Genomic DNA, 55,922 nt, shown 5'->3' on the forward strand with positions numbered 1-55,922 from the left:
GGCGCCGGAAGTGCCGCCACTGGTCCCAGCGGCGGCACTCCACGACGTTCTCGATGACCCCGGCCAACACCGGTCGGCCCCGCAGGATCATCGTGCCATCGAGGCCAGCGCCTGGCGCAGCGCGCGCGGCCCGTCCGCCGCGCCCGGCCGCCCCTTGTTGCGGCGCACCCCCTCGTCGCTGCGGAACCCGAGGAACGCGAGGTCCGCCGACTCGTCGCTGCCGACGACGTGGTGCCACCGGAGGTGCTCGAACCCCGGCCCGTCGTCCCGACCGCTCCACCGCTGCGGGGCGCGGTCCACCGATTCACCCATCACTGCCACTCCTCGAAGTCCACCATGATGTCCCGCCCGGAGGCGCCGCGCGGCGCCTCCGGGCTCCGCTGATCAGCGCCCGCGCATCGGGATGCGGACGCCGCGCTCCTCCGCGACCTCGGCCGCGTGCTCGTAACCGGCGTCGACGTGGCGCAGCACGCCCATGCCCGGGTCGTTGGTGAGCACCCGCGCCAGCTTCTCCGCGGCCAGCTCGGTGCCGTCGGCGATGCAGACCTGACCGGCGTGGATGGACCGGCCCATGCCGACCCCGCCGCCGTGGTGGATCGACACCCACGACGCGCCCGAGGCCGTGTTGACCAGCGCGTTGAGCAGCGGCCAGTCGGCGATGGCGTCGGAGCCGTCCAGCATCGACTCGGTCTCCCGGTACGGGGAGGCCACCGAGCCGGAGTCGAGGTGGTCGCGGCCGATGGCGATCGGCGCGGACAGCTCGCCGGAGGCCACCATCTCGTTGAACTTCAGCCCGGCGAGGTGGCGCTCGCCGTAGCCAAGCCAGCAGATCCGGGCGGGCAGGCCCTCGAAGGCGACCCGCTCACCGGCCATCGTCAGCCAGCGGTGCAGGTGCTGGTTCTCCGGGAACAGCTCCATGATCGCCTTGTCGGTGGCCGCGATGTCCGCGGGGTCACCGGACAGCGCCGCCCAGCGGAACGGCCCGAGGCCCTCCTCGAACAGCGGCCGGATGTGCGCGGGCACGAAGCCCGGGAAGTCGAACGCCCGGTCGTACCCGGCCTTGCGGGCCTCGTCCCGGATGGAGTTGCCGTAGTCGAAGACCTCGATGCCCTTGTCCAGGAAGCCGACCATCGCCTCGACCTGGGCGGCCATCGACTTGCGGGACCGCTCGGTGAAGGCCGCCGGGTCCTGCTCGGCCAGCGCCGCCCACTCCTCGACGGACACGCCCGAGGGCAGGTAGGACAGCGGGTCGTGCGCGGAGGTCTGGTCGGTGACGATGTCGATCGGCGCGTCCGTCGCCAGCAGCTGGGGGAACACCTCGGCGGCGTTGCCCACCAGCCCGATCGACAGCGGTTTGCGCTGGTCGCGGGCCTCCTTGGCGAGCCGGATCGCCTCGTCGACGTCGTCGGCGCGGACGTCGAGGTAGCGGTGGGCGATGCGGCGCTCGATGCGTGCCGGGTCGACCTCCACGCAGATCGCCACGCCCTCGTTCATGGTCACCGCCAGCGGCTGCGCGCCGCCCATGCCGCCGAGCCCGGCGGTCAGCGTGATGGTGCCGGCGAGGCTGCCGCCGAAGCGCTTGCGGGCGACCGCACCGAAGGTCTCGTAGGTGCCCTGCAGGATGCCCTGGCTGCCGATGTAGATCCACGAACCGGCGGTCATCTGCCCGTACATGGTCAGGCCCAGCGAGTCGAGGCGGCGGAACTCCTCCCAGTTCGCCCAGTCGCCGACCAGGTTGGAGTTGGCGATGAGCACCCGCGGCGCCCACTCGTGGGTGCGCAGCACGCCGACCGGCTTGCCGGACTGCACCAGCAGCGTCTCGTCCTGCTCGAGGGTCTTGAGCGCCTCGGTGATCGCGTCGAAGGCGGCCCAGCTCCGGGCGGCCTTGCCGGTCCCGCCGTAGACCACCAGGTCCTCGGGCCGCTCGGCGACCTCGGCGTCGAGGTTGTTCATCAGCATCCGCAGTGCGCCTTCCTGCTGCCAACCGCGGCAGTTCAGCTCCGCGCCGCGCGGCGCGCGAATGGTGCGGACGTGCTCGTTGCTCATGCGCTGCTCCAGATCCGACAGGTTCTCGTTGTCCCCATCAGACCCCGCACCCCGCCCCGGCAACAGCACTGCGCCGGGTGTTTCTCGGATCCGAGACGCGACCGCTCGGTCGGAGCGCATGTGGCGGAGGCGGTCAGGTGCAGCTTGTTCGGCGGAACTGGCGAGGCAGCCCGCGGGGCAGCAACAGGGACTTCAGGCGGACTGCGGGGTGCGGCCGGAGATGGCCGTGGTGAGCTTCGCCGCTCCGGAGCGCATGGCTTCACCGACCGCTGCCGGGTCGTGGCGTTCGTGGAAGCGGCTCCACGTGGTGCTCAGGGCCGCCACCGGCCGTCCATTGTGGTCGTGGACCGCGGCGCCGACCGAGCGCAGACCGGGCGCGACCAGCTCCACTTCCTCCGACCAGCCGCGTTCCCGGTCCGCGGCCAGGGATTCGCGGAGTTCCGCGAGTGTTCGCGGGCCCTTGCCGGTCCGGGTGATGAAGGCGCTGCGGCGCGGGAACAGGGCGCGCAGCTGGGCCTCGCCGCTGCCCGCCAGGATCGCTCGGCCGTTGGCCGTCAGGTGGGCGGGCAGGCGCACGCCGACGTCGGTGATCAGGGAGACGTCCGCACCCGAGGTCGGCTGCTCCTTCAGCAGGTACACCGTCTCCGCGCCGTGCAGGATGCCCAGGTGCACGGTCTGGCCGAGGGTGCGGGCCAGGCCGCGCAGGATGGGGGCGGCTCGCCGCTCCAGGGGCTCGTGGCGCAGGTAGGCGGAGCCGATCTCGAAGGACACCACGCCCAGGCCGTAGGCCTGCTCCCCCGCCAGGTAGACCACGAATCCCTTGTCCACCAGCACCGACAGGATGTGGTACAGCGACGAGCGCGGGACGCCGAGGTCGCGGGCCAGCGTTGCCGCGCGCACCGGGCCCGGTCCTTCGGCGAGGCGGACCAGGATGTCCAGCGCCCGCCCGACCGCCGGTGATGCGCTCGACTCGGCCACTGCCCCACCTCCCCGCCGCGACGACGAGCACGATTGTCGCGGATGCCGCTGGTGCGCCGCACAGCACCTGCTGCGGCCGGGGCCTCACGCCAACCAGTCGCGGCGCACCTGCGCTGCGTGCTCACCGAGCCGCGGGGTGCGCGGGCGGGACCACTCGTCCTCGTCGCCGAACCGCACCGGTTGCTTGAGGTAGTGCAGCGCGCCGAGCTCGGGGTGCTCCAGCTCGGCGACGAGCCCCCGGCCCCGCACCTGGTCGCTGCCGACGACCTCGGCGAGGTCCTGGATGGGGCCAGCGGGCACCCCGGCCCGTTCGGCGGCGGCCACCACCTCGGCGACGGTGCGGCGCTGCGTCCACGACTCGATGATGCCGCGCAGCAGCTCCCGGTTCTCGGTCCGGGCGGTGTCGGCGGCGAAGCGCTGGTGGGTCGCCAGCGCTGGCTTGCCCAGCATCTCGGCGAGCCTGGCGAACACCGCGTCGTTGGCGACCGCGATCGCGACCAGCCCGTCCGCGGCCTGGAAGGTGTCGAAGGGCGTGGAGACGGGGTGCCGGTTGCCGGTCCGCCCGGGCAGCCTGCCGGTGGCGGTGAGCAGGCTCATCGCGGTCACCTGCAGCGACACCAGCGAGTCGAGCATCGCCACGTCGAGGTGCCGACCACGCCCGGTGCGCTCGCGGTCGAACAGCGCGGCGCAGACCCCCCACGCGGCGAACATCCCGGCGCACAGGTCGCCCAGCGACTCCCCGGTCCTGGTCGGCGGCCCGGCGGGCTGGCCGGTGGCGGCCATCAGCCCGGACATCGCCTGCACCACCAGGTCGTAGGCGGGCAGGTGGGACAGCGGTCCGTCCTGGCCGAAGCCGGAGATGCTGGCGTAGACCAGGCGCGGCGCCTCGGCGGACAGGGTGGCGTGGTCGACGCCGAGCTTGGCGGCCACGCCCGGCCGGAAGTTCTCCACGACCACGTCCGCGCGCCGCGCCAGGGAGCGGAAGAACGCGTGGTCGTCGGCGTCCTTGAGGTCCAGGGCGATGCTGCGCTTGCCCCGGTTGAGCTGGGCGAAGTAGACGCTCTCACCGTCGACGAAGGGCCCGAGGTGCCGGGCGTCGTCCCCGCCCACCGGTTCCACCTTCACCACGTCGGCCCCGAGGTCGGCCAGCATCGCCGTGCAGTAGGGCCCGGCCAGCACCCGGCTCAGGTCCAGCACGCGCACCCCGTCGAGAAGTCCCATCACGCCCCCACCAGAGAAGTTGCACCCACGAGCGGTGTTCGCCGATCACGCTACGAACCACGCGCACCGGCGGACGACGTGCAGGCGCACGAAGGATCAGCGGTTCTCGGTGCAGCCGCCCATTGGCCCACCCGCCGCGCGCGTTCGGTAATGGCGCGGAAGACCGTTCGAGGAGGTTCCATGACGCCTTACCTGCTGCCCGCCGAGTACGAGGACTTCCGGGCGAGCGTCCGCGCGATGGCCCAGGACAGGATCGCCCCGCGAGCCGCGGAGGTCGACGAGCGCGGCGAGTTCCCGCACGACGTCCACGACGAGCTGGTGGCGGCCGGGCTGCACGCGGTCGGCATCCCCGAGCAGTACGGGGGCGACGGCGCGGACGCCACCGCCTCGGCCATCGCCGTGGAGGAGGTGGCGCGGGCGTGCGCCTCGTCGTCGACGATCCTGACGTCGAACAAGCTCGGGGTGACGCCGCTGCTGCTGTTCGGCACCGAGGAGCAGAAGCAGCGCTACCTCCCCGCGGTCGCCTCCGGGGAGGCCCTGATGGCCTACGCGATCAGCGAGCGCGAAGCGGGCAGCGATGTCGGGGCGATGCGGTGCCGGGCCGTCCGCGACGGGGACGGGTACCGGTTGGACGGGGTGAAGACGTGGATCACCTCGGCGGGCATCGCGCGGCTGCTCGTGGTGTTCGCGGTGACCGACCCGGAGGCCGGGTCGCGCGGGATCTCGGCCTTCGTGGTGCACGTCGACGACCCCGGCATCAGCTACGGCCCGCCGGAGCGGAAGATGGGCCTGCGCGGTTCGGTCACCCGCGAGGTGTTCTTCGAGGAGTGCTGGATCCCGGCCGACCGGTTGCTCGGCGCCCCGGGCAGGGGCATGCGGGTCGCGTTGGCCACATTGGACCGGACGCGGGTGTCGATCGGTGCGCAGGCGGTGGGGATCGCGCAAGCCGCGCTGGACGCGGCGGTGGGTTACGTCAAGCAGCGCGAGCAGTTCGGCCGCCGCATCGGGGACTTCCAGGGCGTGCAGTTCAAGATCGCCGACATGGGCATGCAGGTCACCGCCGCCCGCCAGCTGGTTCACGCGGCCGCAGCACGGGCAGGCGGCGAGCCCGACCTGACGTTCTTCGGTGCCGCCGCGAAGTGCTTCGCCTCCGACACCGCGATGCGCGTGACCACCGAGGCGGTGCAGTTGTTCGGCGGCTACGGCTACACCCGCGACTTCCCGGTCGAGCGGCTGATGCGCGATGCCAAGATCACCCAGATCTACGAGGGCACCAACGAGATCCAGCGGGTGGTCATGGCCCGCCAGCTCCTGGGCTGAGCGCGCGCACGGCGAACCACAGCTCGATCCGGTCGGTCAGGCGAGCCAGGTCGCGGCCGGTGAGCTGCTCGATCAGCCCGAGCCGGTAGCGGAGGCTGTTGCGGTGCACGGTGAGCGCCTGCGCGGTCGCGGAGGGCGAGCAGTCGTGGTCGAGGTAGGCGCGCAGGGTCCGGAGCAGTTCGCCGTCGTGCTCGGCGTCGTAGCGCAGCAGCCGGGCCAGCGTGGTCTCGGCGAGGTCCCGCAGGGGCAGGTCGACGCTGCCGGCCAGCAGACCGGTCACGCTCAGGGGCCCGGCCGGGTGCACCCCGGGCCCCTGAGCGCTGGCCTGGCGGGCTTCGGCGTGCCCGATGCGCAGCCCGCGCACGCCGGTCCGCGCGGTGCTGACCCCCACGCCGACCTGCGGGTCCAGCACCGCCAACCGGTCGCGGAGCTCGGCGGCGACACCGGCGGCGTCGGCCGCGGCGGGCACGATCAGCAGAGCGGTGCCGTCGATGACCGCGGTGGGCTGGTGGTCGTCGCGGCGCTCCACCAGCTGCCCCACCGCCCACGGCAGGCGGCGGAGCCGGTCGGCGGGCCCGTCGACCACCGCCAGCACGACGTGGTTCGGCTCGTCGATCGGCACCCGGGCGCGGAGCAGGCGGGCCCGGGCCTCGCGGTCGGAGATCACGTGCTCGAGCACGTCCTCGACGACCTGGCCGAGCAGTTCCCGCCGCCCGGTCAGCACCGCCTGGTGCCGGGCGATCTCCAGGCCGAGGATGTTCGCGGCGAACGACAGCACGCTTTCGAGCTTCGCCGGGATGTCGGCGCACACCTGGGCCACCGGGACCCGGTCGATCTCGACCGGTCGGCGCGCCCCCGGGTCCGGCGGTGCCGCGTGCTGGGGGAACTTCGCCAGCACCGCGCCGTCCACGCCCAGCACCGCGACCGGTGCCCGCCCGAGGTGCACGTGGAGCCTGCTGAGCAGGCCGGTCAGGCCGTTGCCGTCGAGCAGCGCGCGCACCAGCTCGTCCTGCACCGCGACGTTGGCGCGCACCGCGTCGTACTGCGCCGCGAAGATTTGGTCCGCCACCCAGTGGCTGATCTGGATGAACGGCACCTCGCAGGGTGATTCCACCAGGGCCAGGCCGCACTCCTCGGCGGCCCGGACGACGACGTCCGGGACGGCGCGGTGCACCAGCCCGGTGCCGAAGCACAGCGCCGCGACCGGCAACCGGGCCAGCCGGTCGACCAGGTCCCACCACTGCTCGTCCGAGCGCTCCTGCATGCCGGTGGTCAGCACCAGCTCGGCACCGCGCAGGAACGGGACCGGGTCGGGCAGCTCGGTGGTGGACACCCAGCTGATGGGGCGGACCGAGGTCGCGCAGTGGCTGGTCCGCGGGACCAGCCGCAGCGATCGCTCCGCCAGGAGTTCGGGCACGCTCACCGGCACCACCACAGTGTTCCCCCAGCTCGACGACGTCGGTGCGCGCGGGTTGCGCGCTCCGCACCGCGCGGGCGGCGCGGAGCGCCCCACCATCAGGCCTCGACCGGCTCGGCTGCCCGGACCTTGTTCCGCATCCACGCCCAGTAGAGGACCCCCGGCACCACGAGGCCGAGCAGCCAGGCGATGTCCGCGCCACCGAGCAGCGGCACCACGAACCCGGTGTAGACCCCGTCCACGTGGGAGAACGGGATCTGCACGGCGATGCCGAGGACGTAGGCCACCAGGGCCGGCACGCACCAGCGCCCGTAGCGGCCGTTCGGGTCGTACATCGCCTCCATGTCGTACTTCTCCTTGCGCAGGAAGTAGAAGTCGACCAGGTTGATCGCGCTCCACGGCGTCAGGAAGTACAGCAGGAAGTGCAGGAACAGCACGAAGTTCGACAGGAAGTCCCCGCGCCCCAGCACCGCGAGCACCCCGCCGAGGACCCCGACGAGCGCGATGTAGCCGATCCGGGTCGCCGGGGACAGCGCGACCCGGCGGGTGAACGCCGACATAGTGGTGGCCACCGTCATGTAGCCGCCGTAGATGTTGAGCACGTTGATGGTGAACTTGCCCAGCGCGATGGCCAGCAGCAGCGGCAGCACCAGCGCCTCGCCGCCGAGCCCGACCACGTAGGCGACCTCGCGGCCCTTGAACTCGTTGCCCGCGACCGAGTACGCCAGGGCTCCGAAGGACATCGCCCAGGTCGCGCCGAGCACCGTGCCGCCGTAGGTCCACCAGAAGGTGGCCCGGATCGAGGTGCTGGCCGGCAGGTAGCGGGAGGTGTCCGCGACGTACGGGCCGAAGGTCAGCTGCCACGACGCCGTCAGCGACAGGGCGAGCAGGAACGCGGGCACGTCCAGCTCGACGTTGGACAGCACCGGCGCGAGGTCGTGCGTGGAGACCAGCCGGAACGTCAGGTACACGAACACCACGACCGACACCAGCGAGGCCAGCCAGCCGAAGCGGTGGATCAGCTTGTACCCGACGATCGCGATCAGCGCCGACAGCGCCGCGTAGATCAGGATGCTGACGTCCACCGGCAGGTCCGTGATCGCCGAGAGCGCCTGACCGCCCAGCACGTTGCCGCTGGCGAAGTAGCCGAGGTACATCAACACCACGAGCACCAGCGGCAGCACCGCGCCGTAGACGCCGAACTGCGCGCGGCTCTGGATCATCTGCGGGATGCCGAGCTTCGGCCCCTGCGCCGCGTGCAGCGCCATCGGCACGCCACCGATCGCGTTGCCCAGCGCCACCGCCACCAGGGCCCACACCGGGTGCAGTCCGACCAGGACGGTCAGCGCACCCGTGACGGCCGAGGTGATCTGCATGTTGCTGGCGAACCACAGGGTGAACAGGCTGCGCGGGCTCCCGTGCCGCTCACCCTCCGGGACCGGTTCGATCGATCTGCGCTCGACCTGCAACGACCCTGCCATGCGTCCTCCTCGCGATGCCCCGTTCAGTTCGTTCCATTAGTCGCCACGAGCCCGCCCGGGACAATGCCCGCTCCGGATCAGCTGTCCAGGATCACAGACACCGGCGGGAGAGCGGTCCAGACAGCTCCACAGTGGATCGATCAGGACGCCTCGCCAGGCCGGGAGCACGAAGGCCCGGGGTGGCCGTGCTCCGCCACCCCGGGCCTCCGTGGACGGTCAGTCCAGCGCGCCGACGACGTCCTCGGCGGCGGCGACCAGCTGACCGCTCCGGCACAGCTCGACGGCCGCCTCGATCTCCGGCGCCAGGTGCCGGTCGGAGCCCGGCCCGGCGACCTCGCGGCGGATCCGGTCGCGCACGGCGCCGGTGGCGGGCGACGGCGTCAGCGGCTCCCGCATGTCCAGGGCGCGCGCCGCGGTGAGCGCCTCGATCGCCAGGACGCGGGTGAGGCCGTCGACCGCGCGACGCAGCTTGCGGGCCGCGGACCAGCCCATCGAGACGTGGTCCTCCTGCATCGCCGAGGACGGGATCGAGTCGGCGCTGGCCGGGACGGCCAGGCGCTTGAGCTCGGAGACGATGGCCGCCTGGGTGTACTGGGCGATCATGTGCCCGCTGTCCACTCCCGGGTCGTCGGCGAGGAACGGGGTCAGGCCGTGGTTGCGGGCCGGGTCCAGGAACCGGTCGGTGCGGCGCTCGCTGATGCTGGCCAGGTCCGCGGTGACGATGGCCAGGAAGTCCAGCACGTAGGCCACCGGGGCGCCGTGGAAGTTGCCGTTGGACTCCACCCGGCCGTCGGGGGTGACCACCGGGTTGTCCACGGCGCTGGCCAGCTCGACCGAGGCCACCGACTCGGCGTGCGCGATGGTGTCGCGGACGCCCCCGGCGACCTGCGGCGAGCAGCGCAGCGAGTAGGCGTCCTGGACGCGGGTGCAGTCCGGTCCGGCGTGGCTGGCCACGATGCCCGAACCGGCGAGCAGCCGCGACATGTTGGCCGCGGCGGCGGCCTGGCCCGGGTGCGGGCGCAGGGCCTGCAGGTCGGCGGCGAAGACGCGGTCGGTGCCCAGCTGGGCCTCCACACTCATGGCGGCGGTGACGTCGGCCAGCTTCACCAGCGCGCGCAGGTCGTGGCAGGCCAGCACCAGCTGGCCGAGCATGCCGTCGGTGCCGTTGATCAGCGCGAGCCCCTCCTTCTCGGCGAGCTCGACCGGGGTGATCCCGGCGGCGGCCAGGGCCTGCGCGGCGGGCATCTCGGTGCCGTCGGCGTCGCGGACGGTGCCCTCGCCCATCATCGCCAGCGCGATGTGTGCGAGCGGCGCGAGGTCACCGGAGCAGCCCAGGCTGCCGTACTCGTGGACGACCGGGGTGATCCCGGCCGACAGCACCGCGGCGTAGGTCTCGGCGACCTCCAGGCGCACGCCCGTGCGGCCAGTGGCCAGCGTCGACAGGCGCAGCAGCATCAGCGCGCGGACGACCTCGCGCTCCACCTCCGGACCGGTGCCCGCGGCGTGCGAGCGGACCAGGCTCTTCTGCAGCTGCTTGCGCAGCTCCAGCGGGATGTGCCGGGTGGCCAGCGCACCGAAGCCGGTGGAGATGCCGTAGACCGGCTTGGGCTCCTCGGCCAGGCTCTCGATCCGGCCGCGGGTGGCCGCGATCTCCGTCCTGGACTCCTCGGACAGCTCCACGCGCGCGCCGCCGCGCGCGACGCGGACGACGTCGGCCGGGCTGACGGCGCCGACGCCCACGACGACGGTGGTGTCCACGGCGGCTTCGGTACGGCTCATGTTCGAACTTCTTCCTTCGTGAGTGGTTTCGCGCCTGCCGGGCGGGGCCCGGTCGGGGGTCGGCGCGGGAACTGGGAATCAGCGGCGGCCGGGTCGACGGCCGCCGCTGGGGCACTGGGGGGTGGGGTCAGCTGGTCCCCGCCTCGGAGACGGCGCGCTCGTCGGGGTCCCGGCTGCCGCCGCGGCGGCCGATGCCCAGCCAGTAGCCGAGCGAGAGCAGCACCAGCCACGCGGCGCCGACGACGAGCGCCACCCGGGTCTCCGCGGAGAAGGCCAGCAGGACGAAGATGAAGACCAGGAAGGCGGTCGCGGCGATCTGCGCGTAGGGCCACAGCGGCACCGGGAACTTCAGCGCCGCGACCTCCTCGGGGCTCATCGCCTTCCGGGCCCGGTGGTGCGAGAGCATGATCATCAGCCACACCCAGACCGTGGCGAAGGTGGCGATGGAGGCGATGATGGTGAAGACGTCCTCCGGCACGACGTAGTTGAGCACCACGCCGACCAGCAGCGCGACGGTCATGATGACCACGGTCATCCACGGCACGCCGTTGCGCGAGACCCGCCCCATGACCGCCGGGGCCTGGCCACGCTCGGCCATGCCGAACAGCATCCGCCCGGCGCCGAAGATGTCGCTGTTGATCGCCGACAGCGCGGCGGTGATGACCACGACGTTGAGCACCGCCGCCGCGGAGGTCAGGCCCAGGCCCTGGAAGATCTCCACGAAGGGGCTGCCCTCGCCGCTGATGTCCTGCCACGGGGTGATGGACATGATCACGCCGAGGGTCAGCACGTAGAACAGCAGGACCCGCACCGGCACGGTGTTGACGGCGCGCGGGATGGTCTGCTCCGGGTTCTCCGCCTCCCCGGCGGTGACGCCGATGATCTCGGTGCCGCCGAAGGCGAACATCACCACCGCGAAGGACAGCAGGAAGCCCTCGAAGCCGTGCGGGAACATCCCGCCGTTGGACCAGATGTTGCTCACCGCGGGTTCGGCGTGGCCACCCCCGGCGGTGAAGCCGAAGACCAGCACGGCGATGCCGCCGACGATCATCGCGACGATCGCGACGACCTTGATCACCGAGAACCAGAACTCCAGCTCACCGAACACCCTGACGCTGAGCAGGTTGACCGCGGCGATGACGAACAGCGTGGCCAGCACCCAGGTCCACCGCGGCACGTCGGGGAACCAGAATCCCATGTAGACGGCCAGCGCGGTGACGTCGGCGATGCAGACGATGATCATCTCGAAGGTGTAGGTCCAGCCGGTGAGGAAGCCCGGCAGGCGGCCGAGGTGCCGGCTGGCGTACTCACCGAAGGAACCGGGCACCGGGTCGGCGACCGCCATCTCCCCGAGTGCCCGGAGCACCAGGAAGACCACGGCGCCGCCGATCAGGTAGGCGAACAGCACCGAGGGGCCCGCCTGGCTGATCGCCTCCGACGATCCGTAGAACAGGCCGGTCCCGATGGCCGAGCCGAGTGCGATGAAGCGGATGTGCCGTGCTGAGAGTCCTCGACTCAGCGCCGCCGCGCCTTTTCCCACCTAGATCCTCCCTGCGGGAACCACGTCGTTCCCCGTGTCGCGACCGGGCTGGTGAACCGCCCGGTTCGAGGCCGCCGCACTGTGCTCGCGCGCACAACCGCAGGCGGTGCGATATGTATAGTGCTGTATATACAGCTCGTCAAGAGCCCGGTTCGAAATCAGCTGGCGCACAGCGCCCACCCGGTGACGAACACGAACAATCCGGACAGCAGACGGGTTTCGATCGATCAGGTCGCGTCGAAGGTGCCTTCGAGGCGGAACCGCGATCCAGGATGCAACAGCCGCGCGGTGCTCACGAGGCGGCCCTCCGACCAGGTGCGCCGGTGGATCAGCAGGCACGGCTCGGACGGGTCGATGCCCAGCAGCGCGCAGTCCTCGGCGGTACCCAGGACCGCCTCCACGACGTGCTCGCCCTTGCCCAGCGGCGCGATCCGCGACAGGTAGCTGTTCGGCGTCTGCACCGCGAAGTCCTGCTCAAGGTAGTCCGGCGCGAGCTCGGGGTTGACGTGGCGGTCCTCGAGCTGGATCGCGATGCCGTCCTCGAAGTGCACCACCACGGAGTGGAACACCGGCTGCCCCTCGTCGATGCCGAACAGGCGGTGCACCCGGGAACCGGCGGGCTCCTCCCGGAGCAGCACGACGTCGGTGCGGTGCCGGTGCCCCCGCCGCTGGACCTCGTCGGCGATGTTGCGCACCTCGTACAGCGCGGAACTGCTCTTGCGCTCGGCGACGAAGGTGCCCACCCCGGCCAGCCGGACGACCAGGCCTTCCGCGCTCAGCTCGCGCAGGGCCCGGTTGATGGTCATCCGCGACAGCCCCAGGGCGTGGACCAGCTGGCTCTCCGAGGGCAGCAGCTCGCCCTCCGGCCACCGTCCGGTGCCGATCTGCTCGATGAGCACGTCCTTGAGGCGACGGTAGGCGGGCGCGGACTCGCGGCGGCTCTCGTGGAAGAGCGCGGCGACGTCCGACGCATCAATGGCCACCGGTCACCGCCCGCCTCAGAGATCAATACTCAGGCCCAGTCTATCGGCCGCACCTGCCTCCGAGGCCCTCCGGGAGCGACAGCCACCTCTCCCGCGGAGTGGCGGCGCCCACCCGCCCGGGAGATCGCCCCTACTCCTTGTGCTCAGGCTCACGACGGCGTTCTGGGCGATCTCCGCGAGACCGACCGCGCGCGGAGCCGATCTCGACCCGCGCGTCCCGCCGATCACCGCGGCACACCCGCTCCTGGTCCCCTCACCAGCACTGATGCCGTGGTCAGCGGCGGCGCACCCCGCGCCAACCGGAGATCGTCGCGGCGGTCGCCACCGATCACCACCGGCGACTACACAGCGGAGTCAACATAGTCAGATGACCAACCCGATCAGGTTAAACGTTGAAGAGCCGATAACTCCCAGTTACGTTGCTGGTGGCTCTGAAATCACGATCCGGTCACGACGGCTCCCCCCGGGCCACCACCGCACCCCCGGCGGTGGCGATCGGATGTCCCCGACGTGGAGAGGCTCACGTGCAGAAGCAGGACAACGCGGGCGGCCACACCCCGAAGGCCCCGACCCGCACCCTCGTTGACAAGCTCGGCCTGGGCGCCGGCGGCTCCCGCGTCCGCCGGGTTTCCGCCAAGGTCCTCCCGGTGGTCGTCGCCGGTGGCGCGCTCGTCATGGTCGGCCAGCCCATGGTCACCGGCGGCGCGGACCCGGAGCCGACGTCCGCCCAGGTCCAGACCGTCGACCACCAGGTCCCGGCCCTCGCGGCCGCCCCGGCTGCCCCCGCCGCCCCGGCGCCCGCCCCGCAGGCCCCCGCCGCTGCTCCGGCCCCGGCCCCCGAGCAGCAGCCCGCCCCGCAGGAACCGCCGAAGCCGGTCTCGAAGTCCCTGGACCTCGACTACCAGGCGCAGCGGACCAGCTACTGGTGCGGTCCGACCGCGACCCGCATCGCGCTGTCCAGCAAGACCGACGACCTGCCCGACCAGGCCGCGCTGGCCGCCGCGCTCGGCACCACCGAGAACGGCACGGACACCATCCAGCAGGTCGTCGACGGCATGAACAAGCAGCTGGGCGGTGCCGCGCACTACGAGGCCCGCGACTGGAGCGACAAGCAGCTCACCCCGGAGCTGAAGGACCAGCTGTGGTCCGACATCGTCCGCAATGTCAACGACGGCAAGGCGATGGTGGCCAACATCGTGGCCAAGCCCGGCAACCAGCCGCCCGGCTACCCGTCGAACCAGACGATCTACCACTACGTGGCGATCGCCGGCTACGACGAGGCCAACAAGACGGTGCACATCTCCGACCCGGCCCACTTCAGCGGCATCGAGGACTACTGGCTCGACCTCGACCACCTCGCCTCCCTGATCGAGCCCAAGGGCTACACCGCCTGACGGCTCCTCCCCCGCGAAAGGCCCGCCACCGGCGGGCCTTTCGGCTTTCAAGGCGGCGGCGACCCCAGTCAGGAGCGCCCCCGCGCCGGTTGCCGGGCGCAGGGGCCGAACCACTTCCGCAGGGTGGTGGGCAGGTCGTCGCGACTTCCGGGGTCCGCCCAGGCGACGTGGCCGTCGGGGCGGATCAGCAGCGCCGCGGTCCCGGCGAGCACGTCCCCGTCGCGCGGCGCAGCGGTGACGACGTCGACCCGGTCACCCCAGGCCGCCGCGCTGGAGCGCAGTGCCGGGTCGTCGGCCAGGTCGAGAAGCACGCCGCGACCGCTGCGCAGCAGCTCCGCGGTCGACCTGCGGTGGGGAGCTGCTGGCCCGGGCACCAGCAGCTCCACGTTGGGCATCCGGTACCCCAGCAGCGGGTGGTCGCCACCGCCGGTGTCGTAGCGGATCTCCAGGCCACTGACCATCGCGGCGAGGTGGCGGCTGACCTCCTCGTAGCCGATCAGCTCGGACAGCACGTCGCGCAGCGGCTGGGCCTGCTCGCCCAGCAGGCCCTGGGCGCGGGTGCTCGTGATCAACCGCTGCCCGACCGGGTACCGCTCGTCGTGGTAGGTGTCCAGCAGCGCCTCCGGCGCCCGGCCCTGGACGACCGCGGCGAGCTTCCAGCCGAGGTTCACCGCGTCCTGGATGCTGGTGTTCATGCCCTGCCCGCCCGCGGGCAGGTGCACGTGGCACGCGTCCCCGGCGAGCAGGACGCGGCCGCGCCGGTACTCCGACACCAGGCGGGCGGCATCACCGAACGAGCTCACCCACACCGGTTCGGCGTGCGCGATGTCCTGCCCGGTCACCCGCCGCCAACCCGCCACGACCTCCGCGAACGCCGGTGGCCCGGTGCGTCGGCGCGGCGGTGCGAGCCGCTCGCCCAAGATGAGCCGGGTGCGCCCACCGGGCAGCGGGCTGACCATCACCATGCCCTGCGGGAGGATCTCGCCGAGCGGGCGCGGCGGCAGGTCGAGCCCCTCGACGTCGGCGAGGAACATCTCGGTGGTCGCCGGGGTGCCCGGGAACGCGAACCCGCCCACCTCTCGGACCCGGCTGCGGCCGCCGTCGCAGCCGACCAGGTAGCGGGCCGAGAACTGGGCGCCCCCGCCCGGGGTGCGCACCTCGGCCCGCACGGCATCGCCGTCGTCGGTGAACGACAGCAGCTCGTGGCCGCGCCGCACGAGGGCGCCCAGCTGCTCGCACCACTCCTCCAGCACCTGCTCGGTGCGGGCCTGCGGGATGGTCTTGGTGGCCTCCAGCGCCCCCGGCAGCACACCGAAGTCCACTGGCAGGCCGCCGAAGTGACCACGCCGGTGCGTCTCGACCCGCCCGAACCGGGACAGCAGCCCGCGCTGGTCCGGCAGCGCGAACGCGCTGACCAGGTCGGCTGGTGGACCGGCGCGCTCCACCTCGTCGAGCAGCTGGGTGATCAGCTTCTCGATCCCGGGCCGCAGCGCGCGCACCCGCCGGACGGTGAAGTCCTTGGTGAAGCGGCGGCGCTGCTCGCCGTGCACCGGGTCGTCCAGCGTGGTGAACGTCCGGTCTCGGCGGCGCGGGCGGCCGCCACGGCGAGCGCGGTCCTGCCCACTCCGGACACGATGTCCCAACCCCGGTGCGGGGTCGATTCGGTTCCCACCTCGAATTCCCTTCTGCGCGTTGGCCTTCCGCGGAGCAGCGCTCAGCGACCGCCCAGCGCCCGGTCCAACTCGGCGCGCAGGATGCGCTGGAAGGTGCCGATGTGCTCGGGGTCCAGCAGCGTGTGGTGCGCCCCCGGCACCTCGACGTAGGTGTTGGGGCCGCGGGAGAACTGGTCCCACTGCTTGATGTGCTTCTCCAGCCAGTCCTCCTTGCTGCCGTGCAGCGGGGTCGCGTACAGCGCGGTCACCGACGCGACGTCACCGGAGGGCTGGTAGACGCGCGCCAGCTCGGTGAGGCTGTGCACCAGTTCCAGCGCGTGCGTGAACCGGGGCAGGTCGAGGTCGAGCTCGGCGACCCGGTCCGGGGTGGAGACCGACAGCAGGTGCTCGACCTGCCGCGCCCTGTCCAGCGGGCGGATCCGGTCGGCCAGACCGTCCATCTGGGACAGCGAGATCAGCCCGAGGAACATCGCCAGGTTGACCGCGGTCTCCACGAAGTCGAAGCGGTCCATGCCGCCGATGTGCGGCGCCAGGTCGATGCTGCCCAGGAAGTCCACTCACTCACCGGCGGCCTCCAGCACCTTGGCAACCTCGAACGCCGCTGCCGCGCCGAAGGAGTAACCGGCGAGCGCGTACGGGCCGTGCGGCTGCCGCTGGCGGATCGCGTCCGCGTAGCAGCTGGCCAGCTCCGCCCAGCTCTGGAACGGCTGCTCGCCGGGGTCGAACCCGCGGGCGCGCACCGCGTAGAACGGTCGCTCGTGCACGAAGTACTTGGCCAGGTTGACGAAGACGAGGACCTCGCCCCCGCCCGGGTGGATGCAGAACAGCGGGGTTCCGCTGCCGCTGGTCTGCAACGGCACGATCAGGTCGTAGGCGGCCCGGGCACCGCTGCGGTCCGATTCGATTCGCGCGGCCAGCTCCCGGATGCTCGGCGCGGCCAGCAGGGCGAGCACCGGTGACAACTGGCGCAAGCGCTACCACGCGCTGACGCTGCACAACGCCGTGTGGCTCAACGACATGCCGTGCCTGCCGTTCCCGTCGACCTGGCCGGTGTTCGTCCCCAAGGACAAGCTCGCGAACTGGTTCGAGTCCTACGTGGACGCCATGGAGATCAACTACTGGGGTGGCGCGACCTTCGAGGGCGGCGCCTTCGACGACCGTACCCGGCGCTGGGAAGCCCGTATCCGTCGCGACGGCGAACCGCGCGTCCTCCGGCCCCGGCACGTCGTCCTGGCGACCGGGCTCAACGGGGCCCCGAACATCCCGGACCTGCCCGGCCTGGCCGACTTCGCCGGCGAGGTCACGCACGCCAGCGCCTACCAGGAAGGCGCGTCGCACGTCGGCGGGCGCGCGGTCATCATCGGCACCGGCAACAGCGCGCACGACATCGCGCAGGACCTGCACGCCCACCACGCCGAGGTCACCATGGTCCAGCGCCGACCGACCACGGTGATCAGCATCGACCCCAGCGCGGCGCTCGGCGACGCCGCCTACCTCACCGCACCCACCCTCGAGGACAGCGACCTCATCGGCCTCTCCACGCCCTACCCGGACCTGCTGGTCGATTCGGTGGCCCTGACCGCGCGGATCAAGGAGCTCGACACGGACCTCGTCACCGCGCTGAACGCGGTGGGGTTCCGCACCGACTACGGCGAGGACGAGACCGGCCACCAGATGAAGTACATGCGCCGGGGCGGCGGGTACCACCTCAACGTCGGCTGCTCGGAGCTGATCGCCGCGGGTGAGATCTCCGTGGTCCAGCACAGCGACACCGACCGCTTCGTGCCCGACGGCCTGCGCTTGCGCGACGGCTCCCTGATCGGCGCCGACCTGGTCGTCCTGGCCACGGGCTACCACACCCCGCAGGAGGGCCTCCGCCGGCTGATGGGCGACGAGGTCGCCGACCGGGTGGGGCCGATCTGGGGCTACGACGACGAGGGCGAAGTCCGCAACATGTGGCGCCCCACCGCCCAACCAGGCCTCTGGTTCACCGCGGGCAACTTCCAGATGTGCCGCACGTACTCGAAGGTCCTCGCCTTCCACATCCGCCGAGCCCTGGACGAACCCACCCCCTCCTGACCCCGCGGCGCACCACCTCACGCCGCCGGTCGGCTCCCGTTCGCGCAGCAGGGGTGGACGCCTTCCGGACCGCTTGCCCGGCATGTTCGGCGAGAGGTCGCCCGGTCTCGTGGTGAGCGCGGCGCAGGAGCCGGGCGGTTGGCGCTCGCCCCGACGCCGACGTCCGGGAGGCGAAACGGTTGGCGGGGACGAGGATTCGCCCGGGAGGGCTCGCGTAGCATGCGGGGGCCATCCCACCACTCAGGAGGACACATGAAGGTGACCGTGGACCAGGAGAAGTGCGTCGGCTCCGGCCAGTGCGTGCTCACCGCCGAGTCGGTGTTCGACCAGCGGGACGAGGACGGCCTCGTCGTGCTGCTCAACGCCACCCCGCCGGCAAAGCTGGCCGACGACGTCCGGCACGCGGCCGAGATGTGCCCGGCCGCCGCCATCACCGTCGAGGACTGATCCTGCTCCGCTCGCGCTCTCGCCCACCGCGCTGCGGGGCGGGCGGCGGAGCTGCACCCATGACGCGGGCCTCGTGGTGACCGCACCGCTCGGGGGTTTGCGGTCACCACGAGGCCCGTCGTGCGAGTCCCGGCCGTTCAGGAAGTCTTGTTCAGCGAGTCCTCGAGCGCCTTGGCCGGGACGAACTTGACGACCCGCTTCGCCGCGATCTCGATGGACTCCCCGGTGGCGGGGTTTCGCCCGGTGCGCGCGGGGCGGTCCGCGACCTTGAACTTCCCGAAACCGGGCAGCGTCACCTCGCCACCGCTCGTGAGCTGGTCGGCGACGATCTCGGTGAGAGCGTCCAGAGCTGCCCGGGCCGACGTCTTGGAGACGTCCACGGCCTCGGCGATCTCAGTGACCAACTGGTCCTTGGTCAGGGCCATGTCGTGTTCCCTTCGGTACATCCGCAGACCGGTGACCACCGATCGCGGCCCTACCCCTACCCCGCGCGAGGAGGAGGGGCCAGCAACGACCCGGCCCACCCCCGCAAGATTCCCTCGAACGAGGGATCACCCGCAGACGCCGAACCCGACGTACCCGAACCCATCACGCCGCCGATCCGCCATCCTCCACCGGAACCCGATGTCCAATGTCAACGGGGATCGCGGTTCGGGGTTCGCTGACCTCGTCGGACTTCGCCCACACCGCACTTCAGCCCCCAGCGGGGTGGCGGAAGCCGCCGATCCCCTCGTCGTCGGCATCGCGCCACAGGTCGGGGTCGTAGGGCGTGTCCGGCACCACCACGACCTCCCCGGCCCGCCGCTGCCCGCACCCCGACGGGCACTCCACGGCCAGGTCGAGCTCCAGGCGCTCCACCGCGTTGCGCAGCCTGCGCACCGGCAGGCAGTCGTCGTGGCGGTGCCGCAGCGACTCCACCGAGCCGCGCAGCTGGTCCACCAGGGCACCCCGCCGGGGTGGGTGCCGAGCGCGCGGTGGACCTCGAAGAACGCCGCCACCTCGCGCGCCACGTCGGTGCAGTCCCGCGTCTTGTACCCGGAGCTGGACACATGGGTGTTGCCGTGCATGGGATCGCACACCCACCTCTCCAACGTCCACATCGGACGTACGGAGCCCGGACACCGACAGCGCCTTCCGGATGACGCGCTGCTGCGACAGGCCATTCGGCGCGGTCAGGCCGTTCGATGCGCCGTCCTGGTTCACCGCCGAACCCCGCACCACCGCCAGCACCCGGTGCCCCAGCCGCTGGGCGTCCGAGAGCCGCTCAACCACCAGCACAGCCGCTCCGGGTCCGCGTCGTACAGGTCCGCGAGGTCCCAGCCGCGATCGGCGGGGGACTCCCCGATGCCGTCCAGCTCGGCATCGCCGCCGCCTCCCTTGGTTATGCTTTGTAACAGAGGGCACTGGTCCGCCACCGCTGAGCGATGAGCAGAAGGGCTTCGCACATGTCCAGGACGCAGGTTCCGCAGGCCAGCGACATCGTCGACCTCGCTTGCCCGGTGCGGGAGGTGCTCGACCGCGTCGCCGGGAAGTGGAGCATCCTGGTGATCATCGCCGCCGCGCACGGCCCGGTGCGGTTCACCGAGCTGGAGCGGTCGATCGCCGGGATCAGCCGCCGGATGCTGACGCTGACCCTGCGCAACCTGGAGCGGGACGGGCTGCTGACCCGCACGGTGCACCCCACCGTCCCGCCGAAGGTCGAGTACGAGCTCACCGACATCGCCCGGGAGCTGCGCGAGTCGCTGCTGTCGCTGACCGACTGGGCGGTGCGGCACCGGTCGACGATCTACGCCGCGCGCAGCGCCTACGACGCCAAGGCCGCGGAGAACGCCTGAACCCCCGGCGGTTCCAGCGTCAACCCCGCATCCGCTGCCGCAGCAGGGCACCGCAGGCGGTCTTGAAGCTCCCCCGGCGTTGCAGTAGCGGCACCAGCCCGGACAGCTCCGCGACGGATTCGACCAGCGGTTCGGCGCGCCGCTCCTGCCGCCCCGGGTACTGCACCGCCAGCATGTCGACGTGGCCGGGCAGCCCGGCCGACAGCGGGAAGTAGTAGCTGGCCGACCCACCGGCGTGCGGGAAGCTACCAGCAGCTCCTCGCTGCCCGGCTTCGGGTGGAAGCGGCGGATCCACGCGTCGGTGGCGTCCAAGGCGGTCGTGCCCGGTTTCCCTCCGGTTTGGTCCCCGTGCGGAGTTGTCGTCCTCCGGCAGGTGCACGGCATTCCTGGGAAGCGGGGAGAATTCGCGCTCCCGCGCTGCCGGCGCTACCCGAGGAAAAACGGACCAGCGGAATTCCCATTCACCAACCGGAACGATTCTGGGGAACCTCAGGGACACCGCTAGGGGGCCGCGCATGTTCAATCACCGTGGCGCGCCGGGACATCGCGATGTGATCCTCAGCTCAACGACGAGCAGCAGCGATCGGCACCGGGCGCGCCACCGGGGGCTTTCCGGTCACCGGCCGGTCAGCTGTCACACCGGTGTTCCTGTGGAACAAGAAAGTGCCTTCTTCCGCTCGCCCGGGGACGGGCCGAACATGACGGGCGAAACACGTCATCGGTGCAGAGGAGATCGAATCCACATGGGCCTGCCTGCCCAGCAGAACAACAGAACGCTCTGGCTCTCGCTGATCGTGCTGTGCGTCGGTCAGACGATGATCGTCATCGACCAGAACATCGTGAACGTCGCGCTGCCCACCGTCCAGCAGAGCCTGGGCTTCTCCTCGGCCAACCTGGTGTGGGTGGTCAACGCCTACGTGATCCCGTTCGGCGGCCTGCTGCTGCTCGCCGGTCGGCTCGGTGACCTGGTCGGTCGCCGCGCCGTCTTCGTCACCGGCATCACGCTGTTCAGCGCGGCCTCCCTGCTGTGCGGGTTCGCCACCACCGAGGGGATGCTGATCGCCTTCCGGTTCGTCCAGGGCATCGGTGGCGCGGTGGCCTCCGCGTGCATCCTGGGCATGGTGGCCACCATGTTCAGCGAACCGAAGCAGCAGGCCCAGGCCATCGGCGCCTACAGCTTCGCCTCCGCTGGTGGCGGCGCGATCGGGCCGCTGCTCGGTGGCCTGCTCACCGACTTGGTCAGCTGGAACTGGATCTTCTTCATCAACGCCCCGATCGGTGCGCTGGTGGTCTTCGGCGCCCTCCGGCTGGTGCGCAAGGACGAGGGCCTGGGGCTGCAGACCGGCGCCGACTACCTGGGCGCGCTGCTGGTCACCGCTGGCCTGATGCTCACCGTGTACACCATCGTCGGCGCCGAGCAGGCCGGGTGGGCCTCGCTGCAGACGCTGGTGCTGGCCGTGCTGTCGATCGCGCTGCTGGCCGGTTTCGTCGTCCGGGAGGCCACCGCGAACTCCCCGCTGCTGCCGCTGCGGATCTTCAGGACCCCCAACCTGGCGGGCGCCAACGTGGTGCAGTTCCTGCTGATCGCCGGGATGTTCGGCCTGCTGTTCTACGGCACCCTCTACGTGCAGAAGGTGCTGGCCTACACCTCGCTGGAGGCCGGGCTGGCGGTCATCCCGATCGCGGTGGTCATCGCGGCGATCTCGGTGGGCCTGTCCGCGCGCCTGATCACGCGGTTCGGCCAGCGGTCGATGCTGCTCAGCGGCCTGGTGCTGATCTTCGCCGCGTTCGTGCTGCTGGGCCTGGCCCGGGCGGACGGGACCTTCCTCGTCGACTTCCTGCCCGCGACGCTGCTGATGGGCATCGGCGTGGGCCTGGCCATCCCGGCGGTGATGGGGCTGGGCATGTCCGCGGTGGCCCCGGCCGACGCCGGGATCGCCTCCGGCCTGTTCAACACCAACCAGCAGATCGGTGGTGCGATCGGGCTGACCGTGCTGAGCGCGTTCGTCGGCGCCCGCACCAGCGCCCTCGCCGGTTCCGGCGTGCCTGAGCAGCAGGCCCTGCTCGGCGGTTACCACGTCGGCTTCTTCCTGGCCGCGGCCTTCACCGCGGTCGCCTTCCTCGTGGCGGTGCTGGTGCTCAAGCCGCAGGCACCCGCGCAGCCCGCGGCCGACGAGGGCGCGGCCCAGCCGAACATCCCCGCGGTCTGATCCCCCTTTCCGGAAAACCAGAGAAGTTCCAGGAGTTTTGCGATGCGCATCCTGTTCGCCGTGTTCTCGGCGGTCACCTCGTTGGTGTTCTTCGGTGTTGGAGTGATGAAGCTCGTCAACACCCCGCTGTTCGTCGCCCAGCTCGGCCTGCCGTCCCCGGTGGTGGTGCTGCTCGGGCTGCTCGAGCTGGCCGGGGCGGCTGGCCTGCTCATCGGGCTCCGCGTCCGCCTGCTGGGCGCGGCCGCGGCCATCGGTTCGTCGTTGCTGATGGTCGGCGCGGTCGGGTTCCACGTGATGAACGGCGACCTGGTGCCCAGCGGCGCGCTCCCGGTGGTGCTGCTGGTGTTCGCCGTGGTCGTCGCGGTCCAGCACGTGCGCGCGCTGCGGCCCGCGCGTGCGACCGCGCCCAGCAGCCTTGACTGAACCGGTGCCCCTGCTCGGGATCGACATCGGCGGCACGAAGGTGGCGCTACGCACCGTCGGCGGACCGGACCGGTACGACAACGTCGTCCGGTGGTCCGCCGACGGGCGGTTGGGCGCGGACCTGGCGATCCTGCGCGCGGCGGTCGACGACGCGCGCCGGGCCGCCGGTGCCCCCGCCGGTGGCGGCAGCGCGCTGGCCGCCACCGTGGACGCGTCCGGGGAGGTGACCAGCAGGACCAACCGGCCGCACTGGATCGGCCTGAACTGGGCGGAGCTGCTCGCCGAACAGTCGCCGAATCGTTGGGCCACCCCGGGCATCCAGCCCCGCCGGTGCTCCCGGCGGCGCTCGGCGGCACGTCCTCATTGGACGGTGCGCTGCTGCTGGCCGAGCGGGTGGGCCAACCGAACCGCTGAGCGGGGCAGCCACCCAGGCGGCGTTGAGCTGCTGCAGCCTGGAGTCGGCCCCGAACTCGATCCCGGCCACCTCGGTGGACACCGCGTTGATCGAGGTCAGCTCGAAGACCGGGATCTCGTAGCCCCGGTCCACCAGCAACCGCAGGCCGACCACCGCGTGCGCCGTGGTGGTCTTGCCGGACCCCGATCCGCCGACGAGCGCCACGGTCTCGCCAGCGCCGACCGCCACGTTCACCCCGCGCACGGCCGCCACCACACCACCGGTGCCGCGGTAGTGCACCGCGAGGTCGCGGATGTCCAGCAGCGGCCGGTGCACCTCCTTGGTCCCGCTCATCCGAGGTCCCTCCCCCCGTTGTCGAGCGCGTGCGAGGTCCGGTTGGCCGCCAGCACGGTGGCGGCGATCGGACCATGAGCGCCCATTCGCGAAATCGACCGGCACGCGGACACCGGTAACGGACAGCTCGGACGCCCCCGGTCCACTCCCACCACGGCCAGCCCGGCGCGGGTGGGGAGGGGTGCTCGCAACGACGGCGCGGCGGTGGAGGAGCATTTCGTCCAACACACCCCCGGAGTCGACGTCACCATGCCACCTCCCGCCGGCGAGCCAGCGCGGAACGGGGTCACCGCCGTCCCGTTCCTCGGCTGGCACATCGCGCCCCACCAGCTCGGACGGCTGGCCACCCGCTACGCCACGCCGTGGGACCGCCACGGCCAGGCCCCGGCGGCGGAAGCCGCCCGCACGTTGCGCGCCTGGCAGCACAGCGGCACGCTCGTCCGCGACCAGGAACCCGCGTTCTACGCCTACGAGCAGATCGGACCCCGCGGCACGCTGCGCGGTGTCCTCGCCGCAGTGCACCTGGACAGTAGGCTGCTCGTGCACGAGGACGCCGTGCCCGCGCAGATCAACAGCATCACCGACCTGATGCACGAAGCGGGCACGAACCTGGACCCGGTCCTGCTGGGCTTCTCCGGCGACGGCCGGACCAGCGAGCACCTCCAGCGCGCGGCGGCCCAGCCGCCGGTGTCCGAAGTGCTCGCCGACGACGGTGGGCTGCACCGCGTGTGGCGCATTCCCGACCCCGACGCGCAGGCCGACATCGCCGCGGAGCTGGCCTCGCGGGCGGCGTTCATCGCGGACGGCCACCACCGGCGCGCCGCGGCGCGGCAGCTCCGGCGGGAGTACTACGCGACCGGCAGCGGCCCCGGGCCGTGGGACCACGTCCTCGGCCTGCTGGTCGACGTCACGCGCACCCCGATGCGGATGGCACCCGTCCACCGGGTGCTCCCCCACGCGGACCCGCAGGCCGCGCTGGCGGCGGCATCGGGCACGTTCCAGGTCCAGGCGCTGCGCGGCGAGCTCCCGGAGTGGTCGGTGGTCCTCAAGCAGCAGGCGCGGACCGGGCCCGCGTTCGTCCTGGTGACACCGACCGGTGCCTTCCTGGCCAGCACGCCGGACACACAGGTGCTGGCGGCCAGCCTCCAGCGCTGCCCACCGGCCCTGCGCACCGTGCACTCGGCGGTCCTGGACACCGTGCTGATCAACGAGCTGTGGCGGGTCCACCCGGAGCAGGTCTGCTGCACGGCCAGCGCGCGCGGGGCGGTCCACCAGGTCCGCACGCGCGGGGGTCTGGCGGTGCTGACCACGCCGCCGACCCGGGCCGACCTCCGGACGGCCGCCAAGGCCGGTGTCCGGCTGCCCCCGAAGTCCACCTGGTTCGGGCCTAAGCCGCACCCCGGCCTGGTCTTCCGCACGCTGGACCCGTGACGCGTTGCCCACGACGGGGTGAAGACGGGGTGGGGCGCGTTTGGCTGTCCGGTGCCGCGCCGCGCACCGGGTGCGAGCTGCCCGGAAGTCCCTACGCTCGGCGCAAGCCCTTTCGTCGCGAACGGAGACCGGTGTGGCGACCAATCCTCCCGGCGGGTCGGGATCCGAGCTCCGGCTGATCCGCCACGCGCAGATCGCCTGCGTGTACCTGGCCGTGGGCGTGCTCGCCGCGCTCGCCTACACGGTGCGCAGCATGCTCGTGCTGGTGTTCCTGGGGTTCTTCTTCGCGCTCGGCGTCGAACCCGCGATCGCCTGGCTGCAGCGGCACCGCTGGCGGCGCGGCCTGGCGATCGCCTTCGTCCTGCTCGTCGTCCTGCTCTTCGTCGGTGCGGTGGTGCTGCTGGCCGTCGTCCCGGCCGCTGGCCAGGTCGGCCACCTCATCGGGCAGCTGCCCGCGCTGCTGACGCGGCTCGGCGCGAACCTCGGCAACCCGGGCGACCTGGAATCCCACCTGCACGACCCGGCCCTGCAGGACACCCTCAAGCAGGCCGCGAGCAAGGTCTCGACCGTCATCCGGGACGCCCTGACCGCTGGCTTCGCCGCGCTGGGCAGCATCTTCGGTGGCCTGTTCGCCGCCTGCACCGTCGGCGCGCTCACGGTGTACTTCTCGCTGGCCATGCCGCGCATCCACGCCGCCGCCGGAGCCCAGTCGAAGCCGGGCCGCGCCGAAGCGCTGCGGGCCGCGATGGGACGGGTCGGCGGCTACATCACCGGCCAGGCGGTCGTGTCGCTGTGCGCCGGGGTCGCGTCGTACCTGTTCTTCCTCATCGCCGGGGTGCCCTACCCAGCGCTGCTCGCGCTCGTCGTCGCGCTGCTGGACACCATCCCGCAGATCGGGGCCACGCTGGCGTCCGCGGTCGGCACCCTGGTGGCGCTGAGCCAGAGCCTCACCCTGGCCGTGGTCACCCTGCTGTTCTTCATCGTCTACCAGGCGGTGGAAAACTACCTGCTCGCGCCGCGGGTCTTCGCCCGGACCGTCGAGCTGACGCCGCTCGGCGCGTTCGTCGCCATCCTCGTCGGCGGGGCGCTCGCCGGGGTCCTCGGCGCCATGCTCGCCCTCCCGGTGACCGCGGCGGTGAAGGTCCTCTACCAGCAGGCGAGGGCCGAGCTCAGCACGTGACCCCACGCGGGGAGTGGCCGATGGCCCTGGCCAACCGCGCCCGCCGGACCGATGGTGGAGGTGTTCGCGGGAGGAGCTGATGAGGGATTCGGTGCCGGTGGGGCGGTTCGCCGGGGTCCGGGTCGGGTTGCACTGGAGCGTGCTCGGCATCGTCGTGCTGGTGGCTGCCGGGCTCGGCGGCTACGTGCTGCCCGCGGACTTTCCCGGGCGCGCGCCCGTCGCGTACGCGGTCGGCGGGATCACCGCGGCTCTGCTGCTGGTCAGCTCCGTGCTGGTGCACGAGCTCGCGCACGCTGTCGTCGCCCGGCGCAACGACGTTGCCGTGGAGGGCATCACGCTGTGGTTGCTGGGTGGGGTGGCGCGGCTGCGGGGCGAAGCGCGCACGGCCGGGGCCGACTTCCGGATCGCCGTCGTCGGACCGGCCGCCAGCTTGGCGCTCGCGCTGGTGTTCGGCGCCGGAGCCGCCGCGACCGCGCAGCTGGGGGCCGACGAGCTGGTCCCGGCCGTGCTGGGGTACCTGGCGGTGCTCAACGCCGTGCTGGCGGTGTTCAACCTGGTCCCCGCCGCCCCGCTGGACGGCGGCCGGGTCCTGCGGGCCGCGCTGTGGGCCTGGCGCGGCGACCGGTTCCGGGCCGCGGTGTGGTCGGCGTGGGCCGGGCGCGGTTTCGGGTTCCTGCTGATCGTGGCCGGGATCGCCGAAGCGCTCGCGCGCAGCACCGCCGGGCTCTGGTGGGTGCTGCTCGGCCTGTTCGTCGTCAACCTGGCCTCCGCCGAGGAGCGGCAGGCCCGCACCGGCGCCGCCCTGGCCGGGATCACCGCCGGTGACGTGATGTCCAGCCCGGTCGACACCGCGCCCGCCGAGCAGACCGTGGAGCAGTTCTTCCGCGACGCGGCCGTGTCGCACCGGCACTCCACCCTCGCGGTGCTCGACGGGCACGGACGTCCGAGCGGGCTGGTGGCGCTCCACGACCTCCGCCAGGTGCCGGTGCAGGCCCGCCTCGGCACCACCCTGCACCAGGTCGCCCGGCCCCTGGCGGACGTTCCGGTGGTCGAGCCCGGCGAACCGCTCGCACTGGTGCTGCCGCAGATGTCCGAGGCGGGGCGCGGCCGCGTGCTGGTCTGCGCGGGGGGTGAACTGCGCGGCATCATCTCGCCCTCCGACGTCGCCCCCGTGTTGGCCGACCACCGCCTCAGCACGGCCCTGCCCGCCGGTGCCGACCTCAGCTGGGAGCCGGACACCAGACCGCCACCGCCCGACTGGTGGTTCCCCGGCCAGCAGCGGTGACCGCCGGTGGCAGCGGGCCCCGAAGTGGGTACCCCGCGAGCACGCCGCATCGGGTGTGGAGCCGCCATGGTCGCAACCAGCATCGATCCGATCCGCCACCGCGCGGTGCTGTTCGACGTGGACGGGGTGCTGACCGACACCGCGCGGCTGCACGCCGCGGCGTGGAAGCGCCTGTTCGACCGGTACCTGGCCGAACGTCCGGCGAACCCGGCGGAGGACCACCGGCCGTTCACCGACGACGACTACCAACACCACGTCGACGGCAAGTCCCGGATCGACGGCGTGCTGGACTTCCTGCGCTCCCGGGGGATCCGGTTGCCCCTGGGCGAGGTCGACGACGAGGCCGGGCAGGAGACCGCCCACGGGTTGGGCGAGCTCAAGGACGAGCACTTCCTGGCCGCGCTCGACGAGCACGGCGTCGAGGTGTTCCCCGACGCCGTCGCGCTGGCCGAGTCGCTGCGCCGCCGCGGTGTCTCGCTCGCCGCGATCTCCGCGAGCCGCAACTGCGCCCGCGTGCTCGAACTGGCCGGGATCGCGCACCTGTTCGGCGTCCGAGTGGACGGCGTGGTCGCGGACCGGTTGGGCCTGCCCGGCAAACCCAACCCCGCTCTCCTGCTGCAAGCCACCCAGCGGCTGGGCGTCCCGGCGTCGCGCTCGGTGGTGGTGGAGGACGCCGAGGCGGGGGTGGCCGCCGCCCGCGCCGGCGGCTTCGCGCTGGTCCTGGGCCTCGCCCGCGCGGGCCCACCCGACCGGCTGTTGGCGTCCGGAGCGAACGCGGTGGTGTCCAGCCTGGACGAAGTCGTGCTGGCCAGTCCCGGGCAACGGCGGCTGTCCGAGGTCCCCGACGGGCTCGAGCGCTGGACCGACCTCGCGGAGCGGGTGCGCGGCCGCCGCCCGGTGCTGATGCTGGACTTCGACGGCACCCTCGCCCCGATCCAGGCGGACCCGGCGAAGGTCGCGCTGTCGGTGCCGACCCGGTCGGCGCTGCAGGAGCTCGTGCGGCGCTGCCCGGTCGCGGTCATCAGCGGGCGCGACCTCAGCGACGTCCGCAGCCGGGTGCGGGTCGACGGCGTGTGGTGCGCGGGCAGCCACGGGTTCGAGCTGGCCGGGCCCGGCGACGGGCCGGTCGCGCTGGAAGCGGGCGAGGCCGCGCTGCCCGAGCTCGACGCGGCCGAGCAGCGCCTCACCGCCGAACTGGGACCGGTGGCCGGTGCGCTGGTCGACCGCAAGCGCTTCGCGCTGGCCGCGCACTACCGCAACGTCCGGCCCGAGGAGGTGGACCGGGTGGTCTCGGCGGTGCGGCGGGTCGGCGCGGAGCTGCCCGGGCTGCGGGTGGCGCCCGGGCGCAAGGTGGTCGAACTGCTGCCCGACATCGACTGGCACAAGGGCCGCGCGCTGCGGTGGCTGCTCGAGCGCACCGGCCTGGCCGGTGCCGAGCACGTCCCGGTCTTCGCCGGCGACGACCACACCGACGAGTACGCGCTGCGCGAGGTCCACGACGACGGGCTGGGCATCGTCGTCCTCAGCGCCGAGCACGGCGACCGCCTGACCTGGGCGCACTGCAGCGCCGACGGGACCCGTCCGCTGCTGGAGCTGCTGGCCCGCATCGCCGCCACCGGGACCGAGCGGTGAGCACCTGGCAGTTCGGCTTCCAGGGCTTCGACCCCGACGACGAGGGGCGGCGCGAAGCCCTGTGCACGCTGGGCAACGGCTACTTCGCCACCCGCGGCGCCGCCCCGGAGTCCACGGCGGACGGCGTGCACTACCCCGGCACCTACCTCGCGGGCTGCTACAACCGGCTGACCACGCGGCTCGCCGGCCGCGAGGTGGAGGACGAGTCGATGGTCAACGCGCCGAACTGGCTGCTGCTGACCTTCCGGGTGGACGACGGTCCGTGGTTCGACCTCCGGCAGGTAGAACTGCTCGACCACGACCAGGAACTCGACCTCGAACGCGGCACCCTGGTGCGCCGCCTGCGCTTCCGGGACCACCGGGGGCGCACCACCCGGGTCGTCCAGCGCCGGTTCGTGCACATGTCCGCCCCGCACCTCGCCGGGCTGGACACCGCGCTGGTCGCCGAGGACTGGTCCGGGCTGATCACGTTCCGCTGCGGCATCGACGGGCGCGTCACCAACAGCGGCGTCGCCCGCTACCGCGACCTCAACGGCCAGCACCTGACCGGCCACCGCGCGTTCGAATCCACACCGGACACCGTGGTGCTGCACGCCCGGACGTCGCAGTCCCGCATCCGCATCGCCGAAGCCGCGCGCGCACGGGTGTTCGTCGGCGGCCACCCGGTCGACGCCGCGCGCACGCTGGTCCAGCAGGACAACCTGATCACCCACGACATCACTGTTGGGGTGGAGCAGGACGTGGAGGTCCGGATCGAGAAGATCGCCTCGGTGCACACCTCCCGCGACTCCGCCTCGACCGAACCGGTGGCCGAGGCCGTGGACGGGGCGCGCTGCGCGCCCGGCTTCGACGACCTGCTCCGGTCGCACGTCCTGGCGTGGGCCCGGCTGCACCGCGAGTTCCACTGCGGGCTGTCGATGAGCGCGGGCGCGCAGCGCGCGGTGCGGCTGCACCTCTTCCACCTGCTGCAGACGGTCTCGCCCATCAGCAGCGACCTCGACGTGGGGGTGCCCGCCCGCGGGCTGCACGGCGAGGCCTACCGCGGGCACGTGTTCTGGGACGAGGTGTTCGTGCTGCCCACCCTCACCCTGCGCCGCCCGCAGCTGGCCCGCTCGCTGCTGATGCACCGGTACCGCCGCCTCGGCCGGGCGCGCCGGGCGGCCGCGGAAGCCGGGTTGCCCGGCGCGATGTTCCCGTGGCAGAGCGGCAGCAACGGCCGGGAGGAGAGCCAGCGGCTGCACCTGAACCCGCTCTCCGGGCGCTGGCTGCCCGACCACACGCACCTGCAGCGCCACGTCGGCATCGCCATCGCGCACAACGTCCACCACTACCACCGGGCCACCGGCGACGACGAGTTCTTCACCGAGTTCGGCGCGGAGCTGCTGCTGGAGATCACCCGGTTCTTCGCCGCGCTGTGCGACTACGACCGCAGCCGGGACCGCTACGTGATCCGCGGCGTGGTCGGCCCGGACGAGTACCACACCGCTTACCCGGGGCGGGCCGACCCGGGCATCGACAACAACGCCTACACCAACGTCATGACGGTCTGGCTGTGCCGCACCGCCGCGCGGGTCCTGCACGAGCTGCCCGCGGCGCAGCGCCACGAGCTCGTCGAGTTGCTCGACCTGCGCGACACCGAGGTCGACCGGTGGCGGCGGATCGCGCAGCGGATGTTCGTGCCCTTCCACGGCGACGGCATCATCAGCCAGTTCGAGGGCTACGACCAGCTCGACGAGCTCGACTGGGACGGCTACCGGCACCGCTACGGCGACATCCAGCGGCTGGACCGCATCCTCGAGGCCGAGGGCGACGACCCGAACCGCTACCAGGCCTCCAAGCAGGCCGACGTGCTGATGCTGTTCTACCTGCTCCCGGCCGACGAGCTCACCGAGGTCCTGGGCGACCTCGGGTACCCGGTCGCGGACGACGCGATCCCGCGCAACATCCGGTACTACCTCCAGCGCACCAGCCACGGCTCGACGCTCAGCGCGGTGGTGCACGCCTGGGTGCTCGCCCGCAGCCGCCGGCACCAGGCGCTGCGGTTCTTCGACCACGTGCTGGCCGCCGACATCCACGACACCCAGCGCGGCACCACCAGCGAGGGCATCCACCTGGCGGCCATGGCGGGCAGCATCGACCTGCTGCAGCGATGCTTCGCGGGCGTCGAGGTCCGCAACGGCGCGCTGCACCTCGACCCGCTGTGGCCGACCGAGCTCGGCGACCTGGAGCTGGCCCTGCGCTACCGGGGGCAGCCGCTCACCGTCACCGTCACCGGCCGCACCGCGACCGTGCGCACCGCGCCCGGTCCCGCCCGGGCGCCCGTCACCTGCGCCTGCGGCTCGATGACCGCGCGGCTCAGTCCCGGCGAGACCGCGCGGTTCTCCCTCGAACAACAGGCGTGGCAGGAGGAACCGCCGTGATTCGGCCACCGGGCCGGGTACCCCAGGGAGCGCCCAGCACATCCGCGACGGGGGGCGGTATGCGCGCACGAGTGGTCGTCGGGGTCGACGGTTCCGCGGCGTCGTTGGCAGCGGCCGAGTGGGCTGCCGACGAGGCCGAGCTCCGGCACGCCGAGCAGCTGGAGTTCGTGGCGGTGACCCGGGACCCGTCGGGCGACGACGCGGCCTGGGCGACCGTGCGCCCGCTCGCGGACCGCTTCGCCGCCCACCGGTCGGAGGTGGCCGCGGAGGTCGTACACGGCAACCCGGCGGACGTGCTGGTCCAGCGCTCCGACGGCGCGGAACTGGTCGCGGTCGGCACGCGGGGCCGCGGTGCGCTGGCCGCGACGCTACTGGGATCGGTCAGCGCCAAGCTCGCCGCGCACGCGCGGTGCCCGGTCGTGGTGGCGCGGGAGCACCGCCGCAGCGGGCCCGTGGTGGTCGGGGTGGACAACTCCCCGCGCAGCCTGGCCGCGCTGCGCTACGCGTTCGACGCCGCGGCCCGGTACGGGTGCGAGCTGGTGGCCGTGCAGGCGTGGCAGGACCTGGAGTTGGCGCCCATCGTGCCGCCGCTGGAGCACGAGCTGGCGGCGATGCGCGACGAAGCGCTGCGGGGCTTGGCCGAGCAGCTGGCGGGGTGCGCCGAGTCCTACCCGGACGTGCCGGTCCACCGGGTCGCCCAGCGCGGCCACCCCGTGTCCGGGCTCGCCGCGGCAGCGGAGGGTGCGCGGCTGCTGGTCGTCGGGCACCGCGGTCGCGGTGGCTTCACCGGGCTCCTGCTGGGTTCGGTGGCGGTGGGGGTGCTGCACCACGCGCAGTGCCCGGTGGCCGTGGTGCGGGACGTGAGGGACTGAGGAGGACACCATGGTTGCTGCTGTCGTGGTGGGGGTCGACGGTTCGGACAGCTCCGCGCAGGCGGCCGACTGGGCTGCGGCCGAAGCGGATCGTCGGCATGCCCCGCTGCACGTCGTCCTCGCCAACGACGATCCGATGCGCACCGAGCACGCCGAGGACGCCGTGAGCCGGATGGCGGCGAAGTGCCGCGCCGACCACCCGGGCCTGGACGTGACCGCTGAGGTCGCGACCGGCCGACCGGTCGAGGTGCTGCTGGACCAGAGCGCGGCGGCGGACCTGCTGGTCCTGGGCGCCCGCGGGCTGGGCGGGTTCGCCAGGGCCCTGCTGGGCGGGGTCAGCCTCAGCGTCGCCTCCCGCGCGTCCTGCCCGGTGGTCGTGGTGCGCCGGGGCACGCCGACGGGCACGGGGCCGGTGGTGGTCGGGGTGGACGGCTCACCGGGCGCCCGCCGCGCGCTGGAGTTCGCGTTCTCCGCCGCGGCCGGGTACGGCGCGGACCTGGTGGTGCTCCAGAGCTGGCATGAGGAGAACCTGCTCTACACGCCGCTGGCCCCGAACTTCCGCGAGGAGGTGGACGACACGGTCCGCCGCATGCTGAGCCGGCAGACCGCGGACCTGCGCGCGGCGCACCCGGAGGTCGTGGTCCACGAGGTCGCCCAGCGCGGCCACCCGGTGGCTGCCCTCACCGACGCCGCCCGTGACGCCCGCCTGCTCGTCGTCGGCCACCGCGGTGGCGGCGGGTTCGACGGCCTGTTCCTCGGCTCGGTGGCGGCTGGCGTGCTCAACCACGCCCGGTGCCCGGTGGCCATCATCCGCAACACGGCCGGGTGAGCCGCAGCTCAAGGCCGTTCGGCCCTCGCCCGCGCGCGTGCGCGGCAGGCATGGTGTCGGCATCAGACCCGTGCACCGGGAGGTTCGGATGCGCACGTTCCCCACCGCTTTCGGGCTGACGCCGAGCCAGGTCCGGCAGGTCATCCGGCTCGCCGGGATGGCGCCCTCGCTGCACAACAGCCAGCCCTGGCGCTTCCGGATCACGCCGCACCTGATCGAGCTGCACGCCGATCCGGGGCGGCGGCTGCGGGCCGCCGACCCGGAGGACCGGGAGCTCTGGCTGGCGTGCGGTGCGGCTCTGCTCAACCTCCGCCTGGCCTTGGCGCACGAGGGGATCCGCCCGGTGGTGTCCCTGCTGCCGCCGCTGGGGGCCAGCACCGCGCTGGCCGAGGTGCGCAGCGGCGGGCAGGGGCAGCCGCGCCCGGAGGAGGTCCGGCTGCACGCGGCGATCCCCGAGCGGCACAGCCACCGGCAGCCCTTCCGGGACGTGCCGGTCGCCACCGCGGACCGGCACCTGCTCGCGCGTGCCGCGCAGGAGGAGGGCACCTGGTTCCACGTGGTGCAGCCCGGGCAGCAGGGGGCCCTCGAAGGGCTGGTGCACCGGGCGAACCGCGTCCAGATGGCCGACAACCGCTTCCGGGCCGAACTGGCGGCGTGGGTCGGCCGGGGTGCGGGCAGCACCGAAGGGGTGCCGCTGGCCGCGGCCGGGCCCAAACCCGACCCCGCCGACCAGTGGGTCCACCGCGACTTCACGGCGGGCCAGACCGAGCGGGACCCGGGGACGAAGTTCGAATCGCACCCGCTGCTGGTGCTGCTGTGCACCCGGACCAGCGACCCGGCGGCCGAGCTGCAGGCCGGTCAGGCCTTGCAGCGGTTGTGGCTGACGGCGACCGCGCAGGGGTTGGTGGCGTCGATGATCTCCCAGGTCCTGGAGGTCCGGGAGACCCGCGAGGAGGTCATGGACCTGCTGGGCGGGCACGCCACCCCGCAGGCGATGCTGCGGATCGGCCACGGCACCACCACCGCGGTCGCACCCCGCCGAGAACCGGACGACATGGTCTTCGACGGAGTAGTCGAACCGCACACCGGCCGCTAGCACCACCGACCGGCCACCCCGCCCCGCCGAGATTCCAAGGGAACCCCCACGTCCAAAGCCCATCCGTCCCACCCCCGCCTCACCCAAGGCACAACAACCCAGCCCACCCCCGAACGCCCCGGAAGCCCCGGAACTACAGTTTCAGTTGAAACTGTAATCAGAGGTGACACACAGTTTCAGTTGAAACTGCAACCGGAGACGAGGGGCCACAGTTTCAACTGAAACTGTAACCGGGGGTGACGGGATCACAATTTCGGTTGAAACTGTAACCAGGGGTGAGGAGGTCACAGTTTCAGTTGAAACTGTAGGTGGGGGTGACGTCGAGTCCCGCAGTTTCCATTGGAACCTCGAAAGGGCGTGGGGGACGGGCGCAGTTTCCATTGAAACTGCGGGATTCCGGCGTGCCGGGTGCCCGACACGCCGGTGGTACGTCGGGGCGATCCACCGAGGTCACCTCAGTGGATCGCGTGGCAACGCGGGGGTGTGGCCGTCGCCGACTCGACCGACGCCGGGTTCCGGGACCGGCCCGCGCCGGGCCGGTCAGCGGCCGAGCGGGACTCCGAAGCGCATCAGCACCTGCGGGGCACCGGCCAGGCCGAGACCGGCCGTCAGGCCGGAGCGGACTTCCGTCAGGTGCAGGGGTTGCGTGATCACCGAAGCGGCCAAGCCGCGGCTGGTCGCTTCCAGCCACGCCTGCTCCACCGCCGCACCCGCCCGGACCTGGTCGACCGGCCCGTCCGGCCGGGCAGCCACGACGAGCACCGCCTCGCGCCGCATGCGGGTCGCCAGCGCGTACTCGTCGGGCAGCCGGGTGCGCTCGGTGGCCAGCCCCACCGCCGCCAGGCCCCGCTCGCCGAACCCGTCGCGGCGCAGGCCCTCCCCGGTCGTCGTCGTCCACGCGGCCAGCTCCCGCTGGTAGTCGGCGTTGCCCTGGAAGACCCGCGCCGCGTAGGTGAGCAGCCTGGCCACGCCCAGGGTCTCCTCCGCACCGGAGATCCACCGGCCGGTGATGCCGGGAGCCGTGGCAGCGTCCAGCAGCGCGCCGCAGGTGCTCTCCGGGAGCCCGGTGCCGTCGAACGCCTGTCGGCAGCTCCTGCGGTCGAGCACCGCCTCGGAGCGACGGCGCTCCGCCACGCTCGGCTCGGCGTGGCCGGTCGCGGTGACCGTGGCGGTCACCAGGCCAGCGCTGGTGCCCAACGCCACCTCCGTGGTCCGGCCGAGGCCGCGGATCGCCAGCACCAGGTTCGCCAGCGCCGCCCCGCAGGACAGCCGGCGATCCCGGTTGTCGGGATCGTGCTGCGCCAGCACGGTCGGGCGTTCCCGCAGTTCAGCGGTCTGCCCGCGCAGCGCGAGCGACCACGGCCGCGTGTTGTGCACCGACGGCGCGTTGCGGACCGCGCGGCTGATGACCACCGACTCCGCCGCCGTCCACTCGGCCGCACCGCAGCCACTCCCGGTCTCACCTGCAACGGTGCTCATCGGCATCCCCTCCGCCTGGACTGCTCGTGGCTCGCCGGGTCACCGCGACGAGCCGCCGACCACCTCGACACTCCCGCAACCGACCGGGTCCCGACCAGGGAAGTTCGTCACGCTCGTCGCAGCGGGCACTTCAGGCCGCGCGGTTGCGGGCGACGAGCACCGGGCACGGCGCCACGTGCAGCAGCGCGCGGCTGGTCGACCCGAGCAGCATCCCGGTCATCCCGCCCCGGCCCCGGCTGCCCACCACGACCAGCTGCGCCTCCTTGGCGTGCTCGACCAGGTAGCGCACCGGCCGGTCGCGCTCCACCACCCGCCGCACCGGCACGTCGGGGTGCTGCTCCCGCCACCCGGCCAGGCGTTCGGCGAGGACCTCGCGCTCGGACTCCTCGATCTCCGCCCACTCCCGGTCGTCGGTCGGCACCCACGGGTCGAGCTCCACGTCGATCCACACGTGGACCGCGACCAGCGGGACCCGGCGGACCGCGGCCTCCTCGAAGGCCACGCCCACCGCCGCCTCCCCCACCGCGGACCCGTCGACCCCCAGCAGGACCGGGCGGTCCGGCTCGGGCTCCTGCCCACGCACCACGACCACCGGGCACTCCGCGCGCATGGCCACCGCCTCGGCGGTGGAGCCGACGGCCACCCCGATGCGCTCGCCCACGCCCCGGGTCCCCACCACCACCCGCCGAGCCCGCGCCGACTCCTCGACCAGCACCTCGTGCGGAAGACCCTGGTGCAGCTCCGGGAAGACCTCGACCTCGGTGCCACCAGCGGCCTGGCACGCCGCAGCCAGCGGGTCGTCCCGCCCGGCAGGCCCCGGTCCGCCCGAAGTGGGCTCGACGTGGACCACCCGAAGCGGCACCCGGTGCAGCGCGGCGTCCACCGCCGCCCACCGGACCGCGGCCAACGCCGAAGCCGATCCGTCCACGCCCACGACATTGGACCGCCGCATGGAGCCACCTCCCGCCACAACCGAGTGTCGGCAGTCGGCGGCCACCACAACAGAGGCGATGGTCACCGAGCCGAGCGGAGGCTTGTCCACCGGCTCACCGCCGGGGCGGCACCCACTCGGCCAGCCCTGCACCAACTAAGTACTATTTGGACAATCCAATGTGGATAAAGGCACCCCCTCCACGGGAACCACGGCGGAGCGGTGACGTCCGGGCGTCCCAGCACGAGGGTCGGAAGAGCAGCGCCAAGCTGTCCATGGTGAGGGTGGTGCTGCCGGTGGCCTCCTCGACGGTGCCGAACGCCGAACCGCCCACGATGCCTCTGCGGAACCCATCGCGCGATCCCGAACCGCATCGCCGCCGTCGGCGGAGTTCACCTCCGCAGCGAACGGTTCCCCAACCCGGTTTCCAGCATCGCGGGAGCACCGAAGCTGAGCGCCCAGGTGAGCACCGCGCAGCCGATCCCCACGGCCACGGAGAACTCATTGTCCCACGCCTGGTGGGTCAGCCAGCCGACCCCGCCCACGGCGAGGTGCCGCAGGCAGGCACCCCCGGCGCGCAGTGCGCTCACTGGACCGACGACGCAGCCCAGCAGCGACCCGATCGCCATGCCCAGGAAGACCCCCACCACCACGCCAGGCACCGTGTTCGCGATCGCGTAACCGACGACCGCCCCGCCGACGGTGCCCACGGCTTGGACGACGAGCCCGATCGTTCCCCGCGCCGTCGCCCGGAGGAACGCGCGCTTGGGCGGGCTCCCCAGGTGGGGCATCCCCAGTGGCAGGTCGGGGCCGTGGACGTGCGACCGGGCCAGGAGCTGCGCCGTGCGGTGCCCGCGCACGGCTTCCCCGATCAGCATCCCGACCACCGCACCGCAGTACGCGCCGAGCGCTGCGACCGTCCAGCCACCGAGCGCGTACCCCACCGCGCCTAAGAGCACCAAACCGATCAGGCCCATCACTGCCCCTCCCGTCGCCCCCCACCGGAACCAGCTGTGCGATCTCGATGGGAATCAGGTGTCCCATTCCCATGGAAGTCGCAGATCCCCCCACCGCTGCAGCGGAACTTCGTGCTGGTGCACCAATCCCATGCCGTCCGCGGCGACGTCGCCACAGCGGTATGGACCCCGGTCACTCGGCGGGTTCGGCCGGTGGTGATGCCGCACCGGGATCAGCTGGTGCCTGGCGGGGTTCGTCGTCGACCCCGTCCGGGACGTAGCCGCGGTGGTGGCCCGGGTCGTCGAGGAGGGCCTGCTCCTCAGGGGTGAGCTGACGTTCGCGCATCGTCGACCTCCTGGTTCGCGGTTCGCGGTGGCGGTTCGAGCAGTTCGAGGACCTCGACGTCCTCGAGGCGGAAGAGGAGCCCCGCGGTGCCCTCGACGCGGGCGTCGAAGCTGCCGTCCTGGTTCATCCGCCACGCCGCCTGTAGGAACAGCTCGCCCGCGTTCGGGAACGACGTGGCGTAGGAGCGGGTGCCGTACCAACCCCCGATCCAGGAGCCGTTCTTCAGGCGGGCCCGGACGAAGCACGGGCCGCGGTCCCGGAACGCGTGGTCCCAGGCCGTCGGGGTGCTGCGGAACGTTGCGCGCAGCCGACGCCGCTGCCACCACGACACGATCCCGGCCGCGGCGGCGGGGACCAGCACGAGCAGCAGCAGCGCGGAGAGGCCGACCAGCCTGGGGTTCTGGGTGAGCCCGTCCCAGCCGGCCCGGCTGGTTCCGCGCACCAGGTGCAGCAGCTGCGGACCAGCGACGATGACGTACACCGCGTCCAGCACCAGCGATGCGGTGATGGCGCGCAGGACCCGCTGGCCGAAGTCGCGCTCAGCGGGGATCGGACCACGCCAGCGCTCCCGGAGGAACTGGTACGTCACGCCGGGCAGCACGACGAGGACGATCAGCGTGACCTGCAGCAACGTCGAGGGAACCGGGCCCATCACGCCTCCGGCCGCTACTTCGGTTGTGGCAGAGCTCACCGTATCGCGCGAACCCGGGATTATGGTGGGAACTCGTCGATCCAGGGGGCGATCGGAGGTTCAGCTGTGACCGCCGAGGACGATGTCTTCTCGCTGCGCGACCGCTACCGGCGAACGGGTGATCCCGCGATGGAAGAGCGGCTCGTCGACGCCGCTCGGCAGTGGGTGGCGGAAGATCCCACGGCCGCTTTCCCGGCGGCGGTGCTCGGTTCGCTGCTGATGGCCCGGCACGAGCGAACGAGCGACACCGACGCGATGGGCGAGGCGATCAGCGCGCTGCGCCGCGCAGTGGATTCGGCCGCGCCGGGCGATCCCGGCGCCGCCGATGCGGTGGCCGCGCTGGGTATGGCCCTGACCTCTCGTTACGACAACGGGAACCGGCTCTCCGACCTCGACGAATCGATCCGTCTGCTGAGCCGGGCCACCGGTTCCGGCGGCGGGGACCGCAGCCTCTGGTGGAGCGGCCTGGGCACGGCGCTGCGGAAGCGGTTCGAACGCACCGGGAACACCGCCGACGCGACGGCAGCGGTTGCGGCGAGCAGGCGAGCGTTGCGGGCGCTGCCCGGAGGGGACCCGCGCCTGGGCCGGTTCCAGGCCGCGTTGGCGATCACGCTGGCCGACCGGGCGGAACGCGTCGGTGACGCGGCCGATCTCGACGAAGCCATCTCCCTCCTGCGCCGTGCCATCGGCAACGCCGGAACCCCGGACCAGGCAGCGGCGTGGGAGGCGCAACTCGGCACCACCCTGCTCACGCGGTTCCGCGCGACGCAGCGGACCGAGGACGTGGACGAAGCAGTCGAGCGGATGCGGGAGCTCGTCGACGCCCTCCCCACCGGGCACCCCCACCGCCCGACGGCGCAGGCAGTGCTGGACGCCGCCCTCGCGGCACGCCACGTCACCGGCCCGGAACCAAAGTCGTTTGATCCGGCCCTGGCGGGTGTGCTGGCCGGTCCGGGCATCGACTTCCAGCAGCGGTTCGAGGCGACCCACGACAGGGCCGACTCCGATCGGGCGCTGTCCGCGTTCCGGGAAGCCGTCCGCACCGCGGCTGACCCGGCGTCCCGCTCCCTCGCGCTGTTCCTCGTCGGGACCGCTTTGCGCTCCCGGCGCGAGCGCATCCACGACGTCAGCCTCGTCGATGAGGAGATCGCGGTGCTCCGGCACCTGGTCGGCGGTTCCAGGGACCGCGCCCGGGCCCTGGCCGATCTCGGTGACGCGCTTCAGGCCCGCGCCGAGAGCACCGGTGAGCGCGCTGATCTCGACGAAGCGATCGACCTGCACCGCCAAGCAGCCGACCTGGCCACCGGGGATGCGGCGCGAGCGGACTTCCTGTGCAGGCTGGGCCTGGCGCTGCAGGTCCGCTTCGACCGCACCGGGCTCCCCGAGGACATCGACGAATCCATCGCCCGCGGGCGCGAAGCGGTGACGATCGCCGCCTCACCCAAGGCGCAGTTCGCACTGGCGTCGGGGCTGGCCACCCGCTTCCACCGCTCCACCGAACTCGCCGAACTCGACGAGGCGATCGACCTGCTGCGCAGTGCGGCGACGTCGGACGTGCCGAGCCTCCCGGTGATCCTGGCCAACCTCACCACCGCCCTGTGGAGCCGCTTCGAGCACGTCGGGCGCACCGCTGACCTGGAGGCCGCGGTGGAGTCCGGCCGACGGGCGGTGGCGGCGGCCCCCGAAGGACATCCGGACCACGCCGCCTGCCTCACCACCCTGAGCACAGCACTGCGGCTGCGCGCGCAAAGCACCGGATCCACCGAGGACGTGGTCGAGGCCGTCGGGCACCTCCGCCGCATCGCGGCGTCCAATCCTGGCCCCGACGCGCAGTACGCGCTGGCGACCGCGCTGATCTCCCACGCCTACCAACCGGACCGCATCGACCCGCTGGACGAGGCGATCGACCTGCTGCGCCAGGCCTCGGCGCATCCGCGCGGTCCTCGCGACAAGTGCCTGTCCAGCTTGGTGCTGGCACTGCGCGTCCGGCACAGCCATTCAGGAGACCGGCAGGACCTGGACGAGGCGATCGCGGTGGGACACGAAGCGATCGGGGAACACGCGTCCGCGGCCGCCAGGTTCGAGCTCGCGACGGTGCTCCGAACGCGGTTCGAGCGCACGGGCGAACTTTCGGACCTGGATGACGCGATCGAGCAGTACGCGCAGGCCGCGTCGACGGCGAGCAGCGCGTCCCGGCGCTCAGACGTCCTGTCCAGCCTGAGCCTGGCGCGGCAAGCCCGGTTCCACCGAACCGGCTCGGTGGAAGACCTGAGCGCCGCCGTCGAGCACGCCCGTGAAGCGGTGGCCGCGCGACGGCACGACCACGGTCAGCGGGCCGGGCTGCTGTCGAACCTGAGCATCGCGCTGCTGGACTGGCACGAGCACACCGACGACCCAGCCGCGCTGGACGAAGCGGTCGAGTTGGGTCGCGAGGCGGTGGAAGCCGCCACTGACGAGCACCCCGACCTGGTCAACTTCCGGTCCGCGCTGGGTGGCGCGTTGCACGTCCGCTTCGAGCGGCAGGGCGTGCGCGCTGACCTGGACGAAGCGATCAACCACCAGCGTGAAGCGGTGTCCCTCCTCCCCGCCGGGCACCCGAAGCAGAGCGCGAACCAGGTGAACCTGAGCGCCTCCCTGGCCCGGCGGTCGGTCCACAGCGGGGACTCGTCCGACCTGGCCGAGGCGGTCGAGCTCGGCAGAGCGGCGGTGGCGGTCGAAGCCGCCCCGCCCTCCCACCGGATGCACGCCGCCACCACCTGGGGCCGCGCCGCAGCAGCGGTCGGCGCCTGGCAGCCCGCGACCGAAGCGCTCTCCGCCGGGGTGGCCCTGCTGCCGCAGCTGGCATCCCCTGACCTGCACCGGAGAACCCGCGAGTACTGGCTCGCCGACGTCGCCGGGCTGGCGAGCGACGCCGCAGCCTGCGCGGTGCGCACTGGTAATCCGCACCAGGCGGTGACCTTGCTCGAACAGGGACGCGGGGTCCTGCTGGCCGAAGCGTTCAACCGGCGGGAAGACGTCGAGGCGCTGCACCAGCAAGCCCCGGAGCTCGCCGAGCGGTACGAGCAGCTGCGGCGTCAGCTCGACTCCGAACCCACCGAGGCTGCGGACGTGGTGGCCGCACGGCGGCGCATCGTCACTGATCACGACGCGGTGGTGGCGCGAATCCGCGCGCTGCCCGGATTCGAGCGCTTCCTGCTCCCCGCCGAGCCGGGCGAGCTTCAGGCCCAGGCCGCGGACGGCCCGGTGGTCGTCCTCAACGTCAGCGCGTTCGGTTCGAGCGCGCTGATCCTCACCCCGGGCGGGATCGTGGCCACCGAGCTGCCGCAGGTGACCCCGGCCGCTGTCGCCACCCAGGCCGAGAAGCTCCGCACCGCGCTGACCAAGTCCGAGCAGGCGTGGGAAGCACGCGACGTCGCTGCTCAGCATGACGCGCAGAACGACGTGCGAGCCGTGCTGGCCTGGTTGTGGCGGGCGGTCGCGCACCCCGTGCTCGACCACTTCCCGAGCACCGGCGGGCCGTCCCGCGTCTGGTGGGTGCCAACCGGGCTCCTCGGGTTCCTGCCGATCCACGCCGCCGAAGACGGCGACCACGCGCTGGTGGACCGCGTGATCTCCTCCTACGCCCCGACGATCCGCGCCCTCCGCCACGCGCGCGACCGACCGGCCCGGGCAGCACCACGGCAGGTCTTGGCGGTCGCCATGCCGCAGACCCCCAAGCAGCCGCCGCTGCCCGGAGCGTTCGGTGAGCTGCAAGCCCTGACTGCCCGCTTCGGCGCGACCGCGCAACCGCTGCTCTGCGAACAAGCCACGCGCAGCCGGGTGTTCGCCGAACTGCCGAGGCACGACTGGGCGCACTTCGCGTGCCACGGCACCAGCAACCTCGCCGACCCCTCAGCCGGGCTGCTCGTGCTGCACGACCACGATGCGCACCCGGTCACCGCAGCCGACGTCGCCCGGCTGGACCTCGGCTCGGCCGAGCTGGCGTTCCTGTCGGCCTGCGAAACCGCGCAACCCGGTGACCGCCTCGCGGACGAAGCCATCCACCTCGCCTCGGCCTTCCAGTCCGCGGGGTACCGCCACGTGGTGGCCACGCTCTGGCGCCCCCGCGACCGCGTGGCGGTCAAGCTGGTCGAGTCCTTCTACGCCGAACTCGCCGACGGGACAACGACTACCCCGGCCACCGCCCTCCACCGAGCGACCCACCGCCTCCGCACCGAGTACCCGAACTTCCCCACGGTCTGGGCCGCGAACATCCACATAGGACCCTGACCGCGACGAATCGCTTCCCCTGTTGGGGCTCAGGGGTGCAGGGGGAGGGTGAGGAGGCGGGAGCTGAGGGTTTTGCCGTGGGTGTCGAGGGCCAGGGAGGTTGTCACTCCTCCGTCGAGGGCTTGGTGGCAGGTGAACTGGAGGGCGCAGAGGTTCGGTAGCTGCCAGCGCAGCACCTCGCCTCGGATGTGGTTCGCGAGGTGCTGCCGGACCCGCTCCGGCGTCACTTCCCGGACCAGGAGCGGGAAGTCCTCGTCGCGGTGCGGGAACAGCGACAGGGTTGAGGTGTCGCCCTTGTCCCCCGCGCGGCAGTGGGCGATGTCATGCAGCAGCACCGTCGGCCTCCAACACGGTCAGCTGGGTTTCCACGTCCTCGCGCGGAATCAGGGTCGACACGATCCCGACCACCTCGCGGACATCGGTGCGGACACCGCCGCCGCCCGCCGGGCCGTTGGTGTAGAGCGCCTCGACCTCGTGGCACACCACGTCGGCCGCCGCCGGGTTCGGCGCCATCGCGGCCACCCGGAGTCGGCACTCGTCGCCGGGCTCGCCGGAACCACCCAGCGCACCGAGGACATCCGCCCTGATCCGCAGCCCGGTGCCGCGCAGCCGGGCGGTGACGACGTCCGCCGCCAGTCGTGCCCGGCGGGTGGCGTTCGGCCCGGCGTAGCTGATGCCGCACTCCGCCCGGTAGCCCGCGCGGTAACCGACGCTGACCTTCAGCTCCGCCGGGCGGGGACGGCCGGTGGCGCCACCGATCCGGACGCGGTCGACGCCGGTCTGCTCCGCCCGCACGGAGCGGAAGTCCAGCACCACGTCCGGTGTGCGGTAACCCGTCGGGTCGGTGACCTCGTAGAGCAGCTGCTCGCGCACGGTCGCGGTGGACACGACGCCGCCGGTGCCCGCGAGCTTGCCGATGGTCGCGGTGCCGTCGGGGGCCACGTCCGCGAACGGGAAGCCGAGCTCGGCCAGGCCGGGCACGTCCGTCACGCCGGGGTCGGCGAAGTAACCGCCGGTGACCTGGCCCGCACATTCCAGCACGTGCCCGACGAGCGTCCCGGACGCGATGCGCGGCCAGTCGTCGAGATCCCACCCCAGCCGGTGGGCCAGCGGCGCGACGAACAGCGACGGGTCCGCGACCCGACCGGTCAGCACCACGTGCGCCCCGGCCTCGAGTGCGGGCAGCAGCGCATCGGCGCCCAGGTAGGCGTTCGCCGACACCACCGGCCCGTGGTCGGCGAGCGCGATCCCGTTCTCCAGCGCGGGGCGCCGCAGGTCCAGCCGGTCCAGCACGTCGTCCCCGGTGACCACCGCGACCCTGCCGGTCAACCCGAGCTCCACCAGCAGATCTCGGGTCTCCCGCCCCGCCGCGAGCGGATTCGCCGCGCCCATGTTGGTCACCACCCGCACGCCGCGCTCCAGCGCCACCGGCAGCAGCGGCTCGAACCGCGCCCGCAGCCGCGGGTCGTGGCCGAGCGCCGGATCGCGCAGCCTGCGCTGCTGGCCGAGCGCGATGGTGCGCTCCGCCAGGCATTCCAGCACCAGGTCGTCCAGCCCACCGCGCGCCGCGAGGTCCACCGCGGGCTCGATCCGGTCCCCGGCGAAGCCCGCCCCGCTCCCGATGCGCATCACAGCACCCCCGTGGCCAGCGCGACGGCGGTCATCACCAGGGTGGTGCCGAAGGCCCACCCGAAGATGAACCGCTGGTGGTCGCCGAGGTCGACCTTGCTCATCCCGAGCAGGATGAACGTCGACGCGGTCAGCGGGCTGAGCGGGAACCCGGTGGTCATCTGCCCGAGGACCGCGGCCCGCCCGATCGCCGCCGGGTCACCGCCGAGCGCCGCGGTGGTCTCGGCCAGCACCGGCACCACGCCGTAGTAGAAGGCGTCCGGGGTGAACACCAGGCTCAACGGCATGCTGGTGATCGCGGTGGCCACCGGCAGCAAGCCCGACGCCGAGTCGGGCACGACCGACACCAGGGCCTCGGCCATCGCCCCGGTCATCCCGGTGCCGGTGAGGACGCCAGTGAAGACCCCGGCAGCGAAGATCACCACTACGACCAGCACCACGTTGTGGGCGTGCTTGCTCAGCAACTCCTGCTGGCCGGCCCAGGACGCCCGGTTGACCAGCAGCGCCACCAGGAACGCCAGCAGGAACAGCACTTCCAGGTCCGCCAGCTGCGCCAGCAGGCACCCCACCAGCACCAGCGTCAGGACCGCGTTGGTCCAGAACCGCACCCGCTGCGCGCCGGTGAGCCTCGCCCGGTCCACCACGTCGACCTCGATGACGCCGAGCCGCTTCCGCTCCACCCGGCCGATCAGGTAGGCCGCGACCAGCACCCACAGGACCCCGGCCATCATCGCGGGCAGCACCGGCACGAACAGCTGGCCGGTGTCCAGGTCGAGCGCGGCCATCGCGCGGGCTGTCGGACCGCCCCACGGCACCATGTTCATCACCCCGGCCGCCAGGCAGACCACCCCGGCGAGCACGATGCGCCGCATGCCCAGCCGCTGGTAGATCGGCAGCAGCGCGGAGACCGTGATCAGGAACGTCGACGCCCCGTCACCGTCGAGCGCGACGAGCAGCGTCAGCAGCGCGGTGCCGACGGTGATCTTCAGCGGATCTCCCCCGGCCCAGCGCAGGATCCGGGCCACCGCTGGGTCGAACAGCCCGGCGTCGATCATCAGGCTGAAGTAGAGCACCGCGAAGGTGATCATGATGGCCACCGGGGCGACGGTGGCCAGCCCGTCGGCGACCAGTGCCCCGAGCTGGCCGCCGAAGCCGCTGGCCAGTGCCGCCGCCATCGGCACCAGGGTGAGGGCGAAGAGCACCGGGACGCGGCGGGACAGCACCAGGGCCAGGAACACCCCGACGGTCAGGAATCCACTCGCGGCGAGCACGCACCACCTCCGAAGTCGGACGGAGGTACTGTGATCCGCACCGCTCATGCAGGTCAAGCAACAGTTGTTGATAGATTGATGCACCATGCGCATGGACCTGACGTACCAGCAGCTCCGGCTGGTGCTCGCGGTGCACGACGCCGGGAGCTTCACCCTCGCCGCCGAGGAGCTGCACCTGGCCCAGTCCTCGATGAGCCGCACGGTCCGCGAGGTCGAGCGCAAGCTCGGCACCACGCTGTTCCACCGCACCACCCGGAACCTGGTGACGACCCCGGAAGGCGACGAGTTCTGCCGGGTGGCCCGGCGGGTGGTGGACGCGTTCGACGCGGGCATCAACCACTTCGAGGGCTTCCTCGCGGGCAGCCGCGGCCGGGTGCGCGTCGCGGCCCTGCCCTCGCTGGCGGCGATCCTGCTCCCGCCGGTGGTCTCCACCTACCGCGCGGCGCACCCCGGTGTCGAACTGTCCATCGTGGACGGGATGTCCGACGAGGTGCTGCAGCAGGTCCGCTCCGGCGAGGTCGACCTGGCGGTCACCGTGACCGCCGAACCGCTGCCGGACCTGGACGTCCGCCCGATCGCCACCGACCAGTTCTGCTGCGTCTTCCCACCGCAGCACCGGTTCTCGCAGCGCCGCGAGCTCACCTGGGCGGACCTGGCGGGCGAGCCGCACATCGCCTTCGAACCCAGCAGCAGCATCCGCCAGCACGCCGAACGCGCCTTCGCCACCGCACAGGTCGGCCCGGAGGTGGTGCTGGAATCGCGCAACATCGGCACCGTCGCAGGTCTGGTCGCGGCGGGACTGGGCGTGGCGGTGGTGCCCGGACTGGTGCTGCCGCTCGTCCAGTTCGCCCACCTCGAGCACCGAGCGCTGGGCGCCCCGGAAACCCGCCGCCAGATCGCGGTGGTCCGCGACCCGAACCGCCCCCTCGCGGCAGCCTCGGAGGCCTTCGTGGCGACGATCACCGGCGCCCAGCACGCCGCCGAACCCCTGCCCCCGGAGATGACCTGGCTACCGGCGCAGCGGTGAAGCGCTCAGCTCCGCGGGCCGATCTGCCAGCTGAGCTCGACGGTGGTGCCCGACGCCGTGGGGGTGATCACGGCGCGGTCGGCGAGGTTGTGGATCAGCGGTATTCCCTGGCCGCGGTTGGGGTGGCCGTCGGAATCCGGCGGGACCCAGTTGCCGCGGTCGACGATGGTGATCTCGATCAGCTGCTCCGCCACCCGGTGCTCCGCTTCCACGTCGATCGTGCCAGCGCGGGAGTACGCGTGCTCGACGACGTTCGCCATCGCTTCGTAGCAGGCCAGGGCAAGTGCCTCCACGGCTGGTGCGCCGAGACCGGCGCGTCGGCTCCACGCGACCAGCTCGTCGCGCAGGGTGCGGATGTCAGCAGGTGTGGCCGCCGCCAGCTGGTAGCGCAACGCCGGTGCCTGGGCGTCGCCGCACGGGGCCGCACGCGGTGTGGGGCCACCGTCGAGCTCGCCAGCCATGGTTTCGAACCCATCCCTCCGCCGTTCGCGGAGCATCGCGATCAAGCGGACGCGGCCATCGCCTTCTCGAGGGAGGAGAAGACGTCGATCTCCTGGTCCAGGCCGGTCAGCTGGACCGGTCGCGCGGTCGCCGGACCACCAACGACGACGCGGAACTCGACGTCGTCGCCCGCGCGGTTGCGCGCTCGGACCAGCATCGCCAGTCCGGCTGAGGACAGGAAAGTCACCCCGGTGAGGTCCAGGACCAACGCCTCCGGTTTCTCGTCCAGGGCGTTGTCGACCAGCTCCTCCACCCGAGGGGCGTTGATCAACTCGATCTCGCCCGCCACCTCCACCAGCAAGGTCCGGTCCGACCACCGGGTGAGCACGTTCAGCGGCACTTGCGGTTGGTCCGGATCGGTAGGCGTCACCATGCCCCCATGGTGGCCCCCACGCGACCGGAATGCAAAAGTGGTTCGGCATCGGCGGGATAGGATGGCCCCATGAAGACCTCGGTCAGTTCGCCCGGCGGCGCCGAGGAGAGGCTGCGGCAGATCGAGCAAGTCATCGACACCGCGCTCTCCCACCTCGAGTCCGATGACTTGCTGCGGGAGATGCTGCACCGGGTCAGCGACCTCCTGGACGCCGACACCGCTGCGGTCATGCGCTACGAACCGGTCGGGGAGCTGCTGGTCGCCGCGGCTGCGGTGGGCATCGAGGACGAAGTCCGCCAGAACGTCCGGATCCCCGCGGGGCACTCCTTCTCCGATGCGATCGCCGCAGGTCGCCGACCGTCGATCCTGGACAGTCGGCAGGACCCGTCGATCCTGCACCCGGCGTTCCACGGGCGCGGCATCTCGACGCTGGTCGGCGCGCCGATGCTGGCGAACGGGGAGATCGTCGGCGTGCTGTACGTCGGCACCTACGCCTTCCGCGACTTCACCGGGCACGACGTGCACCTGCTCCAGCTCGCCGCGGACCGCCTCGCGATGGCCATGCGCTCCAGCACCACCCGCGCCGAACGCGCCGCGACCAAGGCGCTGCAGCGCAGCCTGGTGCCCACCCGCCTGCCGTCCGTGGCAGGGGTCACATTGGACGCGCGCTACGTCTCGGGGGACGAGCCGGGCATCGGCGGCGACTGGTACGACGTCTTCGACCTGCCGTCCGGCCACATCGGCATCGTGATGGGCGACGTAGTGGGCAGCGGGCTCCCGGCCGCCATCGTGATGGGCAGGCTCCGCAGTGCGCTGCGCGCCTACGCCATCGAGAGCGATGACCCCGGCGTCGTGCTGCACAAGCTCGACCGCAAGGTGACGCACTTCGAACCCAACGCCATGGCCACGGTCAGCTACTCGACCTACGACCCGGCCACGTTCCAGCTCCGGATCTCGCTGGCCGGCCACCTGCCGCCGGTCGTCGCCGGGCCCGGCGGCCGGGAGCTCACCGACCTCCCGGTCGACCCACCGGTGGGCCTCGGGGTGTCCAACTGCGAGCGCCGCACGGCACTCCTCGACGTGCCCGAGGACGGTGTCGTCTGCTTCTACACCGACGGGTTGGTCGAGCGCCGCGGCGAACCCATCGACGCCGGGCTCGAGCGGTTGCGCCAGGCCGTCGTCCCCGCCTCGGCGACCAGCGTGTGCACGGCTGTCATGAACAAGCTCGTCGGCGCGGAACGCCCGGCGGACGACATCGCCCTGCTCGTGGTGAGCCGCTCGTCGTGACCGGACCGCGGCCGGGGTGTCCACTTCGGACGCCGCGGGCGCCGCACCGGTCGACCGGTGCGCGACGACTTCGGTGGCAACCGGCATCAGTCGCGCGGGAGGAGCGGGCCCAGCGGGCCGAGGTCGATGTTGAGGTCGGCCTCGGTGAAGCCGAACCGGTCGCGGAGCTCCTGCATGCCCTCCGAGAGCTTCATCAGCGCCATCCCGAGCTCCTCCTCCTGCTGCTCGTCGAGGTCACCGCCCTCCACCCGCCGCAGGGCCTGCCGCTCCATCAGCTGGCGCACCAGCTCCACCACGGTGAGCACCAACCGGACGAGGTCGCGCTGCACCGCCTCCGCATCGGTCTCGATCCGGTGCGGGAGCCTGCCCCGGCGCCCGTCGCCCGCCGAGCTAGGAGTCGATGCCATACCGGGGCTCCAGCGCGTCGTGGACCGAGCAGATGATGGCGCGCAGCGACACCCGGACCAGGTCGACCCCGGCCAGCGAGATCGTCACGTCCCCGGTCAGCACCACTCCCCCCGCGAGCAGGCGGTCCAGCAGGTCGACCAGGGCGACCTCGCGGACGTCGGAGGGTCCGCCGGGCTGCCGGGGGGTGACGACGTCTGCTCGGGTCATTGCTCTCCTCCCGTTCGGATCTCGGCGAAGGAGTACGGCGGCCACGGCCCGGTCAGCTGGACCTCCAGCGCCTCGTTGCGACCGGCCAGCGCGCGCACCTGCGCGGCGAACTCCTCCCCTGCCGCCTCGTCCACCAGGTAGGAGCAGTTGAGCACCATCAGGCCCGCGTAACCGGCGAGCTCGCGGTTCTGCGGCGGGTGCACGCGGCTCGCCGCAGCGAGCGCGCTGAGCTCGTCGTGGACCTCCCCGGCCAGTTCCACCGCCACGCCCTCCGCGTCGGCCCGGCTGTCCCGGCGCTCCCGAAGCTGGCGCAGGTACGACGCACCGGGCCCACCGGCTGGCTCCTCGACCGCGCTGGTCCCCGCGCGCCGCAGGGCGGGGTTGTCGAGGTCCGCGTACGCCTTGACACCCCACTCCACCCGGCCCTCGATGGTGCGCAGGACCTCGGTGAAGTCCGGCGACCGCTCGGCCAGCAGCGCCCGGACCCGGTCGTCGTCGAAGTAGACCGTCGCCAACCCGAACGGCGCGACCGCCGCACCGGGTGCCGCGACGAGCAGCACCTGGTTGTGCGCGCGGGCGGTGGCCTCCAGCCACTGCAGGTCTTCGAGGTTCGTCCGCAGCGGTTCCTCCCCGAACTCCGCCGCGTCGACCGTGCTCACCAGCGCCGCCAGGCCCGCTTCCCGGACGACCCGGACAGCCGCGCCCCCCACCCCGAGCACGTCCGGGGTCGCGTCGGTGCCGGGATCGGGCATGATCCCGTAGACGTAGGTCATCGGCTCAGCCACGGTCCTGCTCCTCGGAGTTCCTGGACTTCCGCCCCTCCACCGCTGGCGGTTCGCCGCCGAGCTCGCGCACCTGGTCGCGCAGGCGGCGGTTCTCGACCTCCAGGTCGCGGTGGCCGGAGGACAGCGTGGGGTCGTGCTCCCACCAGTCGATGCCCATCTCGCGGGCCCGCTCCACCGAGGCGACGACGAGCCGCAGCTTGATGGTGAGCAGCTCGATGTCGAGCAGGTTCACCTGGATGTCGCCAGCGATGACGATCCCCTTGTCCAGCACCCGTTCCAGGATGTCGGCGAGGTTCGCGCCCGACTCCTGGCGGGGGGCGACGTTGGCGCGCTGCCCCTGCCAGACCGGGGCGCGCGCCCGGTCCGGCTGCTGGTCGTCGCGGCCGCGTCCCGTCATCGCTAGTCGCCCTGCCCCCGCGAGTAGCGGTTGATGCGCCGGTAGGAGACCAAGTCACCCTCCTCGTCGAGCTCTGCCTCGTAGATGGCCAGGATGTCCGCGGTGTTGGGGACCCGGTGGGCCTCGACCACCTCCACCGCCACCACCCACCCGTCGTCGGTGCTGGTCAGCGAGGTCACCCCCTCCGGGTCCTTCCCGGTCAGCTGGTGCACCTGCCGCAGGGCCAGCTGGGCGATGTCGGCGGCCTTGAGGGCAGGGCGCCGCTCCCGGCTGCGCTCGGGCTCCGCCGACCTGGTGCGGCCACGCTCCTCCGGTTCGGAGTCCTGCCGGGAGCCGCCCTGCTCCCGGCGTCGGGGCCGGCGTTCCTCGACGTCGCGGTCATCGCGGTTGGTCGCCACGGATCACAACTCCCCCGCCGCGTGGCGGCGCTGCGCCTCGAACAGCCTGTCCAGCCACGCCGCCTCGATCTCGTCGCGCTCCTCGTCGGTCAGCTCCCCCGCCGCGTGCGCGTCGTCGACCTCCGCCAGCTTCCGCCGGATCATCGCCGTGTCGTAGTAGTTCTGCTCGGCGTGCCGCCTCACCTGGTCGACCGTCCACACGACACCGCGGACCGGTGCCAGCGGGAGCGTGAGCAGACCGCTGATCAGTCCCATGATCACTCCTCGGGAACGAAGTCGTAGGGCGCCAACGGCCCCACCAGGCGCAGCTGGAGGCGACCGCTCCACCGGTCGCCCAGCTCGTCCAGCGCCTCCTCGAAGGCGTCGCGCCTGTCGTGCTCCACCAGCACGGCGACGTCGAACGCGTCGTCCTCGCCGCCGACCTCGCGGACCACCGTCGCGACGACGTGCGGGGACAGCGCGTCGAGCAGCTCGCCGACGTCGGTTTCGCGCTTGGCGACCACGGCGTTGCTGACCAGTTCGCCGAGCTTGAGCCGCTGGTCGTAACCCTCCTCCTGCGGAACACCGCGCAGTGATTCGCGGAGCTGCCCGATCTCGGGGTTTTCCGCCACGATCTCGCGGATGTGCGAGGAGTCCGAGTAACGCCCGCGCACCGTGAACTGGACCACGCCGTCGAGCTGGGCGAGCAGGTCCGCGAAGTGCTCCTCGTGCGGCGCCAGCAGCTCGTTGACCACCTCCTCCGCGGAGGCCACCACACCACCGAAGCGCATGGGCACCACCGCTGTCTCGGCGGCGAGGGTGTCGAGGACCTGCTCGTGCGCGAGGAGGTCGTCGCGCTTGCCCAGCGGCCGGGACAGCTGCAGGTCGCTGATCACCGCGGACAGCGATCCGTGCGACACCGCCCGCACCGGGGCGTCGTCGTCGCCCACCGAGGCGAGGTCCTCCGGGACGGGGTGCGAGGACCGGATGATGCCGTAGACGTACACCCCGCCCGTGCCCTGCGCCGCCGCGCTGCCGGGGTCCTGTTCCTGCTGCACGTGCGCCATCACCGATCACGTCCTCGGTCGTCGTCGCGCCGCCGCGAGGGCTGCTTCTCCCGCTTCTCGTCCCGGAACTCGTCGAACTTGTCCTTGGCGGCGTCGATCATCCCCTTGGTCTTGCCCTCGGCACCGCTCTGCGTCATGCCCTGGGTCAGCTCGGTCAGGTCCTTGCCGCCCTTCTCGTGCAGGTCGAGCCGGTTCGTCGCCTCCGCGAAGCGGAGGTAGGTGTCCACCCCGGCCACCACCACGCGCGCGTCGATGGTGACGAGCTCGATCCCGACCAGGGAGACGCGGACGAACGCGTCGATGACCAGTCCCTTGTCGAGGATCTGCCCCACCACGTCGGCCAGGCTGCTCGATGGCGCTCGCTGGACCTGTGAAGACCCGCCCCCGCCTGTGTTCGCGATCGTCATCGGTTCATCTCCTGCGTCCGGAGGTCGCTCGCTCGCGACGGCCGCTCGTGCGCTCGTCGTCGGGCTCCTCGTCCTCGTCCTGCTCGTCGTACTCGTCCTCGTCCTGGTCCTGGTAGTCCTCGTCCTCGTCGCGGTCCTCGTCCTCGTCGTAGGAGTCCTCGTCGTCCTCGTACTCGTCGCGGTCGTCCTCCCGCTCGTCCCGGTCGGACTCCTCGTCCTCCTCGCGGTCCGAGCCGCGCTCGTCGCCCTCCTGCTCGGACATGGCCTCGTCGTGGGTCTTGACCACCTCTCCGTCGCGGATCTCACCGCGCCAACCCTCGATCTCGTCCTGCTCCAAGATCGTCCGCGTCATCATGTGCCGCTGGATGTGCTTGAAGTCCGCGCGCACCCGACGCCCCTGCGCCCGCCACAGGTTCGCGGTCTGCTCGAAGAACCCCTTGGGCCGGTACTCGATCACCAGCAGGATCTTCGTCAGGTTCGCCGCCAGCGCGTGGAAGGTCACCGACCCGTCGACGGTCCCCTTGTCCCCCTCCGAGGTCCAGACGATCCGGTCCTCCGGCACCTGGTCGATGATGGTGGCCTTCCAGCTTCGGTGGGACAGGAAGATCTGGGCCTTCCAGGTGACCTCCTCGTCAGCGGACTGGTCGACCTGGTTGACCTTCTTGGTGAAGCGGGGGAACTCCTCGAACTGCGTCCACTGGTCGTAGGCGACCCGCACCGGTAGGCCCACGTCGGCCTGCTCGACGATGTTGACGACCTTGGTCTCGTCCGCCCCGCCGCGGCCGCCGCCCCCACCGCCGCCGCCGAGGACGCCGCCCAGTGCTCCGCCGACCTTGTCTTTGAGCCCGCCGACCGCGGCCTTGACGGGCGCGGAGATCAGGCCCATCTTGCTGCCGCCCAGGAGGGCCTTCAGCACACCGTCGCCCCCGTTGGCGGCGGACTTGGCGAGTTGCTCGGCCATCCCCTCCACCTTGTCGGTGAGCGAGCCCGCCGCCCGCTCCACCAGGGCGCTGAGCAGGTCCTGCGCGCCCTTGCGGAGGGGGTCGAGCGGGAGCTCGGAGATCAAGCTCGACGTGCCCCGGTCAGCCTGCTCAGCCATCGTCCTCACCTCGCCGTCCGCTCGACCCACCGCTGGACCTCGTCCGCCGCCCGCCGCTCGACTGCGGCCTGGACTTCGAGGCGGCCCGCGGGCGGGTGCCGCGCCCGGAAGCGGTGTCCTTCGCCCTGCTCGCCCGTTCCCGCGTCGAAGAAGCGGACGGGCGCTCCTCAGTGCGCTCCTCCTCGGTGTCCTCGTCCTGCGAGCCCTCTTCGGAGCGCTGCGACGGGACCGCGCGCAGACCTTCCGCTCGCCGGCTCAGGTTCTCGCCGACCGAGTCGATCTTGTTGGATGCTGCCGCGAGCGCGGCGCTCTTGGCCGCGTCGACGAGGTTCTGCCGCACCTCACCGGTCAGCTTGCCGAGGGCGGGCGAGGACTCCACGAGCTTGGCCCCCTGGTCCAGCAGCGCCTTGGGATCCATCGGGAGGCGGCGGCCCAGCAGCATCCCGCCGACCGTGAGGGCCAGCTTCATCTTCCGGGTGCGCCCCAGCGCGTAGCCAAGACCCACCGCGAGCGCGATCTGAGGTCCGGTTTTCATGGATCGACCTCCCTGCGGACTGATTAACCGGGTCATACCCCCGCCCGGGGGGCCCGACACCCGATTCCGGCAACTCGCCGGGACCGCCCCCTGCACCGGCCGTGAAGGGCACCGCGTTGCCGATCATGCGGGCGACACCTGCCCAGTGGAGTCCTATGTGGATTGATTTTCCCGCCGGGCGCCACTGGAGTTGGCTTCCACAACTCACGCCCCACCAACAACATCCAGATCGACCAGACCACGAAACCCTCATGCACGACCAGAGACGGATCACCACTCCAGCAACTCCGGGCTCTGCGGTTTGCCCGTGGGGCACGGGGGAAGCCGAGTGGGGAGCAACTCCGCCGCGAACGGGAGGTGGCGCCATGGCAGCGCCCGGGGGCCGACGGCGCATCGCCGTGGTCGGAGCTACCGGCAACATCGGCACCAGCACGGTCGCCGCGCTCGAAACCGATCCGACGGTGGGCGAGGTCCTCGCCCTGTCCCGCCGGGAACCGCCGGTCACCGGCGGGAAGGTCCACTGGGAGCGCACCGACGTCCGGGAGGACGACCTGGTGGCGCGGTTCGCCCCGGTCGACGCCGTGATCCACCTGGCCTGGCTCTTCCAGCCCACCCACAACCCGATCACGACGTGGCGCAACAACGTTCTCGGCAGCATCAGGGTCTTCGACGCCGCCGCTGCGGCTGGAGTGCCGCGCATCGTCTACGCCTCCTCCGTCGCCGCCTACAGCTCAGGGCACGGGGACCAGCCCGTGGACGAGACCTGGCCGACGCACGGGTGGCCCGGCGCCGCCTACAGCCGGGAGAAGGCCTACCTGGAGCGCTACCTGGACGCCTTCGAGCTGCGGCACCCGGACGTCGAGCTGGTCAGGATGCGGACCGCGTTCTGCTTCAAGCACGCGTCGGCGTCCCAGCAGCGGCGCCTGTTCATGGGGCCACTGGTGGTCAACCGGATGGTCCGCCCCGACCTGCTCCCGGCCCTGCCGATCCCCGGCGGGATGCGGTTCCAGGCGGTGCACAGCGACGACGTCGGCGAGGCGTACCGGCTGGCCGCGCTCGGCACGCGGGTTGGCGCCTTCAACGTCGCGGCGGCCCCGCTGGTCGATTCGCAGGTGCTCGGGGAGCTCGTCGGCAGGCCGACGGTCGGCCTGCCGACGCGGGTGGCGCGGTCCGCGCTCTCCGCGGCGTGGAACCTGCACCTCGTCCCCGCCTCCCCTGGGCTCTTCGAGGCCTTCCTCCGGCTGCCGGTGATGGACACCTCCCGGGCCCGCGACGAGCTCGGGTGGTCGCCGGAGCACAGCTCGACCACAGCGGTGGCCGAGTTCCTGCAGGGGGTGCGCGACGCGGGCGGCGGCCGGACCCCGCCGCTGCGGACGCGCCTGCCGGGCGGGCGGCGCCAGGAGTTCAGCACGGGCGTCGGCCAGCGCCCGTGACACACCCACAACGAGTAGCGGCGCCGCGCGCCGGAACGACCGGACCCAGGTGATCACCATGACCGACGACCGAAGCGGGGTCATCGACGGAGCCCAGCGGCAGGCGGCGGAGTACCGCGCCGGAGCGG

At 72.4% G+C, this 55,922-nt stretch carries 56 protein-coding genes and 2 pseudogenes (1 of these 58 running past the window's edge); 20 read left to right on the forward strand and 38 right to left on the reverse strand.

Features of this window, described 5'->3' with window-relative positions; genetic code table 11:
- Positions 1-87: 87 nt before the first annotated feature.
- From ABT324_RS23655 to ABT324_RS23670, 4 genes are all read right to left on the reverse strand, one after another.
- On the reverse strand, positions 88-312 hold the full coding sequence (locus ABT324_RS23655; protein ID WP_351181534.1) for an arginase family protein: 225 nt from the start codon (positions 310-312) through the stop codon (positions 88-90).
- A gap of 72 nt (positions 313-384) precedes the next feature.
- Positions 385-2,046, reverse strand: a complete 1,662-nt coding sequence (hutU, locus tag ABT324_RS23660) for a urocanate hydratase (RefSeq protein WP_351181537.1) — start codon at positions 2,044-2,046, stop codon at positions 385-387.
- Positions 2,047-2,238: 192 nt separating this feature from the next.
- Complete coding sequence (locus ABT324_RS23665; protein WP_351181540.1) at positions 2,239-3,024, reverse strand: IclR family transcriptional regulator; 786 nt, start codon at positions 3,022-3,024, stop codon at positions 2,239-2,241.
- A gap of 84 nt (positions 3,025-3,108) precedes the next feature.
- A complete protein-coding gene (locus ABT324_RS23670; RefSeq protein ID WP_351181746.1) occupies positions 3,109-4,245 on the reverse strand; it encodes a CaiB/BaiF CoA transferase family protein in 1,137 nt (378 codons plus the stop codon).
- Positions 4,246-4,425: 180 nt separating this feature from the next.
- On the opposite strand from ABT324_RS23670, the gene ABT324_RS23675 reads away from it, so the two are divergent.
- Positions 4,426-5,565 carry an acyl-CoA dehydrogenase family protein gene (locus ABT324_RS23675; RefSeq protein WP_351181543.1) on the forward strand — a complete coding sequence of 380 codons (1,140 nt, stop codon included), beginning with the start codon at positions 4,426-4,428 and terminating at the stop codon, positions 5,563-5,565.
- On the opposite strand, the gene ABT324_RS23680 is transcribed toward ABT324_RS23675, so the two are convergent.
- The 5 genes from ABT324_RS23680 to hutC form a co-directional block, all read right to left on the reverse strand.
- Positions 5,540-6,988: a PucR family transcriptional regulator gene (locus ABT324_RS23680; RefSeq protein WP_351181546.1), complete on the reverse strand. Its 1,449-nt coding sequence runs from the start codon at positions 6,986-6,988 to the stop codon at positions 5,540-5,542. The genes ABT324_RS23675 and ABT324_RS23680 overlap by 26 nt on opposite strands.
- A 92-nt stretch (positions 6,989-7,080) precedes the next feature.
- A complete protein-coding gene (locus tag ABT324_RS23685) occupies positions 7,081-8,463 on the reverse strand; it encodes a purine-cytosine permease family protein (RefSeq protein WP_351181549.1) in 1,383 nt (460 codons plus the stop codon).
- Positions 8,464-8,679: 216 nt separating this feature from the next.
- Positions 8,680-10,242, reverse strand: a complete 1,563-nt coding sequence (hutH, locus tag ABT324_RS23690; RefSeq protein WP_351181552.1) for a histidine ammonia-lyase — start codon at positions 10,240-10,242, stop codon at positions 8,680-8,682.
- 127 nt (positions 10,243-10,369) lie between these two features.
- Complete coding sequence (locus ABT324_RS23695) at positions 10,370-11,782, reverse strand: amino acid permease (RefSeq protein ID WP_351181555.1); 1,413 nt, start codon at positions 11,780-11,782, stop codon at positions 10,370-10,372.
- 227 nt (positions 11,783-12,009) lie between these two features.
- On the reverse strand, positions 12,010-12,765 hold the full coding sequence (gene hutC / locus ABT324_RS23700) for a histidine utilization transcriptional repressor HutC (RefSeq protein WP_351181558.1): 756 nt from the start codon (positions 12,763-12,765) through the stop codon (positions 12,010-12,012).
- A 524-nt stretch (positions 12,766-13,289) separates the two neighbouring features.
- Here hutC and ABT324_RS23705 point away from each other — a divergent pair.
- A complete protein-coding gene (locus ABT324_RS23705) occupies positions 13,290-14,159 on the forward strand; it encodes a C39 family peptidase (RefSeq protein WP_351181561.1) in 870 nt (289 codons plus the stop codon).
- A gap of 68 nt (positions 14,160-14,227) precedes the next feature.
- Here the strand turns inward: ABT324_RS23705 and ABT324_RS23710 are convergent, their stop codons facing one another.
- The 3 genes from ABT324_RS23710 to ABT324_RS23720 form a co-directional block, all read right to left on the reverse strand.
- A complete protein-coding gene (locus ABT324_RS23710; protein WP_351181564.1) occupies positions 14,228-15,709 on the reverse strand; it encodes an FAD-dependent monooxygenase in 1,482 nt (493 codons plus the stop codon).
- 164 nt (positions 15,710-15,873) lie between these two features.
- On the reverse strand, positions 15,874-16,389 hold the full coding sequence (locus ABT324_RS23715; protein ID WP_351181567.1) for a hypothetical protein: 516 nt from the start codon (positions 16,387-16,389) through the stop codon (positions 15,874-15,876).
- Positions 16,390-16,785, reverse strand: a complete 396-nt coding sequence (locus tag ABT324_RS23720) for an alpha/beta fold hydrolase (RefSeq protein WP_351181570.1) — start codon at positions 16,783-16,785, stop codon at positions 16,390-16,392.
- On the opposite strand from ABT324_RS23720, the gene ABT324_RS23725 reads away from it, so the two are divergent.
- Together ABT324_RS23725 and ABT324_RS23730 are read left to right on the forward strand one after the other, a co-directional pair.
- On the forward strand, positions 16,757-17,911 hold the full coding sequence (locus ABT324_RS23725) for an NAD(P)-binding domain-containing protein (RefSeq protein WP_351181573.1): 1,155 nt from the start codon (positions 16,757-16,759) through the stop codon (positions 17,909-17,911). The genes ABT324_RS23720 and ABT324_RS23725 overlap by 29 nt on opposite strands.
- Positions 17,912-18,163: 252 nt before the next feature.
- The gene (locus ABT324_RS23730) at positions 18,164-18,358 is read left to right on the forward strand and encodes a ferredoxin (protein ID WP_351181576.1); all 195 of its coding nucleotides are present in this window, start codon (positions 18,164-18,166) and stop codon (positions 18,356-18,358) included.
- Positions 18,359-18,495: 137 nt separating this feature from the next.
- On the opposite strand, the gene ABT324_RS23735 is transcribed toward ABT324_RS23730, so the two are convergent.
- The 4 genes and pseudogenes from ABT324_RS23735 to ABT324_RS23750 all read right to left on the reverse strand — a co-directional run.
- The gene (locus tag ABT324_RS23735; RefSeq protein WP_351181579.1) at positions 18,496-18,783 is read right to left on the reverse strand and encodes an HU family DNA-binding protein; all 288 of its coding nucleotides are present in this window, start codon (positions 18,781-18,783) and stop codon (positions 18,496-18,498) included.
- Positions 18,784-19,051: 268 nt separating this feature from the next.
- Positions 19,052-19,297 (reverse strand): Rv0250c family protein, encoded by a 246-nt coding sequence (locus ABT324_RS23740; RefSeq protein WP_351181755.1) that lies wholly within the window; start codon positions 19,295-19,297, stop codon positions 19,052-19,054.
- Between the two features lie 5 nt (positions 19,298-19,302).
- Positions 19,303-19,440: pseudogene (locus ABT324_RS23745) on the reverse strand (3-deoxy-7-phosphoheptulonate synthase); the annotation flags it as partial.
- A 67-nt stretch (positions 19,441-19,507) separates the two neighbouring features.
- Positions 19,508-19,762: pseudogene (locus tag ABT324_RS23750) on the reverse strand (hypothetical protein); the annotation flags it as partial.
- Between the two features lie 41 nt (positions 19,763-19,803).
- On the opposite strand from ABT324_RS23750, the gene ABT324_RS23755 reads away from it, so the two are divergent.
- Positions 19,804-20,193, forward strand: coding sequence for a winged helix-turn-helix transcriptional regulator (locus ABT324_RS23755; protein ID WP_351181582.1), 390 nt, complete (start codon positions 19,804-19,806; stop codon positions 20,191-20,193).
- Positions 20,194-20,212: 19 nt separating this feature from the next.
- Here the strand turns inward: ABT324_RS23755 and ABT324_RS23760 are convergent, their stop codons facing one another.
- Positions 20,213-20,488 (reverse strand): thioesterase II family protein, encoded by a 276-nt coding sequence (locus tag ABT324_RS23760; RefSeq protein WP_351181585.1) that lies wholly within the window; start codon positions 20,486-20,488, stop codon positions 20,213-20,215.
- A gap of 448 nt (positions 20,489-20,936) precedes the next feature.
- On the opposite strand from ABT324_RS23760, the gene ABT324_RS23765 reads away from it, so the two are divergent.
- Together ABT324_RS23765 and ABT324_RS23770 are read left to right on the forward strand one after the other, a co-directional pair.
- Positions 20,937-22,403, forward strand: a complete 1,467-nt coding sequence (locus tag ABT324_RS23765) for a DHA2 family efflux MFS transporter permease subunit (RefSeq protein ID WP_351181588.1) — start codon at positions 20,937-20,939, stop codon at positions 22,401-22,403.
- A gap of 42 nt (positions 22,404-22,445) precedes the next feature.
- The gene (locus ABT324_RS23770; protein WP_351181591.1) at positions 22,446-22,826 is read left to right on the forward strand and encodes a DoxX family protein; all 381 of its coding nucleotides are present in this window, start codon (positions 22,446-22,448) and stop codon (positions 22,824-22,826) included.
- A gap of 46 nt (positions 22,827-22,872) precedes the next feature.
- Here the strand turns inward: ABT324_RS23770 and ABT324_RS23775 are convergent, their stop codons facing one another.
- Positions 22,873-23,574, reverse strand: coding sequence for an ATP-binding cassette domain-containing protein (locus ABT324_RS23775; protein WP_351181594.1), 702 nt, complete (start codon positions 23,572-23,574; stop codon positions 22,873-22,875).
- 249 nt (positions 23,575-23,823) lie between these two features.
- Between ABT324_RS23775 and ABT324_RS23780 the strand changes: the two genes are divergently transcribed.
- The 8 genes from ABT324_RS23780 (at position 23,824) to ABT324_RS23815 (ending at position 34,319) form a co-directional block, all read left to right on the forward strand.
- Positions 23,824-25,005: a DUF1015 family protein gene (locus ABT324_RS23780; protein ID WP_351181597.1), complete on the forward strand. Its 1,182-nt coding sequence runs from the start codon at positions 23,824-23,826 to the stop codon at positions 25,003-25,005.
- Positions 25,006-25,138: 133 nt separating this feature from the next.
- Complete coding sequence (locus tag ABT324_RS23785; protein ID WP_351181600.1) at positions 25,139-26,185, forward strand: AI-2E family transporter; 1,047 nt, start codon at positions 25,139-25,141, stop codon at positions 26,183-26,185.
- Between the two features lie 79 nt (positions 26,186-26,264).
- A complete protein-coding gene (locus tag ABT324_RS23790; RefSeq protein ID WP_351181603.1) occupies positions 26,265-27,470 on the forward strand; it encodes a site-2 protease family protein in 1,206 nt (401 codons plus the stop codon).
- A 66-nt stretch (positions 27,471-27,536) separates the two neighbouring features.
- Positions 27,537-29,102, forward strand: coding sequence for a trehalose-phosphatase (gene otsB, locus ABT324_RS23795; RefSeq protein ID WP_351181606.1), 1,566 nt, complete (start codon positions 27,537-27,539; stop codon positions 29,100-29,102).
- On the forward strand, positions 29,099-31,522 hold the full coding sequence (locus tag ABT324_RS23800) for a glycoside hydrolase family 65 protein (RefSeq protein WP_351181610.1): 2,424 nt from the start codon (positions 29,099-29,101) through the stop codon (positions 31,520-31,522). The genes otsB and ABT324_RS23800 overlap by 4 nt, the downstream gene beginning before the upstream one ends.
- A gap of 59 nt (positions 31,523-31,581) precedes the next feature.
- Entirely contained in the window at positions 31,582-32,394 is an 813-nt protein-coding gene (locus tag ABT324_RS23805) for a universal stress protein (RefSeq protein WP_351181613.1), read from the forward strand.
- Positions 32,395-32,404: 10 nt separating this feature from the next.
- Positions 32,405-33,223, forward strand: coding sequence for a universal stress protein (locus ABT324_RS23810; RefSeq protein WP_351181616.1), 819 nt, complete (start codon positions 32,405-32,407; stop codon positions 33,221-33,223).
- An 88-nt stretch (positions 33,224-33,311) separates the two neighbouring features.
- Positions 33,312-34,319 (forward strand): Acg family FMN-binding oxidoreductase, encoded by a 1,008-nt coding sequence (locus tag ABT324_RS23815; RefSeq protein ID WP_351181623.1) that lies wholly within the window; start codon positions 33,312-33,314, stop codon positions 34,317-34,319.
- Positions 34,320-34,859: 540 nt separating this feature from the next.
- Here ABT324_RS23815 and ABT324_RS23820 read toward each other — a convergent pair.
- The 5 genes from ABT324_RS23820 to ABT324_RS23840 form a co-directional block, all read right to left on the reverse strand.
- A complete protein-coding gene (locus ABT324_RS23820; protein ID WP_351181626.1) occupies positions 34,860-35,798 on the reverse strand; it encodes a nitroreductase family protein in 939 nt (312 codons plus the stop codon).
- 130 nt (positions 35,799-35,928) lie between these two features.
- Positions 35,929-36,750, reverse strand: a complete 822-nt coding sequence (locus tag ABT324_RS23825) for a universal stress protein (RefSeq protein ID WP_351181629.1) — start codon at positions 36,748-36,750, stop codon at positions 35,929-35,931.
- A gap of 371 nt (positions 36,751-37,121) precedes the next feature.
- Positions 37,122-37,706 (reverse strand): hypothetical protein, encoded by a 585-nt coding sequence (locus tag ABT324_RS23830; RefSeq protein ID WP_351181632.1) that lies wholly within the window; start codon positions 37,704-37,706, stop codon positions 37,122-37,124.
- A gap of 172 nt (positions 37,707-37,878) precedes the next feature.
- Positions 37,879-38,031, reverse strand: coding sequence for a hypothetical protein (locus ABT324_RS23835; RefSeq protein ID WP_351181635.1), 153 nt, complete (start codon positions 38,029-38,031; stop codon positions 37,879-37,881).
- Positions 38,006-38,683 (reverse strand): DUF6338 family protein, encoded by a 678-nt coding sequence (locus ABT324_RS23840; RefSeq protein WP_351181638.1) that lies wholly within the window; start codon positions 38,681-38,683, stop codon positions 38,006-38,008. The genes ABT324_RS23835 and ABT324_RS23840 overlap by 26 nt, the downstream gene beginning before the upstream one ends.
- A 105-nt stretch (positions 38,684-38,788) precedes the next feature.
- Here ABT324_RS23840 and ABT324_RS23845 point away from each other — a divergent pair, with 105 nt between their 5' ends.
- Entirely contained in the window at positions 38,789-42,991 is a 4,203-nt protein-coding gene (locus ABT324_RS23845; protein WP_351181641.1) for a CHAT domain-containing protein, read from the forward strand.
- Between the two features lie 29 nt (positions 42,992-43,020).
- Here the strand turns inward: ABT324_RS23845 and ABT324_RS23850 are convergent, their stop codons facing one another.
- Genes ABT324_RS23850 through ABT324_RS23860 form a run of 3 tightly spaced genes read right to left on the reverse strand, consistent with a single transcriptional unit; the run spans position 43,021 to position 45,891 of the window.
- Entirely contained in the window at positions 43,021-43,326 is a 306-nt protein-coding gene (locus tag ABT324_RS23850) for an AtuA-related protein (RefSeq protein ID WP_351181644.1), read from the reverse strand.
- Positions 43,313-44,620: an acyclic terpene utilization AtuA family protein gene (locus tag ABT324_RS23855; protein ID WP_351181647.1), complete on the reverse strand. Its 1,308-nt coding sequence runs from the start codon at positions 44,618-44,620 to the stop codon at positions 43,313-43,315. Before ABT324_RS23855 ends, ABT324_RS23850 begins: the two co-directional genes overlap by 14 nt.
- A complete protein-coding gene (locus tag ABT324_RS23860; protein WP_351181650.1) occupies positions 44,620-45,891 on the reverse strand; it encodes a CitMHS family transporter in 1,272 nt (423 codons plus the stop codon). Before ABT324_RS23860 ends, ABT324_RS23855 begins: the two co-directional genes overlap by 1 nt.
- Before the next feature lie 85 nt (positions 45,892-45,976).
- On the opposite strand from ABT324_RS23860, the gene ABT324_RS23865 reads away from it, so the two are divergent.
- A complete protein-coding gene (locus ABT324_RS23865; protein WP_351181653.1) occupies positions 45,977-46,918 on the forward strand; it encodes a LysR family transcriptional regulator in 942 nt (313 codons plus the stop codon).
- 5 nt (positions 46,919-46,923) lie between these two features.
- Here ABT324_RS23865 and ABT324_RS23870 read toward each other — a convergent pair whose 3' ends face one another.
- Positions 46,924-47,379, reverse strand: coding sequence for an ATP-binding protein (locus tag ABT324_RS23870; protein ID WP_351181656.1), 456 nt, complete (start codon positions 47,377-47,379; stop codon positions 46,924-46,926).
- A 41-nt stretch (positions 47,380-47,420) separates the two neighbouring features.
- A complete protein-coding gene (locus ABT324_RS23875; protein WP_351181659.1) occupies positions 47,421-47,792 on the reverse strand; it encodes an STAS domain-containing protein in 372 nt (123 codons plus the stop codon).
- Between the two features lie 69 nt (positions 47,793-47,861).
- Between ABT324_RS23875 and ABT324_RS23880 the strand changes: the two genes are divergently transcribed.
- Positions 47,862-49,079, forward strand: a complete 1,218-nt coding sequence (locus ABT324_RS23880; RefSeq protein WP_351181662.1) for a PP2C family protein-serine/threonine phosphatase — start codon at positions 47,862-47,864, stop codon at positions 49,077-49,079.
- Between the two features lie 86 nt (positions 49,080-49,165).
- Here the strand turns inward: ABT324_RS23880 and ABT324_RS23885 are convergent, their stop codons facing one another.
- The 10 genes from ABT324_RS23885 to ABT324_RS23930 are packed head-to-tail and all read right to left on the reverse strand — an operon-like array spanning position 49,166 to position 54,361.
- On the reverse strand, positions 49,166-49,486 hold the full coding sequence (locus ABT324_RS23885; RefSeq protein ID WP_351181665.1) for a gas vesicle protein K: 321 nt from the start codon (positions 49,484-49,486) through the stop codon (positions 49,166-49,168).
- Positions 49,470-49,694, reverse strand: coding sequence for a gas vesicle protein (locus ABT324_RS23890; RefSeq protein WP_351181668.1), 225 nt, complete (start codon positions 49,692-49,694; stop codon positions 49,470-49,472). The genes ABT324_RS23885 and ABT324_RS23890 overlap by 17 nt, the downstream gene beginning before the upstream one ends.
- Positions 49,691-50,479 carry a GvpL/GvpF family gas vesicle protein gene (locus ABT324_RS23895; RefSeq protein ID WP_351181671.1) on the reverse strand — a complete coding sequence of 263 codons (789 nt, stop codon included), beginning with the start codon at positions 50,477-50,479 and terminating at the stop codon, positions 49,691-49,693. The genes ABT324_RS23890 and ABT324_RS23895 overlap by 4 nt, the downstream gene beginning before the upstream one ends.
- Positions 50,472-50,876, reverse strand: coding sequence for a gas vesicle protein (locus ABT324_RS23900; protein ID WP_351181674.1), 405 nt, complete (start codon positions 50,874-50,876; stop codon positions 50,472-50,474). Before ABT324_RS23900 ends, ABT324_RS23895 begins: the two co-directional genes overlap by 8 nt.
- 2 nt (positions 50,877-50,878) lie before the next feature.
- Positions 50,879-51,274, reverse strand: coding sequence for a gas vesicle protein GvpO (gvpO, locus tag ABT324_RS23905; RefSeq protein WP_351181677.1), 396 nt, complete (start codon positions 51,272-51,274; stop codon positions 50,879-50,881).
- Between the two features lie 3 nt (positions 51,275-51,277).
- Complete coding sequence (locus ABT324_RS23910) at positions 51,278-51,529, reverse strand: gas vesicle protein GvpG (RefSeq protein WP_351181680.1); 252 nt, start codon at positions 51,527-51,529, stop codon at positions 51,278-51,280.
- 2 nt (positions 51,530-51,531) lie between these two features.
- Positions 51,532-52,320: a GvpL/GvpF family gas vesicle protein gene (locus tag ABT324_RS23915; RefSeq protein ID WP_351181749.1), complete on the reverse strand. Its 789-nt coding sequence runs from the start codon at positions 52,318-52,320 to the stop codon at positions 51,532-51,534.
- On the reverse strand, positions 52,320-52,727 hold the full coding sequence (gene gvpJ / locus ABT324_RS23920; RefSeq protein ID WP_351181683.1) for a gas vesicle protein GvpJ: 408 nt from the start codon (positions 52,725-52,727) through the stop codon (positions 52,320-52,322). Before gvpJ ends, ABT324_RS23915 begins: the two co-directional genes overlap by 1 nt.
- Positions 52,728-52,731: 4 nt before the next feature.
- Positions 52,732-53,826 carry an SRPBCC family protein gene (locus ABT324_RS23925; protein ID WP_351181686.1) on the reverse strand — a complete coding sequence of 365 codons (1,095 nt, stop codon included), beginning with the start codon at positions 53,824-53,826 and terminating at the stop codon, positions 52,732-52,734.
- Positions 53,819-54,361, reverse strand: coding sequence for a hypothetical protein (locus ABT324_RS23930; protein WP_351181689.1), 543 nt, complete (start codon positions 54,359-54,361; stop codon positions 53,819-53,821). The genes ABT324_RS23925 and ABT324_RS23930 overlap by 8 nt, the downstream gene beginning before the upstream one ends.
- A gap of 365 nt (positions 54,362-54,726) precedes the next feature.
- Here ABT324_RS23930 and ABT324_RS23935 point away from each other — a divergent pair, with 365 nt between their 5' ends.
- The gene (locus ABT324_RS23935; RefSeq protein WP_351181692.1) at positions 54,727-55,794 is read left to right on the forward strand and encodes an NAD-dependent epimerase/dehydratase family protein; all 1,068 of its coding nucleotides are present in this window, start codon (positions 54,727-54,729) and stop codon (positions 55,792-55,794) included.
- Between the two features lie 58 nt (positions 55,795-55,852).
- Positions 55,853-55,922, forward strand: partial view of a DUF1360 domain-containing protein gene (locus ABT324_RS23940; protein ID WP_351181695.1) — the beginning only. Its footprint extends 443 nt past the window's final position; only the first 70 of its 513 coding nucleotides appear in the window; it begins with the start codon at positions 55,853-55,855; the stop codon falls past the right edge of the window.

The sequence above is a fragment of the Saccharopolyspora sp. NPDC000359 genome (assembly GCF_040300525.1).
Taxonomy (GTDB): Bacteria; Actinomycetota; Actinomycetes; order Mycobacteriales; family Pseudonocardiaceae; genus Saccharopolyspora.

Excerpts from the sequence above, each read along its gene's own strand:
- ABT324_RS23880 (WP_351181662.1), top strand. The coding sequence starts at position 47,862 with ATGAAGACCTCGGTCAGTTCGCCCGGCGGCGCCGAGGAGAGGCTGCGG.
- ABT324_RS23810 (WP_351181616.1), top strand. The coding sequence starts at position 32,405 with ATGGTTGCTGCTGTCGTGGTGGGGGTCGACGGTTCGGACAGCTCCGCG.
- ABT324_RS23935 (WP_351181692.1), top strand. The coding sequence starts at position 54,727 with ATGGCAGCGCCCGGGGGCCGACGGCGCATCGCCGTGGTCGGAGCTACC.
- ABT324_RS23900 (WP_351181674.1), bottom strand. The coding sequence starts at position 50,876 with ATGACGGGACGCGGCCGCGACGACCAGCAGCCGGACCGGGCGCGCGCC.
- ABT324_RS23775 (WP_351181594.1), bottom strand. The coding sequence starts at position 23,574 with ATGAGCGGGACCAAGGAGGTGCACCGGCCGCTGCTGGACATCCGCGAC.
- ABT324_RS23685 (WP_351181549.1), bottom strand. The coding sequence starts at position 8,463 with ATGGCAGGGTCGTTGCAGGTCGAGCGCAGATCGATCGAACCGGTCCCG.
- ABT324_RS23885 (WP_351181665.1), bottom strand. The coding sequence starts at position 49,486 with ATGGCATCGACTCCTAGCTCGGCGGGCGACGGGCGCCGGGGCAGGCTC.
- ABT324_RS23875 (WP_351181659.1), bottom strand. The coding sequence starts at position 47,792 with ATGGTGACGCCTACCGATCCGGACCAACCGCAAGTGCCGCTGAACGTG.
- ABT324_RS23805 (WP_351181613.1), top strand. The coding sequence starts at position 31,582 with ATGCGCGCACGAGTGGTCGTCGGGGTCGACGGTTCCGCGGCGTCGTTG.
- ABT324_RS23835 (WP_351181635.1), bottom strand. The coding sequence starts at position 38,031 with ATGCGCGAACGTCAGCTCACCCCTGAGGAGCAGGCCCTCCTCGACGAC.
- ABT324_RS23855 (WP_351181647.1), bottom strand. The coding sequence starts at position 44,620 with ATGCGCATCGGGAGCGGGGCGGGCTTCGCCGGGGACCGGATCGAGCCC.
- hutH (WP_351181552.1), bottom strand. The coding sequence starts at position 10,242 with ATGAGCCGTACCGAAGCCGCCGTGGACACCACCGTCGTCGTGGGCGTC.
- hutU (WP_351181537.1), bottom strand. The coding sequence starts at position 2,046 with ATGAGCAACGAGCACGTCCGCACCATTCGCGCGCCGCGCGGCGCGGAG.
- ABT324_RS23770 (WP_351181591.1), top strand. The coding sequence starts at position 22,446 with ATGCGCATCCTGTTCGCCGTGTTCTCGGCGGTCACCTCGTTGGTGTTC.
- ABT324_RS23890 (WP_351181668.1), bottom strand. The coding sequence starts at position 49,694 with ATGACCCGAGCAGACGTCGTCACCCCCCGGCAGCCCGGCGGACCCTCC.
- ABT324_RS23765 (WP_351181588.1), top strand. The coding sequence starts at position 20,937 with ATGGGCCTGCCTGCCCAGCAGAACAACAGAACGCTCTGGCTCTCGCTG.
- ABT324_RS23655 (WP_351181534.1), bottom strand. The coding sequence starts at position 312 with ATGGGTGAATCGGTGGACCGCGCCCCGCAGCGGTGGAGCGGTCGGGAC.
- ABT324_RS23725 (WP_351181573.1), top strand. The coding sequence starts at position 16,757 with ATGCTCGGCGCGGCCAGCAGGGCGAGCACCGGTGACAACTGGCGCAAG.
- ABT324_RS23675 (WP_351181543.1), top strand. The coding sequence starts at position 4,426 with ATGACGCCTTACCTGCTGCCCGCCGAGTACGAGGACTTCCGGGCGAGC.
- ABT324_RS23910 (WP_351181680.1), bottom strand. The coding sequence starts at position 51,529 with ATGGGACTGATCAGCGGTCTGCTCACGCTCCCGCTGGCACCGGTCCGC.
- gvpJ (WP_351181683.1), bottom strand. The coding sequence starts at position 52,727 with ATGACGATCGCGAACACAGGCGGGGGCGGGTCTTCACAGGTCCAGCGA.
- ABT324_RS23735 (WP_351181579.1), bottom strand. The coding sequence starts at position 18,783 with ATGGCCCTGACCAAGGACCAGTTGGTCACTGAGATCGCCGAGGCCGTG.
- ABT324_RS23830 (WP_351181632.1), bottom strand. The coding sequence starts at position 37,706 with ATGGGCCTGATCGGTTTGGTGCTCTTAGGCGCGGTGGGGTACGCGCTC.
- ABT324_RS23840 (WP_351181638.1), bottom strand. The coding sequence starts at position 38,683 with ATGGGCCCGGTTCCCTCGACGTTGCTGCAGGTCACGCTGATCGTCCTC.
- ABT324_RS23870 (WP_351181656.1), bottom strand. The coding sequence starts at position 47,379 with ATGGCTGGCGAGCTCGACGGTGGCCCCACACCGCGTGCGGCCCCGTGC.
- ABT324_RS23790 (WP_351181603.1), top strand. The coding sequence starts at position 26,265 with ATGAGGGATTCGGTGCCGGTGGGGCGGTTCGCCGGGGTCCGGGTCGGG.
- ABT324_RS23780 (WP_351181597.1), top strand. The coding sequence starts at position 23,824 with ATGCCACCTCCCGCCGGCGAGCCAGCGCGGAACGGGGTCACCGCCGTC.
- ABT324_RS23730 (WP_351181576.1), top strand. The coding sequence starts at position 18,164 with ATGAAGGTGACCGTGGACCAGGAGAAGTGCGTCGGCTCCGGCCAGTGC.
- otsB (WP_351181606.1), top strand. The coding sequence starts at position 27,537 with ATGGTCGCAACCAGCATCGATCCGATCCGCCACCGCGCGGTGCTGTTC.
- ABT324_RS23670 (WP_351181746.1), bottom strand. The coding sequence starts at position 4,245 with ATGGGACTTCTCGACGGGGTGCGCGTGCTGGACCTGAGCCGGGTGCTG.
- ABT324_RS23915 (WP_351181749.1), bottom strand. The coding sequence starts at position 52,320 with ATGGCGCACGTGCAGCAGGAACAGGACCCCGGCAGCGCGGCGGCGCAG.
- ABT324_RS23820 (WP_351181626.1), bottom strand. The coding sequence starts at position 35,798 with ATGAGCACCGTTGCAGGTGAGACCGGGAGTGGCTGCGGTGCGGCCGAG.
- ABT324_RS23825 (WP_351181629.1), bottom strand. The coding sequence starts at position 36,750 with ATGCGGCGGTCCAATGTCGTGGGCGTGGACGGATCGGCTTCGGCGTTG.
- ABT324_RS23815 (WP_351181623.1), top strand. The coding sequence starts at position 33,312 with ATGCGCACGTTCCCCACCGCTTTCGGGCTGACGCCGAGCCAGGTCCGG.
- ABT324_RS23930 (WP_351181689.1), bottom strand. The coding sequence starts at position 54,361 with ATGAAAACCGGACCTCAGATCGCGCTCGCGGTGGGTCTTGGCTACGCG.
- ABT324_RS23865 (WP_351181653.1), top strand. The coding sequence starts at position 45,977 with ATGCGCATGGACCTGACGTACCAGCAGCTCCGGCTGGTGCTCGCGGTG.
- ABT324_RS23755 (WP_351181582.1), top strand. The coding sequence starts at position 19,804 with ATGTCCAGGACGCAGGTTCCGCAGGCCAGCGACATCGTCGACCTCGCT.
- ABT324_RS23925 (WP_351181686.1), bottom strand. The coding sequence starts at position 53,826 with ATGGCTGAGCAGGCTGACCGGGGCACGTCGAGCTTGATCTCCGAGCTC.